Genomic DNA, 55169 nt, shown 5'->3' with positions numbered 1-55169 from the left:
GAATCGGCAGCCCGTGGAGGGGGCTGCACGAGCCGTCCATGCTATGGGGTGGCCGTGGGGCAGGCAATGGGACCCGTCTTATTTGTCGGCGCCATGGCGCGCATTGCGAACGCGCCAGGCAAAACTGCTTTCACAGCACGCATGGCGCGCGCGTCCATGGGCGTGCGGGCTCCCGTGGGGGCAATCAAAAAAAAGAGCGCTGAATCCCGGCCTGCAGAGCGGTTGCACGCAAGCAATCCAGAATCCGTAGCGGGGATATCGAGGGAGCCGCCCCTTGTGCCATGCCGGTGCGACAGGGGTGAATGTTCCCGGGATGTAACCGCATTCGTGTGAAAATTGAAACCCGATTACAAACCCTCAGCGAGAGAGACATTCATGCAAGTGAGCCGTGCTACCAAGATCGTCGCCACCCTGGGCCCCGCCTCCAGCGATCCGCAACTGCTCGAACAGATGGTGCGCGAGGGCGTGAACGTGGTGCGCCTGAATTTCAGCCACGGCAAGGCGCAGGACCACATCGACCGCGCCACCATGGTGCGCGAGGCCGCCCAGCGCGCGGGCCGCGAGGTGGCCATCATGGCCGACCTGCAGGGCCCCAAGATCCGCGTCGGCAAGTTCGCCGAGGGCAAGGTCATGCTGGAGCCCGGCGCGCGCTTCGTGCTCGATGCCTCGCGCACCGAGCCCGGCGACATCCACGGCGTGGGCCTGGACTACAAGGAGCTGCCGCGCGATGTGAAGGCCGGCGACGTGCTGCTGCTCAACGACGGCCTGATCGTGCTGACCGTGGCCCAGGTGCGCGGCGACGAGGTGCACACCACGGTCAAGCTCGGCGGCGAGCTGTCCAACAACAAGGGCATCAACAAGCAGGGCGGCGGCCTGACGGCCCCCGCGCTGACGGCCAAGGACATGGAGGACATCAAGACCGCCATGAGCTTCCAGGCCGACTACGTGGCCGTGAGCTTTCCCAAGAACGCCACCGACATGGAAATGGCGCGCCAGCTGTGCAACGTGGCGGCGGCCCAGTATGGTCACAAGCCCGGCCTGATCGCCAAGATCGAGCGCGCCGAGGCCATCCCGCGCCTGGAGGAGATCCTGCATGTCTCCGACGGCATCATGGTGGCCCGGGGCGACCTGGCCGTGGAGGTGGGCAACGCCGCCGTGCCCGCGCTGCAAAAGAAGATGATCCGCATGGCGCGCGACATGGACAAGTTCGTGATCACCGCCACGCAGATGATGGAAAGCATGATCACCAACCCCGTGCCCACGCGCGCAGAGGTCAGCGACGTGGCCAACGCCGTGCTGGACGGCACGGATGCCGTGATGCTCAGCGCCGAGACCGCGGCCGGCAGGTACCCGCTGGAGACCGTGCAGGAAATGGCCAAGATCTGCGCCGCGGCCGAAGCCGCCGAGGATCCCGACAGCGATGCCGAGTTCACCACCCGCCAGTTCTCGCGCATCGACCAGTCCATCGCCATCGGCGCGCTGTTCACGGCCCACCACCTGGGCGCCAAGGCCATCGTCGCCATGACGGACAGCGGCTCCACCGCGCTGTGGATGAGCCGCCACCGCATCCACATCCCCATCTACGCGCTCACGCCCAAGATCTCCACGCAGCGCAAGATGGCCATGTACCGCAACGTGCGCCCGCTGCTGATGGACACCAGCGCCGACCGCGACACGGCCCTGGACCAGGCCGAAGGCCACCTGCGCGCACGCAACATCGTGCAAAGCGGCGATGTCTATGCCATCACCTGCGGCGAGCCCATGGGCCAGCCGGGCGGCACCAACATGCTGAAGATATGTCGTGTGAACTGATACGCACGCATCCGCTGCGCGTCAGTGATTGAATCCACCCGGGACAGGCCCACAGGCCTTCCCGGGTTTTTTGTTTCAGAGCATGCCTGAGCCCAGGCGTGCCAGCAGCGGCCCGCCTGCACGGCGGCGCCACAGCGCGGCATGCCAGACCAGGGTGGCGCTGCAGATGCCCACGATGGCACCGCCGACCACATCGGACGGGAAGTGCACGCCCAGGTGCACGCGGCTCCAGGCCATGCCCAGGGCCAGCGACCAGGCTGACGCCATGACCCAGCGGCGGTGGCGTGTGCAGCCCAGGGTCAGCGCCTGGGCCAGGGCGAAGGCGCCCGTGGCGTGCAGGCTGGGAAAGCTCGAACGCAGCGCATGCTCGATCCATTGTGTGCCCATGCCCAGCTGTGCTGGCCGGGGCGCTGGAAAACCCCAGCGGATCAGGCGCGCCACGGCCCAGGCGGCCAGCATGGACAGCATGGCCAGCACCAGCGTGCGGCGCAGGGCGGGCGAGCCGCGCACCAGCCCGGCCACCACGGGAATGGCGCACAGGGAGGGCAGCCAGGAGGAAATGGCGCGCGCGGCGGCAATGGAGGCGGCGGGCGTGTGCGCGTCGGCGTTCAGCAGCGTGAACAGGGCGGGGTCCAGGGGCAGCATGGAAGATCGCTCAGGGGGTGGAAGGCGGCAGTCCGGCGTTGGCGGGCCATAGCGAGTCGGGCGCGCCGTCCCTGCCGCGCAGCAGGCGGGTCGTGGCCAGGTCGCAGAGCCAGCCCGCGGTCCAGCACAGCCAGCCGGTCCACAGCGTGTGGCTCATGAAGTGGGCGCCGCGCATTTGCTGGGCCAGTCCCATCAGCAGGCCGGCAGCCAGCGCGCCGGCCAGCCAGATCCGCGCCGCGCGCGGAGCGTGGCGGCGCAGCGCGAAATAGCCGGCCAGGAAGGCAAAGCCGGCCGAGGCATGGCCCGCGGGAAAGCAGCGGCCCGGTCCACCGTCGGCCAGACCCAACGACCAGTGCGAGACATGGCGCGCCACGCCGCCAAACTCGGCCAGGTCCCAGGGGCAACTGGTGGCGCTGGTGTACTTGAGCACCGAGATCAGCGCCAGCGACAGCAGGATGCCGGCCACCAGCTGCACGCGCCGCCCGTGGGGCAGCAGGCGCAGCGCGCCCATGGGGCGCCAGACGCCCAGCGTCAGCACCAGCACCAGCAGCCAGGCCAGGCGGCGTGCACCCTCGTGGGCGATGTTCACGAAGAACCAGTCCGAACGCAGCGCAAAGCCGTCGGCGCTGCCGAACCAGCGCGCCATGGCCAGGTCCAGGGCGCCGGCATCCCAGGCCAGGACCACGGCCAGTGCCAGCAGGGTCCAGGCAAGGGTGCGGTGGACGGTGGGTGTCCGCGCGGTGGCGGGGGCTGGGTCTGGACGGTCGGATATCGGCATGGCCGGCAGCATGGAAAGCGCGGCTTAAACCCGTCTTAACGCCCACGGCGGCGTGCGGCCATCCCGCCAGGGCCCCTCGCCGGTCCGGGAAGATGGACACCATGCACAATGCGCGCATGCGAATACTTGTCGTCGAGGACAACGCGGGCATTGCCGCCGGGCTGAAGGCCAATCTGGAACAGCGCCGCTACGCGGTCGACGTGTGCGCCTCCGTGGCCCAGGCCTGGCATGCGCTGGAGATGGAGCACTTCGATGCCGTGCTGCTGGACCTTGGCCTGCCCGATGGCGACGGCAGCGAGATCCTGCGCCGGCTGCGGGGGCCGCGCCGCCCGGGCGGCGACCACCAGGCGCTGCCGGATCCGAACACGCCCGTGCTCATTCTTACGGCGCGCGACCAGGTGCGAGAGCGCATCGCCGGACTGGATCTGGGCGCCGACGACTACCTGGTCAAGCCCTTCGACATCGACGAACTGGAGGCCCGCCTGCGCGCCATGCTGCGCCGCGCGGCAGGGCAGGCGGCTCCCGTGATCCGCCATGGCGAGCTGGAGGTCGATCCCGCCGCGCGCACCGTGCGCCGCGATGGCAAGCTGGTGGAGATGTCGCCGCGCGAGTTCTCCGTGCTCTGGGTGCTGCTGCAGGCGCGCGGGCGCGTGCTCTCGCGCCAGCAGATCGAGGAACACCTGTACAGCTGGGGCACGGCGGTGGAGAGCAATGCCGTCGAGGTCCACATCCACCATCTGCGCAAGAAGCTGGGCAATGCCAGCATCGTCACCATGCGCGGCGTGGGCTACTTCCTGCCCGTGGAGAACGCATGAGCGCCGCGCCGGGCCGCCGGCCCTCGCTGATCTGGCATCTGATGGCCTGGATGCTGGGCGCGCTGGTGGTGGTCTGGGCCAGCTTCGTGGCCCTGGGATACCAGACCGGCGTGCACGAGGCCGACGAGCTGACCGACGGCCACCTGGCCGGTGTCGCGGCGCTGGTGCTCAATCTCCATGTGGAAGGCGCCGTGGACCACGGCGAGGCCACGCCCGTGCACGAGCCGCCGGGCCTCATGGCCCACGACTACCAGCAATCGCTGAGCGTGGCCCTGTGGGACGGCACGGGGCGGGTCATCTCGCGCACCGGCGATGCGCCCGAGCCCTCCTTCGACACCGAGCAGGGCTTTGCCACGCTGCGCCTGGGCCCGGAGCGCCGCGCCTGGCGCAGCTTCACCCAGTGGAGCCGCGACCACGCGCGCAAGGTCAGCGTGATGATCGAACTGCAGGAGCGCGACGAACTGGCCGACGACATCGCGGGCCAGATGATCGAGCCCGGCCTGTGGCTGCTGCCCGTGGTGGCGCTGGCGCTGGGGCTGGCCATTCGCCGGGGCATGCGGCCGCTCAACGAACTCTCGCGCGAGGTGGAGCGCCTGGACCTGGCCCAGGCCGAGCGCGTCTCGCACCGCCACGCGCTGCGGGAATTCATGCCCGTGGTCAACTCCATCAACACCTTGCTGGACCGCCAGCAGGAGGCGCTGGAGCGTGAGCGCAGCCTGGCCAACGAAGTGGCCCATGAACTGCGCACGCCGCTGGCATCCATTGCCTTGCAGGCGCGCGCCCTGGGCGATGCGCCGGCCGGTGCCATGGACGCCCCGGCCCAGCGCCAGGCACTGGCGCAGATAGGCCGGGACGCGCTGCACGCCGGCCATGTGCTCAGCCAACTGCTGGCACTGGCGCGCGCAGGCCGCGCCATGCTGGCCGAGCCGCCCGTGCCCGTGGACCTGGCCGCGCTGGCCCGCCAGGTGGTGGCTGCCCATGCGCAGGCGGCCTGGCAGCGCGACTGCAGCCTGTCCGTGCAGGCGCCTGAGGCACTGGGCGTGATGGGCAATGCCGTGCTGCTGGAGCTGGCGTTGCGCAATCTGGTGGAAAACGCCCTCAAGCACACGCCGCACGGCACGCAGATCGAAGTCCAGGCCGGGCAGGGGCCGGATGGCGAGGTCTGGCTGCAGGTCTGCGACGATGGCCGCAGGGACGGCGTCGACCGTGCGCCGCCGCCCGTGGACAGCCTGCACCTGGGCCACGAGATCGTGGCGCGCGTGCTGCGCGCCCATCAGGGAAGCTTTGGCGAGGCCGCGCCGCCCGAAGGCTTCACGACCTGCTACCGCATGGGAATGCCTGGGACAGGGTTGGCGGCAGCTGGTTAAAATCGCCAGTTACCAAGCGGTTACTGCCGCGATCCCCCGGCCGTGGCCCCGCAGCGCACCCATGACGCAGCGGCGGCTGCCATGCGGCAGGGGCATCCCCCTCTCAACAACTTGATACGGACCCTACACATGCCTCTCGTTTCGATGCGCGAACTGCTGGACCACGCTGCCGAAAACGGCTACGGTCTTCCCGCCTTCAACGTCAACAACCTGGAGCAGGTGCAAGCCGTGATGTCGGCCGCCGACGAAGTGGGCGCGCCCGTCATCCTGCAGGCCAGCGCAGGCGCCCGCAAGTACGCCGGCGAGCCCTTCATCAAGCACCTGATCCAGGCCGCCGCTGAGCAGTATCCCCACATCCCCCTGGTCATGCACCAGGACCACGGCACCTCGCCCGCCATCTGCCAGGGCGCGCTGAACCTGGGTTTCGGCTCGGTGATGATGGACGGCTCGCTGATGGAAGACGGCAAGACGCCCTCGTCCTTCGAATACAACGTGGACGTGACCCGCAAGGTCGTGGAAATGGCCCACAAGCTGGGCGCCACGGTCGAAGGTGAACTCGGCTGCCTGGGCTCCCTGGAAACCGGCATGGCCGGCGAGGAAGACGGCGTGGGCGCCGAAGGCGTGCTCGACCACTCGGCCCTGCTGACCGACCCCGAGGAAGCGGCCCAGTTCGTCAAGGCCACGCAGCTGGACGCGCTGGCCATTGCCATCGGCACCAGCCACGGCGCCTACAAGTTCACGCGCAAGCCCACGGGCGACATCCTGTCCATCCAGCGCGTCAAGGAAATCCACGCCCGCCTGCCCAACACCCACCTGGTCATGCACGGCTCCTCCTCCGTGCCCCAGGAACTGCTGGAAATCATCCGCCAGTACGGCGGCGCCATGAAGGAAACCTACGGCGTGCCCGTCGAGGAAATCCAGGAAGCCATCAAGCACGGCGTGCGCAAGATCAACATCGACACCGACATCCGCCTGGCGATGACCGGCGCCGTGCGCAAGTTCCTGGCCGAGAACCCCGAGAAGTTCGATGCCCGCGAATGGCTCAAGCCTGCCCGCGAAGCCGCCAAGCAGATCTGCAAGGCCCGCTACATCGAGTTCGGCTGCGAAGGCCAGGGCGCCAAGATCAAGGGCTACACGCTGGAGCAGATGGCCGCCAAGTACGCTGCCGGCTCGCTGCAGCAGGTCGTGAACTGATCGGTTCCTGCCCCTTCAAAAAAGCCCGCCGGTCCGCCTGGCGGGCTTTTTTGCTTTCAGCGCGGCGTGGGGGCCGCAGCCGCAGCTGCTGACCGCTGGGGTACGGCCATGGCCATCTCGTCATCGGGCACCACGGGCTGAGGCTGGCTTGCATTCCAGCCCGACACCAGCAGGCTGGTGCCCGAGAGCATCAGCAGCAGGCAGACCATCCACTCCACCAGCCGCTTGGGCAGGGCGGGCGGATGGCGCATGTGCAGCCAGGTCACCACCGTCACCACGGGAAAGGCCAGGGCTGCGGCCAACAGCACGCTGCCGGTGACCTCGCCCTCCCAGGCCACCATCGCCAGGCGCAGCAGCGCGCAGGTGAGGAACATGGAGAACAGGCACTGGCGCACCACCAGACGGTCCAGCGGCTGGCGGTACAGGTGGTAGACCATGGGCGGGCCCGGCGTGGCGAACAGACCGCCCAGCAGTCCCGAGGCCACACCGGCCACCCACAGCGACACCGGTCCGGACATTTGTGCGTTGACCTGCTTTTGCAGCAGCAACAACAGCGCGCAGGCCATGATGGCCAGGCCCAGCAGCATGCGCAGCCCGCTCAGCGCATTGCCGCTGAGCCACTGCAGCAGCAGCACGCCGCCCACCACGCCGATGATGCTGCTGGCGAGCATGGGCTTGAGCAGGGTCCACTGCGGCACCTGGCGGTGGGTGCGCAGGTAGACCACGCCATTGACCACGGACAGCAGGCAGGCCACGTTGGCGGCATCGCCTATGCCCATCAGGTGCGTGGCACCGGCCACGCCCACGAAGATCAGTCCGAAGGCAAAGCCCGTCAGGTTCTGGCAAAACGTCGCCAGGCCCACCAGGGCCAGGAACATCACATACTGGATCACGCTCATCGAAAGGCTTTCTGGCGCGCCGCTGCGCCGAACCAGCGACGCTATCACGAAGCGCCTGCCGCTGCCTGCAGGCGCAGGGGGCAGGGCGCCAAGCTGCCGATCGCCAGGCCGCACTCACCGACGCGCGGTGTATCAGCCCGGCGCGTTGAGGCGCTCCAGCCGCGCGGGCGTGCCCACATCGGTCCAGCGGCCCGTGTACGGGCTGGCGCTCACCTGGCCCGCAGCCATGGCCCGGCGCAGCAGCGACACCAGCGGGACGCGCCGGCCCTCGGGGTTGCCGGGCGGGATGTCGCACCAGGGCGCGGCAAACAGCTCGGCGCGCAGCAGCGCGATGGTGCCGTAGGTCTGGCGCGGGCGGGCATCGCCCTCGGGCCAGTCGCAGGCCAGGCCCAGCGCATCCACGCCGAAGTCGCCACGCGGATGGTGCTCGGGGTTGGGCACCAGCCACAGATGGGCCAGGCGGCCGCTGGCCGCGAAGTCGCGGGCGGCGTCGAAGGGAAAGTCGAAGTCCGGTGCGTACACATCGCCGGCCGCCAGCCAGAACACCATGTCCAGCAGCGGCAGCGCGCGCGCAATGCCGCCGGCCGTCTCCAGCGCCTGCTCAGGCTCGGGCGAGTACGCCAGCGACAGCGGCTCGCCTGCCGTCCCGGGCACGAAGCGCGTGCCAAAGCGCGCAGGGATCTGCTCGCCCAGCCAGCCTGTGTTGATGACGGCACGGCGTACGCCAGCCTTCGCCAGGGCTCGCAGATGGTGTGCCAGCAGCGGCTGTCCCTGCACGGCCAGCAGCGGCTTGGGGCAGGTGTCGGTCAGTGGCCGCATGCGCTCGCCTCGGCCCGCGGCCAGCAGCATGGCCGGTGGCTGCTCGGTGAGGGAAAGCGCCTGCGCGGCGGGAAACGGCGGGGTGGGCGGGACGGTCATGGAGTGCAACTGTAGACCATCGCCAGCGGCCATTGCCCCACGCGCCAAGGCCGAAAACCCGCCTCCTTTAAAATGACCGGCTTACTCTGATTACCCCCTCCTTTACGGAGCGCCCTGATGGCCAACACTCAACAAATGGCGAATGCGATCCGCGCACTCGCAATGGATGCCGTTCAACAAGCCAACTCCGGTCACCCCGGCGCCCCCATGGGCATGGCCGACATGGCCGTGGCACTGTGGAGCCGTCACCTCAAGCACAACCCCGTCAACCCGCAATGGGCGGACCGCGACCGCTTCATCCTGTCCAACGGCCACGGCTCCATGCTGATCTACGCGCTGCTGCACCTGACGGGCTACGCGCTGCCTATCGACGAGCTCAGGAACTTCCGCCAGCTGCACAGCAAGACGGCCGGCCACCCCGAAGTGGGCGTCACCCCCGGCGTGGAAACCACCACCGGACCCCTGGGCCAGGGCATCACCAATGCCGTGGGCTTCGCGCTGGCCGAAAAGCTGCTGGCCGCCGAGTTCAACCGCGCGGGCCACTCCATCGTCGACCACCACACCTATGTGTTCCTGGGTGACGGCTGCCTGATGGAAGGCATCAGCCACGAGGCCGCGGCCCTGGCCGGCGCCTGGAAGCTGAACAAGCTGGTCGCCCTGTACGACGACAACGGCATCTCCATTGACGGCAAGGTCGCCCCCTGGTTCATCGACAACACGCCCGCGCGCTTCGAGGCCTATGGCTGGAACGTGATCCGCGACGTCGACGGCCACGACGTGGATGCCGTGGACAAGGCCATCGCCGCTGCCAGGAAGAGCGCCGACAAGCCCACGCTGATCTGCTGCAAGACCCACATCGGCAAGGGCTCGCCCAACCGCCAGGACACGGCCAAGGCCCACGGCGAACCCCTGGGCGCCGAGGAAATCGCGCTGACCCGCGCCGCCCTGGGCTGGGAGCATGGCCCCTTCGACATCCCCGCCAGCGTGTATGGCGACTGGGATGCCAAGGCCGCCGGCGCCAAGTCCGAAGCCGCCTGGAACAGGAAGTTCGCCGCCTATGCCAAGGCCTTCCCCGAGCTGGCCGCCGAATTCAAGCGCCGCATGGCCGGCGAACTGCCCGCCAACTTCGGCGAGATCGCCGCGCAGATCGCCTCCGACGCGCATGACGCCGGCGCCACCGTGGCCAGCCGCAAGGCCAGCCAGCTGGCCCTGGAAGGCCTGACCGCTGCCCTGCCCGAACTGCTGGGCGGCTCGGCCGACCTGACCGGCTCCAACCTGACCAACACCAAGAGCACGCCTTCGCTGCGCGTGGACGACAAGGGTGCCGTGGTCCTGACCGAGGACGGCAAGATCGGCCGCCACATCAACTACGGTGTGCGCGAGTTCGGCATGGCCGCCATCATGAACGGCATCGCCCTGCACGGTGGCTACATCCCCTACGCCGGCACCTTCCTGACCTTCAGCGACTACAGCCGCAACGCCATCCGCATGGCCGCGCTGATGAAGCAGCGCGTGATCCACGTCTTCACGCACGACTCCATCGGCCTGGGCGAGGACGGTCCCACCCACCAGTCCATCGAGCACGCCGCCTCGCTGCGCCTGATCCCGGGCCTGGATGTCTGGCGCCCTGCAGACACCACGGAAACCGCCGTCGCCTGGACCGTGGCCCTGAGCCAGAAGAACAAGCCCACGGCCCTGCTGCTGTCGCGCCAGAACCTGGCCTACGCAGCCAAGACCGAAGACGCGCTGGACGACATCGCCTGCGGCGCCTACGTGCTGTCCGAGCCCAAGGCCGTCGGCCTGAACAAGAAGGCCCAGGCCGTCATCATCGCCACCGGCTCCGAAGTGCAGCTGGCCCTGGCCGCGCAGAAGCTGCTGGCCGATCGCAAGATCGCCGTGCGCGTGGTCTCCATGCCCAGCACCACGACCTTCGACCGCCAGGACGCGAAGTACAAGAGCCAGGTGCTGCCGGCCAACCTGCCGCGCATCGCCGTGGAAATGGGCGTGACCGACTTCTGGTGGAAGTACGGCTGCGCCGCCGTCGTCGGCATCGACACCTACGGCGAATCGGCGCCCGCGCCCGTGCTGTTCAAGCACTTCGGCTTCACGGCCGAGAACGTCGCCGACACCGTGCAGGCTGCGCTGCAGCGCGCCGGCAAGTAAGCTGCGAGAAGGGGCCTGTGGCCCCTTTTTGCCGCCTGCCAGGCCTGTCCTGGTCCTCACCGTTTCAGTTTTTCCGTTTTTCGCAATCCGTCAATCCAAGAGGCATATATGACGATCAAGATCGGTATCAACGGCTTCGGCCGCATCGGCCGCATGGTGTTCCGCGCTGCCGTGCAGAACTTCAGCGACATCGAAGTCGTGGGCATCAACGACCTGCTCGAGCCCGACTACCTGGCCTACATGCTCAAGTACGACAGCGTGCACGGCCGCTTCAAGGGCGAGGTCTCGGTGGAGGGCTCCAACCTGATCGTCAACGGCAAGACCATCCGCCTGACGCAGGAGCGCGACCCCGCCAACCTGAAGTGGAACGAAGTCGGCGCCGACATCGTGATCGAGGCCACCGGCCTGTTCCTGACCGACGAGACCGCACGCAAGCACCTGGCTGCCGGCGCCAAGAAGGTCATCATGTCCGCGCCTTCCAAGGACAGCACGCCGATGTTCGTCTTCGGCGTGAACTGCAAGACCTACGCCGGCCAGGACGTGATCTCCAACGCCTCGTGCACCACCAACTGCCTGGCTCCCGTGGCCAAGGTGCTCAACGACAAGTGGGGCATCAAGCGCGGCCTGATGACCACCGTGCACGCCGCCACCGCCACGCAAAAGACCGTGGACGGCCCCAGCAACAAGGACTGGCGCGGCGGCCGCGGCATCCTGGAGAACATCATTCCCTCCAGCACGGGCGCAGCCAAGGCCGTGGGCGTGGTGATTCCCGAGCTCAACAAGAAGCTGACCGGCATGTCCTTCCGCGTGCCCACCTCCGACGTGTCGGTGGTGGACCTGACCGTGGAGCTGAACAGCGAAGCCAGCTATGAAGAGATCTGCGCCGAGATGAAGGCCCAGTCCCAGGGCGCGCTCAAGGGCGTGCTGGGCTACACCGAAGACAAGGTCGTGGCGACCGACTTCCGCGGCGAGTCCTGCACCTCGGTGTTCGATGCCGAAGCCGGCATCGCCCTGGACAAGACCTTCGTGAAGGTCGTGTCCTGGTACGACAACGAGTGGGGCTACTCGAACAAGTGCCTGGAAATGGTGCGCGTGGTCGCCGCCAAGTAATTCCAGGCAATTCCTGGCGTGAACCGCTGCGGGGCCTGTCGAGGGCCCCGCACCAGGCCGGCATCGGACGCGATGCCGGCCTTTTTCATGGCGGACAGTCTGCCCCGCACTGCAAGCGTTGCTCGACAAAGCCGGCCCCGGCCGCGCGGCATCATGGCCGCATGACGCATTCATCCGCATTGCACGAAACGATTGGTTTTGACGACTTCCTCAAGGTGGAGCTGCGCGTGGGCCGCATCGTGGACGCCCAGGTGTTCAAGGAGGCGCGCCGCCCTGCCTATGTGCTGCAGGTCGATTTCGGCCCCGAACTGGGCCTGCGCAAGTCCAGCGCCCAGATCACGGCGCTGTACCGGCCCGAGGAACTGATAGGCCGCCAGGTGGTGGCCGTGCTGAACTTTCCCAGCAAGCAGATCGGCCCCATGCGCTCGGAATGCCTGGTCACGGGATTCCACAACGAGAACGGCGAGGTCGCGCTGTGCGTGCCCGACCGCGAGGTGCCGCTGGGCACCAAGCTGCTGTGACGGCCTTGTGGACTATTCGATGCGCACGTCGGCCGCCTTGACGATGCGCCCGGACGCTTCCCAGTCGTCCTTGAGCAGGCGCTGGAATTCGGCGGCCGGCAGCGTGGCGGCTTCCACGCCCACGCGGGCCAGGCGCTCCTGGACCACGGGCTCGGCCAGCACCTTGCGCACGGCGGCGTTGATGCGCTCCACTTCGGCGGGCGGCGTGCCGGCCGGTGCCAGCAGGCCCAGCCAGGAGTCGAAGGCATAGCCGGGCACGCCGGACTCCGCCACCGTCGGCAGATCGGGCAGGAAGCGCGAGCGCTGCTGCCCCGAGTAGGCCAGCAGCTTCACGCGCGGGTCCTTCTGGAAGGCCAGCATGCCGATGGTGGCGCCGGTGACCAGCTGTACGCGGCCGGCCAGCAGCTCGGTCGTGGCGTCGCCCGTGGATTTCATGGGGATGTGCTGGAGCTTGATGCCCGCCTGCGCGGCCAGCGAGGCCGATGCCAGGTGCGAGGCGCTGCCATTGCCGGCCGACGCATAGTTGAGTTGGCCGGGCTGGGCCCTGGCGCGTTGCAACAGCTCGCCCAGGGTCTGCACGCCCGAGGCGGCCGGCACGCCCACCACATAGCCTGTTCGGCCCAGGAAGGACACGCCCACGAAGTCCTTGAGCGGGTCATAGGGCAGCTTTGCGTACAGGTGGCCGGCCAGATTGTGGCTGGCGGCGGCCAGCACCAGGGTGTTGCCGTCCGGCGCGGACTTGGCCACCTGGGCCGTGCCCATGCTGCCACCCGCGCCCGCGCGGTTCTCCACCACCACGTTGGCGCCCAGGACCTGGCCCAGTTCATTGCTGAAAGTGCGTGCCACCGTGTCCTGCGTGGCGCCTGCGCCGAAGGGCACGACGATGCGGATCACGCGTTCGGCGTGCACGGCAGGTGCCAGTCCCAAGGCCAGGGTGGCTGCCAGCAGAACGCGGCGGGTGACGGGAGAAGGGTGATGGGTTTTCATGGGGAGGTTTCCTGGGGGACGGCAAGCCACCGCTCCACCAGCCGCACGAAGTAGCTGGCGCCCGTGGCGAGGATGTCGTCGTTGAAGTCGTAGGAGCGGTTGTGGATCAGGCAGGGGCCGTCGCCATGGCCGGGCAGGCGGTGATCGCCCTGGCCGTTGCCGATGAAGGCGTAGCAGCCGGGCCGCGCCTGCAGCATGTGGGCGAAGTCCTCGGCCGCCAGCACGCCGGGGAACTGCGTGTCCACGGCGTCCTCGCCCGCGATCTCGCGCATCACGGCGGCAGCGAAGGCGGCCTTGGCCGCGTGGTTGACCAGGGGCGGCGAGGCGCGTCGGAAATGGATCTCGGCCCTGCAGCCATGGGCCAGGGCCGTGTGCTCGGCCTGGCGGCGCAGGGCGGCTTCGAGAATGTCCAGCGCCGCCACGGAGAAGGTGCGCACCGTGCCGCCCACCCAGGCGCTGTCGGGAATCACGTTGGGCGCGTCCGAGCCCTGGATCTGCGTGACCGCCAGCAGCGCGCGTTCGCGCGAATCCACATGGCGAGCGACCAGGGTCTGCAACTGCTGGGCCAGGTCTATGGTGGCGGCCACGGGGTCGGTGCCCGTGTGTGGCAGCGAGGCATGCGTGCCCTGCCCATGCAGCACGATGCGGAAGGTGTTGCTGGAGGCCATGAGCGCGCCCGGGTTGAGCGCGAAGCTGCCCACGCGGTCCAGCGCGAAGTTGTGCAGGGCGAAGACCGCATCGCAGGGAAAGCGCTCGAACAGGCCTTCGTCGATCATCCTGCGTGCGCCGGCCTTGCCCATCTCTTCAGCCGGCTGAAAGATCAGGTGTACCGTGCCCGCGAAGTCGCGCGTGCGCGCCAGGTGCCAGGCCGCCGCCAGCAGCATGGTGGTATGGCCGTCATGGCCGCAGGCATGCATGCGGCCCGCGTGCTGAGAGCGGTGGGCGAAGCGGTTTTCTTCTTCCAGCGGCAGTGCGTCCAGGTCGGCGCGCAGGCCGATGGTGCGCGTGCCTGCGTGCCGGCCATGCACCACACCGACCACCCCCGTGCCCGCCAGGCCGGTGTGCACCTCCACGCCCCAGGCGGCCAGGCGTTCGGCGACGATGGCCGAGGTCCGGTGTTCCTCGAAGCCCAGTTCGGGGTGGGCATGCAGGTCGCGCCGCAGGGCCACGAAGGGCGCCATGTCGGCAAAGCTATCGATCAGGTGGGGCAAGGCAGTCTCCGGCCGCAACCGGCCCATGCCTGCCGCGGTGAACCCTGGATTCTGGAAAGCCGCCTGCCGCGCGGCAACGAAGCAAATCGCATATGCATGCGCCGTTCATGCACAAGCGCGGACCGCCCGCGCAGCGCGGCTCAGGAAGCCGCCATGTGCGTTGAGAGAAAGTCCAGGAAGGCCGCGATGCGCGCGGCCAGCGCCGTGTTGCGGTAGTAGACGGCGTGGATGGGCTGGCGCTGCTGCACGGTCTCGCGCGCCAGCACCTGCACCAGCTCGCCCTGGGCGCGATCGCGCACGGTCATGAAGTCGGCCAGGCAGACCACGCCCTGGCCGGCCAGGGCCAGCTGGCGCATGGTCTCGCCGCTGGAGGCCGTGAGCTGGGGCGCGGCATCCCAGCGGTCGCCGCCCTCGGGCGTGCGCAGCGGCCAGTGGTTCAGGCCCGGCACCTGGCTGTTGCCGATGCGCTGGTGGCGCGCCAGCGCAGCCACGCTCGCCACGGGGCCATGGGCCTGCAGGTAGGCGGGGCTGGCCAGCACGCGCAGCACGCTGTGGCACAGCAGCCGCGCATGCAGCGTGGAGTCGCGCAGCTCGCCGATGCGGATGGCGATGTCGGTGCGCTGGGCCAGCAGGTCGATGTGCAGGTCATCGGTGTTCAGCTCCAGCGTGATCAGCGGATAGCGGGCGCGGAACTCGGCCACCAGGGGCACGATGGCATGCAGCATGAAGGGCGAGGCGGCATTGACGCGCAGCAGCCCGGCCGGCGCCTGGCGCCGCGCGGCCAGTTCCTCCTCGGCCGCGTCCAGGGCCTGCAGCACCTCGCGCGTGCGGGCCAGAAAGCGCTCGCCTTCCTCGGTCAGCTCCAGGCTGCGCGTGGTGCGCCGCACCAAGGTGGTGGCCAGCTTTTTCTCCAGGCGCGACAGGCTGCGGCTGATGCCCGAGGTGGTCTGTCCCAACTGCTCGGCCGCAGCCGTGATGCTGCCGCAGTCGATCACGGCGCGAAAGGCCTGCAACTCGTCCAGGGTGGTTTTCATGGGGCGCCAGCTTGGCGCAATTGTTGCTGCAGCGTCAAATATTTTCTGCTGATACCAGGCTTTATCTGCAAGCGTTAACGCGCCAGACTGCGGTCTTCGGGGCGTTGTTCCGCGCCCTTTCTGCTTTTTTGAAAGAACTGCATGACATCGACTTCCTCTCCCGCTTCCGTGGTGCCCGCGTTCGGCCTGGGCACCTTCCGCCTCAAGGACGAGGTGGTGCGCCACTCCGTGGGCCAGGCCCTGGAGGTGGGCTACCGTGCCATCGACACCGCCCAGATCTACGGCAACGAGGCCGATGTGGGTGCCGCCATCGCCGCCAGCGCCGTGCCGCGCGATCAGTTGTTCCTCACCACCAAGATCTGGACCGAGAACCTGTCTGCCGACGCGCTGATCCCCAGCCTGGAACGCAGCCTGGAAGCCCTGCGCACCGACCATGTGGAGCTGACCCTGATCCACTGGCCCTCGCGCAGCGTGCCGCTGGAGGACAGCCTGGGCGCGCTCATGCGCGCCAGGGAGCAGGGGCTGACGCGCCACATCGGCGTGTCCAACTTCAACATCGCGCTGCTGCAGCAATCCATTGCCGCCGTGGGCGCCGCGAACATCGCCACCAACCAGATCGAACTGAGCCCCTATCTGCAAAACCGTGCCGTCACCGACTTCGCACGCCAGCAGGGCATTCACACCACCTCGTACATGACGCTGGGCTACGGCAAGCTGCTGGCCGATCCCGTGCTGGCCGACATCGCCACCGCCCATGGCGCCACGCCCGCCCAGGTGGCGCTGGCCTGGGCCATGGCCATGGGCTATGCCGTCATCCCCTCGTCCACCCAGCGCGCCCACCTGCAGGCCAACCTGGACAGCCGCCAGCTGGTGCTGGGCGCCGAAGACATGCAGCGCATCGCCGCGCTGGAACGCGGCGACCGCCAGGTGAGCCCCGATGGGCTGGCACCAGACTGGGACTGAACTCGGCCGGCGAGTTTTGACCTGGAGCAGTGCAATGTGAACCCTAGGGGTAATACTAGGGTTATCACAGTATCGAACGATCGTGCTTTTTATGAGAATGCACGTTCTATCGAGATAACCAGGAGACGAGCAGCATGAGTGACCGCCCATGGCTGGGTGCCTATCCGGCAGGTGTGCCCGCCGACATCGATCCCTCCCAATACCCTTCGCTGGTGGCCCTGATGGAGGAGGCCTTCAGCCGTTATGCGGACCGCGTTGCCTATTCCTTCATGGGCAAGGAGCTGACCTATGCCCAGGTGGATGCGCAAAGCCGGGCGTTTGCCGCCTATCTGCAGAGCCTGGGCCTGGCGCGCGGCGACCGCGTGGCGCTGATGATGCCCAACATCCCCCAGTATCCGGTGGCCGTGGCGGGCGTGCTGCGCGCGGGCTTCGTGGTGGTCAACGTCAATCCGCTGTATACGGCGCGCGAGCTGGAGCACCAACTCAAGGACTCGGGCGCCAAGGCCATCGTCATCATCGAGAACTTCGCCCATACCTTCCAGGCCTGCAAGGCGGCCACGCCGGTGCAGCACGTGGTGCTGTGCACCATGGGCGACCAGTTGGGCATGCTCAAGGGCGCCATCGTCAACTACGTGGTGCGCAAGGTCAAGAAGCTGGTGCCCCCGTTCTCGCTGCCGGGGGCCGTGCGCTTCAACGATGCGCTGGCCAAGGGCATGCGCTCGCCGTTCCAGGCGCCGCAGCTGCAGGCCACCGACATGGCCCTGCTGCAGTACACGGGCGGCACCACGGGCGTGAGCAAGGGCGCGGTGCTGCTGCACAGCAACATCATCGCCAACGTGCTGCAGTCCGAGGCCTGGAACCAGCCCGCCATGGGCAAGGTGCCGGCCGGCGAGCAGCCCACCAGCATCTGCGCGCTGCCGCTGTACCACATCTTTGCCTTCACGGTGAACATGATGCTGTCCATGCGCACGGGCGGAAAGACCATCCTCATTCCCAACCCGCGCGACCTCAAGGCCACGCTCAAGGAGCTGTCCACCCAGCGCTTTCACAGCTTTCCTGCCGTGAGCACGCTGTTCAACGGCCTGGCCAACCACCCGGATTTCAATACCGTGGACTGGTCGCACCTGAAAGTCTCGGTGGGCGGGGGCATGGCCGTGCAAAGCGCCGTGGCACAGCTGTGGCTGCAAAAGACGGGCTGCCCGATCTGCGAGGGCTACGGCCTGTCCGAGACCAGTCCCTCGGCCAGCTGCAACCCCGTCACCTCCACGGAGTTCTCGGGCACCATCGGTGTTCCGCTGCCCAGCACGTACATGAAGCTCGTCGATGACGAGGGCCGCGACGTCACCGGCCCCGGCGAGCGCGGCGAAGTGGCGATCAAGGGCCCGCAGGTCATGGCCGCCTACTGGCAGCGTCCCGACGAGACCGCCAAGGTGTTCACCGCCGACGGCTACTTCCGCACCGGCGACATCGGCACCATGGACGAGCGCGGCTTCTTCAGGATCGTGGACCGCAAGAAGGACATGGTCCTGGTCAGCGGCTTCAACGTCTATCCCAACGAGGTCGAGGATGTGGTCTCCAACTGCCCCGGCGTGCTCGAATGCGCCGTGGTCGGCGTGCCCGACGAGAAGACCGGCGAGGCCGTCAAGCTGGTCATCGTGCGCAAGGACGACAGCCTGACCGAGCAGGCCGTGCGCGACTTCTGCCACGAAAACCTCACGGGCTACAAGCGGCCCCGCGTGATCGAGTTCCGCACCGAGCTACCCAAGACGCCGGTCGGCAAGATCCTGCGCCGCGAGCTGCGGGACAGCAAGTAGCCGGCTGCAGGGCCCATGCTCCTGTGCAGGAACGGGCGCCGAGGTGCCCCGGCCCTGGCCGTCCTCGGCTCCACCCCCGCCACCCTGGCGCAGAGAACCTCGACGTCGAATGGCTCAAGCCCCTCGTCGCGCCGTGCCGTGTGAAGGCGGACCTGGAAATTCCCTGTGGATGAAGGCCTTTGCGCGGATGCATTGACATGCCGGGAACGCCGGTCTACATTGAATGGAATGATCGTTCCAATTCAATGAGTCGCCATGCGAACCAAGGACTTCGACCCCGACGAGATCGCCGATGCCGCCATGCGGGTCTTCTGGCAGCGCGGCTATGCCGCGACCTCGGTGCAGGACCTGGTGGATGGCACGGGCCTGTCGCGCAGCAGCCTGTACGGCACTTTCGAGAACAAGCAGGGGCTGTTCCAGCATGCGCTGCGCCGCTATGAAGCCGTGACCACCTCCAACGTGGAACTGCTGTCCGGCCCGGGACGCGCCCGGGACCTGGTACGGCAGCTGCTGCTGCGCATCGTGCAGGACGAATTGAGCGATGCCGGGCGCCGTGGCTGCCTGGTCGCCAATGCCGCGCTGGAGCTGGCCGGCCATGACGAGGCCGTGGCCGAGAGGGTGGCCGGCAACTTCCAGCGCCTGCAAAAGGCGCTGGAAAAGCTCATCCTGCGCGGCCAGCAGGAAGGCGACATCACCGACAGCAAAAAGCCGCGCGCCCTGGCGCGCTTCATCGTCAACACCATTCAGGGCCTGCGCGTGCTGGGCAAGGGCAGCAGCGCGGCGCAGCGCCGCCAGTGCCTGATGGATGTGGTCGACGTGGTCGACATGGCGCTGCAGGCGCAGTAGCCGGCCACCCGTCACCCGCCGCGCGCATGTCGTGCCGTTGCGGGGTTTTATTTTCCTTGAATTGGAATGATCGTTCCAGTAATCCGGATTTCTGTTTTCCGTGTCTGTTTCACTCTCATCACCCTGGAGTTTCCATGCATTCAAACCTTCAAATCACCATTGCCGTGCTCGGCACCGGCCTGATCGGCGCGCCCGTCGCCCGTAACCTGCAACGCAAGGGCTTCACCGTCCGCGCCTGGAACCGGACGACCGCCAAGGCCCAGGCCCTTGCGGCCGATGGCGTTCAGGCCTGTGGCGATGCAGCCGACGCCGTGCGTGGCGCCCGCATCGTCGTCACCGTGCTCAAGGACGGGCCGGCCGTGCTGCAGGCCATGCAGGCCGCCGCGCCTGCGCTGCAGCCCGGCACGCTGTGGCTGCAGCTGAGCACGGTGGGTGTGGACGCCATCGCGCCGCTGGCGCAGTTCGCAGAACAGCAGGGCCTGGTGTTCTACGACTGCCCCGTGCAGGGCACGCGCCAGCCGGCCGAGCAGGGCCAGCTGGTCATCCTGGCCGCAGGCCCGCTGGCGCAGCGCGGCGAGGTGCAGCCGGTGTTCGATGCCATTGGCCAGCGCAGCCTGTGGATTGCGCAGCAGGCAGGCGCCGCCAGCCGGCTCAAGCTGGCGCTCAACCACTGGGCCTTCGCACTCACGCATGGCCTGGCCGAAAGCCTGGCGCTGGCCAAGGGGCTGGACATAGAACCGGCCCTGGTGGTCGATGCCGTCACGGGCGGGCCCATGGACAGCGGCTTCTTCCAGGCCAAGGCCGCGGCCATGCTGTCAGGCCGCTACGACGCCAGCTTCACCGTGGCCAATGCCGTCAAGGACGCGCAACTGGTGGCCGATGCCGCCGCCGGCGCAGGCCTGCTGCTGGATGGCGCACAGGCCGGGCTGCGCCGCTTCGAGCGCGCGCTGGCCGCCGGGCATGGCGACAAGGACATGGCGGCATCGCACCTGGCATCCCATCCAGCCTCCCATGCCTGAGATGCGCAGCAAGGACAAGGCAATGAATTCGTCCATGGACACCTCCTTCGACACAGGCCTGCCGCTGGGCAGGCTGCTGGCCCTGGCGATGGCAGGCTTTCTGGCCATCATGACCGAGACCCTGCCGGCCGGCCTGCTGCCGCAGATCGGCACGGGGCTGGCAGTGTCCGAGGCCATGGCCGGCCAGATGGTCACGCTGTACGCGCTGGGTTCGGTGCTGGCCGCCATTCCCGTCGTGGCCGCCACGCGCGGGCTCAGACGCCGTCCGCTGTTCATGGCGGCGGTGGGTGGGCTGCTGCTGTTCAACAGCCTCACCGCGCTGTCCGGCCACTACGGCCTGACCCTGGTCGCCCGCTTTGCCGCAGGCATGGCTGCCGGCGTGATCTGGGGGCTGGTGGCCGGCTATGCGCGGCGCATGGTGCCGCCGCATCTGCAGGGGCGTGCACTGGCCGTGGCGGGCGTGGGCCAGCCGTTGGCCCTGGCGGCCGGCGTGCCGCTGGGCGCCTGGCTGGGCAGCCTGTTCGACTGGCGCGGCGTGTTCTGGGCGCTGTCGGCGCTGTGCCTGCTGCTGCTGGCCTGGGTGCGGCTGGGCGTGCCGGATTACGCCGGGCAGACGACGCACCAACGCCAGCCCGTGGCGCGCATCCTGCGCATGCCCGGCGTGCGCCCCGTGCTGCTGGCGCTGTTCGGCTGGATGCTGGCCCACAACATGCTCTACACCTTCATCGCTCCCTTCCTGGCTTCGGCGGGGCTGGGGCAAAGGGTGGATGGGGTGCTGCTGCTGTTCGGCCTTGCGGCCATTGCCGGCATCTGGCTCACGGGCCTGCTGGTGGACCGCTGGCTGCGCGCACTCACCGTGGTGAGCCTGGCCTTGTTCGCCGTGTCTGCGTTGGTGCTGGGCCTGGCCGGGCAGTCGGCCGTTGCTGTTCTGATCGGGGTTGCGGCCTGGGGCCTGAGCTTTGGCGGTGCACCCACGCTGCTGCAGACCGCGCTGGCCGACGCGGCAGGCGAGGGCGCCGACGTGGCCCAGTCCATGCTGGTGACGGTCTTCAACCTGGCCGTGGCAAGTGGCGGAGTGGCCGGCGGACTGCTGCTGGGCTGGTGGGGTGCCCGTGCCTTGCCCTGGGCGCTGGCGGTGTTGGCGCTGGCCTGCCTGTCCGTGGTCTGGCCGGCCAGCCATGCGGGCTTCAGGCCTGGGCGGCGCAGCGTGGCTGCCTGAGGCACTGCCATCGCTGTTCCCTCAGCAGACGGGCCAGCAAGGGGGCCACATGCCGCTGCGCATGTGGCCCTTGTTGCGTGCGATCAATCTTTCTATAATTGTTTTACCCCATGAACTGTGATTCATGGATAAAACAAATGGCGCCTTCCCCCGCCATGATCCACCGACGTTGATGGAGAGACACATGTCCGAATCCGCTCAGAACACGCCCCGCACCTGGGACCAGCCCGAAGGCTCCAGCTTCGAACAATGGATGGAGTCGCGCGTGGCGCGGTTTTCCACGCGCAAGTACGACTTCGACGCGCTGAAGTTCCAGGCCGACTTCGATCCCAAGTACCGCCGTGGCCAGATGCGCTACATCGGCACGGGCGGCACGGGCGTGGCCGCGGACAGCAACACCATCCCGGCCGAGCACTTCACCTTCTCCACCATGGTCATCCCGGCCGGCAATGAAGGCCCATCGCATCTGCACACCGATGTGGAGGAAGTCTTCTTCCTGATCCGCGGCAAGCTCAAGCTCGTGCTGGAAAAGGACGGCCAGCGCTTCGAGACCATCCTCACCGACCGCGACGTGGTCTCCGTGCCGCCCGGCGTGTACCGCGAGGAAATCAACATCGGCGACGAAGACGCGCTGATGTGCGTGATGCTGGGCGCCAAGAAGCCCATCACGCCCACCTATCCCCCAGAACACCCCCTGGCCAAGATCAAGCGTTGAGCCGTTGCCCGCCATGACCGCGCAGACGTCATCGCGCATGGAGCAGCGCCTTCAGGCGCAGTTCCCCGAACACCTCATCGCCCTGCCCGGTGGCGCCCAGGTCGCCTGGCGCGAGGCGGGCGACACGGCCTCGGACTTTGCCGTGGTGATGCTGCACGGCATCAGCTCAGGCGCTGCGTCCTGGCTGGACGTGGCCCTGGCGCTGGCGCCGCGCACGCGCGTGCTGGCCTGGGATGCGCCCGGCTACGGCCGTTCCACGCCGCTGGCACCCGCCGCGCCCACGGGCGCCGACTACGCCCGCGTGCTGGAGCAGTCGCTGCAGGCGCTGGGCGTGCGCCGCTGCCTGCTGGTCGGCCACTCGCTGGGTGCGCTCATGGGCACGCCCTGGGCGGTGCAGGCCGGCGCCGGGCGCGTGCAGCAACTGGTGCTGATCAGCCCCGCTGGCGGCTATGGCGCACCCGGCATGGGCGAGCAGCAGGCCAAGGTACGCCAGGGCCGTCTTGCGGCCCTGCAGGAGAAAGGTGTCGAAGGGCTGGCAGCCGCCATCGACCAGCGCCTGGTCTCGCCCTCCGCGCCTGAGCCCGTGCGCCAATGGGTACGCTGGAACACGGCGCGCCTGCATGCCGCAGGCTACGCCCAGGCCGTGGAGCTGCTGTGCCGCAGCGACCTGGGGCAGGCAGCGGGGCAACTGGCCATGCCGGTCGAGGTCTGGGTGGGCGCGCACGACGTGGTCACGCCGCCGGCCGCCTGTGCGGCCTGGGCCGCAAGACTGGGGGCGCGGTACGTTACGCTTGCGGCAGCCGGCCATGCCTCTGTCGTCGAACAACCTGCGGATGTCGCACAGAGGTTGGCCACCCTGCTGACCTGATGGCCTACCGGCCCGAACTGCGATGAGCGATACCTCCGAAACCCTCTCTACCGACAACGACCGCTACACCGTTCCCGCGCTGGAGCGCGGCCTGCGCCTGCTGGCCTGCTTCAGCCCCTCGCAGCCCGTTTGGAGCGCGCCCGACCTGGCGCGCACCCTGGCGCTGCCCCGGTCCACGGTGTTCCGGATGCTGACGACGCTGGAGGGCATGGGGTATCTGCAACGCTCGGGCACCGAATACCGGCTGGGCCTGGCCGTGCTGCGCCTGGGCTATGACTACCTGTCCACCCAGCCGCTGGCCCAGCTGGCCGAGCCCGTGCTGCAGTCGCTGTGCGAGCGCCTGGGCTTCACCACCAACCTGGCACTGCTGGACGGCACCTCCGTGGTCTACGTGGCGCGCATTGCGCCGGCCGGCGCCTTCCAGGGCGCCGTGCGCGTGGGCTCGCGCCTGCCGGCCCATGCCACCGTGCTGGGCCGCGCCCTGCTGCAGGACATGGATGCGGACCAGCTGCGCGCCCTGTTCGGCGGCAGCGAACTGCCCCAGTTCTCGGAAAGCACGCCGCGCAGCGTGGAACAGTTGCTGCAGTTGCTGCAGCAGGACCATGAACGCGGCTACGCCATGGGCGAGGGCTTCTACGAGCCCGGCGTCTCCAGCATCGCCGCGCCCGTGCGCGATGCGCAGGGGCGCATCGTGGCGGGCCTGGGCATGGCCGTGGCCTTCACCGAAATCGCTCCCGGCCGCATGGCCGACTGGGTGGAGCAGGTACGTGCCGCCGCTGATGAACTGGCCGGCCACCTGCGTGCCCAGCATCCCGGTTTTCTGCGCTGAACGGATGGTGGGCACACCGGCCGCCAGCGCATTCCTTCCCAGAAAGATATGACGATGAAGATTGCTGTGATTGGCTGCGGTGCGATTGGCGCCAGCGTGCTCGAACTGCTCAAGGGACATGCCGCCGTGCAGGTGGGCTGGGTGCTTGTGCCGGACGTGACCGACGCTGTGCGCGCCACCCTGGCCCTGCATGCACCCCAGGCGCGTGCCGTGGCTGCGCTGGAGGCCGAAGACCTGCCCGACCTCATCGTGGAGTGCGCGGGCCATGCCGCCATCGAGGAGCATGTGCTGCCCGCCCTGCGGCGCGGCATTCCTGCCGTCGTGGCCTCCATCGGCGCGCTCAGCGCCCCGGGCATGGCCGAGGCCGTGCAGGCGGCGGCCGAGGCCGGAGACACCCAGGTGCAATTGCTGTCGGGTGCCATCGGCGGTGTGGACGCGCTGGCCGCCGCGCGCATCGGCGGCCTGGATGAAGTGGTCTACACCGGCCGCAAGCCGCCCCTGGCCTGGACCGGCACGCCCGCAGAACAGCGCTGCGACCTCGCCAGCCTCAAGGAAGCCTTCTGCATCTTCGAAGGCAGCGCACGCGAGGCCGCCCAGCTCTATCCGAAGAACGCCAACGTGGCCGCCACCCTGTCGCTGGCCGGCATGGGCCTGGACCGGACCACGGTGCGCCTGTACGCCGATCCGGGCGTGGACGAGAACGTGCACCATGTGGCCGCGCGCGGCGCCTTCGGGTCCATGGAATTGACCATGCGCGGCAAGCCGCTGGCGGCCAATCCCAAGACCTCGGCCCTCACCGTCTACAGCGTGGTGCGCGCCGTGCTCAACGAGGCCACGGCCATCGCCATCTGAGCCGGGCCGGGCGCAGGGTCGCGGCACAATAGGCGGCCCCCGGGCCGCCTTTGCTTTTTGCCTGTGCCGTTGAAAGAGAAGCCTCCATGACCATCGCCATCCTCAGTGCCCTGCCGCAGGAACAGGAAGGCCTGGTCCATGCCATGTCCGACGCCCAGGGCACGGCCCACGCCGGCCGCATGTTCTGGCGCGGACGCCTGCATGGGCACGACATGGTCTGTGCGCTGTCGGGCATAGGCAAGGTGGCGGCCGCCACCACGGCCACGGCGCTGATCGAGCGCTTCGGCGTGCGCCGCATCGCCTTCACCGGCGTGGCCGGCGGCCTGGGCGATGGCGTGCAGGTGGGCGATGTGGTGATCGCCAGCGAATACCTGCAGCACGACCTGGATGCCTCGCCCATCTTCCCGCGCTGGGAGATGCCCGGCTACGGCCGCACGCGCCTGCCCTGCGACCCCGAAATGACGGCCGCGCTCCTGGCCGCAGCCCAGGCCTGCGTAGCCGATGCGGGCGAAGACCTGCGCGCCGCCCACGCCACCACGGCGCCGCGCGCGCACCAGGGGCTGATTGCCAGCGGTGACCAGTTCGTGGGCACGGCGGGCGCTTCTTGCGCCCTGGCGCAGGGCCTGCGTGCTGCAGGGCACGAGGTGCTGGCGGTGGAGATGGAAGGCGCCGCCGTGGCGCAGGCCTGCCTGGACTATGGCGTGCCGTTTGCGGCCATGCGGACGGTTTCCGATCGGGCGGATGACAGTGCGCATGTGGACTTTGCGGAGTTCGTGAGGGTGGTGGCGAGTCGGTATGCGTTGCGGGTGGTGGATGGGTTTTTGCGGCGGCTTGCTGTCTGATTTTTGATCTTGCAATTGCACCCGCACTCGCCGTTGCCTTGACGGGTTTTTGACCCTGCCGGGTGGTTGTTTTTCGAGGCCGGGTCTCGCCCCGGCGGGCGACTTACTTTCTTATCGCGCGATAAGAAAGTAAGCAAAGAAGCGCGCCCCCACTGCCCACGACCCTTCGCTTCGCTACGGGCGACCTGCGTTGGGCGGGATGCGGGGTGCGCCGCAGAACTCGCTGCGCGCTGGCGCGCTCCGCTCAGACAACTGCGGCAAGTCAGATCACGAAGCAGCCCTGTCCTTCGGCAGGGCTGCCACCCCGCATCCCGCCCAACGCAGGCGTGGGCAGAGGGGGAAGGCTGTAGAACAGCCAGCAGCCAGCAGCCAGCAGCCAGCAGCCAGCAGCCAGCAGCCAGCAGCCAACAGCCAACAGCCAACAGCCAACAGCCAACAGCCAACAGCCAACGCATCGCTGCGCTCGCTTTCAAACCAGGGCCGAGCGTAGCGACGGCCCGCAACAACGCCCCGCAACCGCCACGACGCAGGTTGCCCCGGAGCGAAGCGCAGGGGTCGCGGGCATTCGGGTGCTTTTCTTTGCCTACTTTCTTGTAGCAAGACAAGAAAGTAGGTCGGCCGCCGGGCCGAAACCCGGCCTCTGCCCGCCGGCCGGGCATGCGTCTAAAGCAGACCAAGGAAGCATCAAAAAAGCCTCGAAAACACACACCCCGACACACCTCTGTCATCCATTTCCCACACGCCTCCGTGTTTTCCCTGATAGCTCACCACCCCATCAGTCCTAAACTCACGCTTGTTTCAAGAAAAAAGTGTCATTTCAAATTTGAAACAGACACAAACCCCCTTCGATTGAGGAACGCCATGAACACCACGCCCTCCACAGGCCTGCTCGCCGGCCGCCGCATCCTGGTCACAGGCTCGGCCCGCGGCCTGGGTTTTGCGTTCGCCAAGGCCTTTTGCGAACAGGGCGCGCGTGTCGCCATGGCCGATCTGCGCGAGGAGCTGCTGGCCCAGTCCGTGGCCACGCTGCGCGCGCAGGGCCATGAGGCGCACGGCTTCGGCCTGGATGCCGGCAACCCGGAATCGATCAAGCGCTGCGCGCAGCAGGCGGTGCAGGCGCTGGGCGGGCTGGACGGCCTGGTCAACAACGCGGCCGTGACCGATTCGGGCGGCAAGGGCATGGACGACATCTCCCTGGACAAGTGGGACCAGGTGATGAACGTCAACGTGCGCGGCGTGTGGCTGATGACGCGTGCCTGCCGCGCCGCGCTGCGCGACAGCGGCCGGGGCGCCATCGTCAACCTGGCGTCCGACACGGCCCTGTGGGGCGCCCCCAACCTGATGGCCTATGTGGCCAGCAAGGGCGCCGTGATGGCCATGACGCGCTCCATGGCGCGCGAGCTGGGCGCCGACGGCATCACCATCAATGCCGTGGCCCCGGGCCTGGTGCTGGTGGAGGCCACGGAATACGTGCCCGAGCACCGCCACCGCCTGTATATCGACCAGCGTGCGCTGCAGCGCGAGCAGCGGCCCGAGGATGTGTCGGGCGCCGTGGCCTATGCGCTGTCCGATGGCGCGCGCTTTGTCACTGGCCAGGTCCTTCCCGTCAACGGCGGCTTCGTGATGAATTGAAGGGGTTTCGCCATGACCGACACCACCTCTTCCGAGAACGCCGAGAGCGCGGACAACGGTACCGACAAATACATGGTGCCCGCGCTGGAGCGTGGCCTGCGCCTGCTGCAGGAGTTCGGGCGCGGCAATGCCACGCTGGGTGCGCCCGAGCTGGCGCGCCGCCTGCAGCTGCCGCGTGCCACGGTGTTCCGCATGCTCAACACGCTGGAGGCCATGGGCTTCTTGCAGCGCACCGAAGGCAGCAACGACTACCGCCTGGGCCTGTCCGTGCTGCGCCTGGGATTCGAGTTCCTCTCGTCCATGGACCTGACCGAGCTGGGCCAGCCCGTGATCGCGCGGCTGTGCGAGGCCACGCGCTTTCCCTGCAACATCGTCGTGCGCGACGGCCGCTCCATCGTCTACGTGGCCAAGGTCACGCCGCCCACGCCGCTGACCAGCTCGGTGCGCGTGGGCACGCGGCTGCCGGCGCATGCCACGGCCCTGGGCCGCGTGCTGCTGGCCGACCTGTCGCTGCCCGAGCTGCGGGCCCTCTATCCCGAGGAACACCTGGAGGCGCACACGCCCAAGACACCGAAGACCGTGCTCGACCTTTTCAACCTGGTCGAGGCCGATCGCGCGCGCGGCCATGTGTTCAGCGAGGGCTTCTACGAGGCCTCGATCTGCACCATCGCCGCCCCCGTGCGCGATCACAGCGGCCGCGTCGTGGCGGCGCTGGGCACGACCATCGCGGCCCAGCATGTCGAAGGCGGCCGCGCCGAAGACCTGATCGCCGGCGTCTGCGCCGCCGCGGCCGAGCTGTCCGAGCTGCTGAACTACCGCCCGCAGGCGCAGACGGCCCAGCTGCTTTCCCTCAATTCCCGGCGCGCAGGAGGCGGCCATGTTTGATTCCCAACTCAAGGACACCACGGCCGTCGTCACCGGCGGCTCTTCGGGCATCGGCCTGGCGACGGTCGATCTGCTGCTGTCGCAGGGCGCGCGCGTCGCCCTGTGCGGGCGCAGCGCCGAACGCCTGGAGCAGGCCGTGCAGCAACTGCGCGGACGCCATCCCGAGGCCCGCCTGTTCGCCCAGGCCTGCGATGTACTGGACGCCGCCCAGGTGCAGCAATTTGCCCGTGACAGCGAGGCGGAACTGGGTCCGGCCTCCATCCTCGTGAACAACGCGGGCCAGGGCCGGGTCTCGACCTTCGCCAGCACCGACGACGCGGCCTGGACCGAGGAGCTGCACCTGAAGTTCTTCTCGGTGCTGCATCCCACGCGCGCCTTCCTGCCCCAGCTCGAACGCACGGCGCAGCCGGCCATCGTCTGCGTGAACTCGCTGCTGGCCTCCCAGCCCGAGCCGCACATGGTGGCCACCTCGGCCGCGCGCGCCGGCCTCAAGAACCTGGTGCGCTCCATGGCCACCGAGTTCGCGCCCAAGGGCGTGCGCGTCAACGGCATCCTGGTCGGCCTGATCGAGTCCGGCCAGTGGCGTCGCCGCTTCGAGGCGCGCGAGGACAAATCGCAGGACTGGGACGCCTGGAGCGCCGAGCTGGCTCGCAAGAAATCCATTCCCCTGGGCCGCCTGGGCTCGCCCGACGAGGCCGCCCGCGCCATCTTCTATCTCGCCACGCCCCTGTCCTCGTACACCACCGGCAGTCACATCGATGTTTCCGGCGGCCTTGCTCGGCAGGCGTAGCGCCTTCGATCACCAGACGCTTCAAAGCAGAACATGACATCCACCGCAAACAAAACCACCGTCGGCGCCGTTGTGGCCCAGTTCCTCGAACACTGCGGAGTCAAGGCCGCGTTCGGCGTGATCTCCATCCACAACATGCCCATCCTGGACGCGATGCATGCGCGCGGCAGGGTCCGCTTCGTGATGGCGCGCGGCGAGGCCGGCGCCGGCAACATGGCCGATGCCTGCGCGCGTTCCACCTCCAGCCTGGGCGTGTGCATCACCAGCACCGGCCCGGCCGCAGGCAACATCGCCGGCAGCCTGGTGGAGGCCTATACGGCCGGAACGCCGCTGCTGCACATCACGGGCCAGATCGAGACGCAGTACCTGGACCAGAAGCTGTCGTACATCCACGAGGCGCCGGACCAGCTGACCATGCTGGGCGCCGTGTCCAAGGCGGCGTTCCGCGTGCGCAGCGCCGAGACCTGCCTGTCCACCCTCAAGGCGGCCGTGCAGGCCGCGATGACCGCGCCCACGGGGCCGGTGAGCGTGGAGATCCCCATCGACATCCAGCAGACCGTGATCGACATGCCGGCCGACCTGTCGCCGCTGCCGGTGGCCGTGCTGGCGCCCAGCGAGGCATCGCTGGATGCGCTGGCCGACACGCTGGCCAAGGCACGCCGCCCGTTGCTGTGGCTGGGTGGCGGCGCACGCCACGCAGTCGCGGCCGTGCAGCGCCTGAAGGCGCTGGGCTTTGGCATCGTCAGCACGGGCCAGGGCCGCGGCATCGTGGCCGAGGACGATCCGGCCTCGCTGGGCGCCTACAACATCCAGAAGCCCGTGGAGGCCTTCTACCAGCGCTGCGACGCCATGCTGGCCGTGGGCACGCGCCTGCGCAGCAACGAGACGCTGAAGTACGAACTCAAGCTGCCGCGCCCGCTGCTGCGCATCGATGTGGACGCCGCCCAGCAGGGCCGCTGCTATGCCGACGACGGCTTCGTCTGCGGCGACTCGGCCCTGGCGCTGACGGGCCTGGCCGACCGGCTGGAGGCACGCGGCTACAAGGCCGACCCCGAGCTGCTGGCCGACCTGCGCCAGGTGCACGACGAGGCCGTGGCCACCATGCGCGACGGCCTGGGCCCGTACAGCGTGCTGGTGCAGGAGCTGCAAAGGGCCGTGGGCCGCCACTTCAACTGGGTGCGTGACGTGACCGTCTCCAACAGCACCTGGGGCAACCGCGAGCTGCGCTTTTTCGAGCCCAACGCGGGCGTGCACGCCACGGGCGGCGGCATCGGTATGGGCATGCCCATGGCCATCGGCGCGGCCGTGGGCGCGGCGGTGACCGGCTCGGGCCGCAAGACGCTGGGCCTGGCGGGCGATGGCGGCTTCATCCTGAACCTGGGTGAACTCGCCACGCTGGTGCAGGAGGAGTGCGACACCCTGATCGTGCTGATGAACGACCAGCGCTACGGCGTGATCCAGAACATCCAGGACGCCTCCTACGGCGGCCGCCGCTGCTATGTGGAACTGCACACGCCCGACTACGCGCAGCTGTGCGCCTCCATCCAGCTGCCCCATGCCCGCGTGCAAGACCTCAAGGAGTTGCCGGCAGTGCTCCAGTCGGCCTGGACAAAGAAGGGTCCCTTCCTGCTGGAGATCGACATGCGCGCCATCGGCAATTTCAAAGCCACGTTCTCGGGCCCGCCGGTGAACAAGCTGGACCAGATCCCGGCCACCAGCATGGCCACCAAGGCCGCCTGAGGCGGCTGGATTCGAACGAACGAGAGAGGCTCACCATGTCGAACCTGGAACTGCTCCCCATCAATATCGCCGGCGAATGGCGCCTGGGCGGCGGTGGCGAATCCACCACGCTCTATCCCGCCACCGGCGAAGTGGTGGGCCGCCTGCGCGCGCCCAGCCTGGAGGATGTGGAAGAGGCCATCCAGAAGGCCGACCACGCCTTTCGCACCAGCGGCTGGGCGCAAAGAAAGCCCCACGAGCGCGCGGCCGTGCTGCACCGCGTGGCCCAGCTGATCCGCGAGCGCGCCGAGCCGCTGGCCCAGTTGCAGCGTCTGGACAACGGCAAGCCCATCAACGAGACGCGCGCCCTGGTGGCCAGCGCCGCCGGCACCTTCCAGTACATCGCGGCGGCCTGCGAGACCATGGAGGAAACCATCACGCCCTCGCGCGGCGACTTCATGACCATGAGCGTCTACGAGCCCATGGGCGTGGTCGCGGCCATCACGCCGTGGAACTCGCCGATCGCCAGCGAGGCGCAAAAGCTGGCGCCCGCGCTGGCCGCCGGCAATGCCGTGGTCGTCAAGCCCGCCGAGGCCACGCCGCTGCTGGCGCTGGAGCTGGCGAAGATCTGCGAAGAGGCCGGCGTGCCCAAGGGCCTGGTCAGCGTGCTGCCGGGCCGGGGCTCGGTGATCGGCGATGCCATCACCAAGCACCCGCTGGTCAAGCGCGTGTCGTTCACGGGCGGCACGTCCACGGGCAAGCACATCGCCCACATCGCGGCCGACAAGATGATGCCGGTCTCGCTGGAGCTGGGCGGCAAGTCGGCCACCATGGTGCTGGCCGATGCCGATATCGACCACGCCGTCAACGGCGTGCTCTACGGCATCTTCAGCTCCTCGGGCGAGTCGTGCATCGCGGGCTCGCGCCTGTTCGTGGCGCGCAATCTCTACGCCCCGTTCATGGAGCGCCTGACGGCCAAGGCCGCCGCGCTGCAGGTGGGCGACCCGGCCGACGAGCGCACGCAGATGGGCCCGCTGATCACGGCGAAGCACCGCGAATCCATCGAGAGCTACGTGGCCCTGGGCCTGTCCGAAGGCGGCCGGCTGCTCACAGGCGGCCAGCGGCCCGAGGGCGCGCAGTTCGAGCGCGGCTACTACTACCGCCCGACCATCATCGACGGCGTGAAGAACGACTGGCAGATCTGCCAGCAGGAGATCTTCGGCCCCGTGCTCGTGGCCATGCCCTTCGACAGCGAGGACGACCTGCTCGCCCAGGCCAACGACAGCGTCTATGCGCTGGCCGCCGGCATCTGGACGCGCGACTACAAGAGCGCCTGGCGCATTGGCCGCGCGGTGCAGGCCGGCACGGTCTGGATCAACACCTACAAGCAGTTCTCCATCTCCACACCCTTCGGCGGCTGGCGCGACAGCGGCCTGGGCCGCGAGAAGGGACGGCTGGGCATACAGCAGTACATGGAGCAGAAAAGCATGTACTGGGGCTTGAACGAACACCCGCTGGCCTGGGCAAATTAAGGAGCGATCATGAGCGTACTGGGCATAGACGAAATCACCTACGGCGCGGACGACCTGGCGACCTGCCGCCGCTTCTTCCTGGACTGGGGCCTGGCACTGGTGCAGGAAGAGGCCGACCGGCTGGTGTTCGAGACCCTCAACGGCTGCCGTGTGATCGTGGCTGCCGTGGACCATCCCGAACTGCCGCCCGCCATCGAGGCCGGCCCCACGCTGCGCGAAGTGGTCTGGGGCGTGGAGAGCGAGGCAGACCTTGCGCTGTACGCCAGCCGCATTGCCGCGCTGCCAGGCTTCTCGCAGGGCCAGGGCCGCATCGGCTGCACCGATCCCAACGGCCTGTCCGTGCGCCTGCAGGTCACGCAAAAGCGTGATGTGGATGTGCAAGGCGCCGCCTACAACACCTGGAACCGCAAGGACCGCGTCAACCAGGCCAGCCCGGCCTACGAACGCGCCCAGCCCATCGAGGTCGGCCATGTGGTGTTCTTCGTCAAGGATGTGCAGGCCTGCGAGCGTTTCTACGTGGACAACTTCGGCTTCGCAGCCTCGGACCGCTACCCCGAGCGCGGCGCCTTCCTGCGCTGCGCGCCCGACGGCGGCCACCACGACATCTTCCTGCTGCAGCGCCCGGCCAGGGACGCGGGCCTGAACCACGTGGCCTTCACGGTGCGCGACATCCACGAGGTCTTCGGCGGCGGCATGCACATCTCGCGCTGCGGCTGGGACACCCAGCTGGGCCCGGGCCGCCATCCCGTGTCCTCGGCCTACTTCTGGTACTTCAAGAACCCTGCGGGCGCCCTGGTCGAGTACTACGCCGACGAGGACCAGCTCACCGCCGAATGGCAGCCGCGCGAGTTCGAGCCCGGCCCCACGGTGTTTGCCGAATGGGCCATCGATGGCGGCATCGACGGCAACACCCGGCGCCAAAAAGGCGTGGGTACCAGCGACGGGAAATTCATCACAGACAAGCGGCATTGAGACCGCGCCTGACGGCCTACCCCCACAACCCAACCACCCCACGGCCCCCACCATGAACAAGACACGTCGCCAGGTTTCTCTTGCCGCTGCATTCCTGGCTGCAGCCACGCTGTCCGGCACCGCGATGGCCCAGGCCTATCCGGCCAAGCCCATCACCATCATCGTGGCCTACCCGGCCGGTGGCGATACCGACGCCATGGCGCGCCTGTATGCCGAGAAGCTGTCCACGCGCCTGGGCCAGCCCGTGCTGGTGGACAACCGCCCCGGTGCCAGCGGCACCATCGGCAGCGTGCATGTGGCCAAGGCCGCGCCGGACGGCTACACCCTGCTGCTGGCGCCCAATACCTTCGCCATTGCGCAGTTCGTGCTCAAGACGGCCTCGGGCTCCAGCTACGACGTGCTGCACGGCTTCACGCCCATCGTGCAGACCAGCGTGCAGCCCATGTTCGTGGCGGTCAACCAGGCCTCGGGCATCAAGGACATGAAGACCCTGATCGCCCAGGGCAAGCGCGACGGCCTGACCTACGCCAGCCCCGGCAGCGGCTCGCCCATGCACATCCTGGGCGAGATGTTCAACCGCGCCGCCGGCACGCGCATCGCCCACATTCCCTACAAGGGCGTGGCACCTGCCGTCAACGACCTGATCGGCGGCCATGTGCCCACGACCTTCATGACCTGGGGACCGATCGCGCCCTACGTCGGCGGCAAGGTCACCGCCCTGGCCGTGGCCGACAGCCAGCGCAGCGCGCTGGCCCCCAACGTGCCCACGCTGTCCGAGCTGGGCGTGAAGGACGTGGAAGTGTCCGCATGGCAGGGCCTGTTCGGCCCCAAGGGCATGCCGCCCGAGACGGTGAAGCTGCTGAACACGCACCTCAACGAGATCCTGAAGATGCCCGACGTGGTCTCCAAGATGGCCACCTTCGGCGCGCTGCCTGCGGGCGGCGAGCCCGCGCGTCTGGAAAAGACGAACGCCGCCGATTTCAATCGCTTCGGCAAGCTCATCAAAGACCTGGACATTCGCGCCGACTGAGCGCAGTCCACCCCACACAAGACAGTTTCGAAGGAGAGAACCATGGCCGCTGATCGCTATCTCGAGCCGCACCAGGCGCGCGAGCGCGCCCCCACCCTGTTCGAGGACCTGCTGGGAGACTCCATAGAGCGCGCCTTCGGCGAGGGCGTGCAGACCCTGCCCGAGCTGGTCGCCTATCTCAACCGCAGCGGCCCCGGCTGCGACAACGGCGAGGCCTGGACCGAAGCCGGCTTCCAGGCGCTGATGGCGCGCCTGGGCTATTGATATCCGCAGGACAGGAGAGCCCCATGAACGTACAAACCATCACCATCGACCCGGTGGACGGCCTGCTGAACAAGGGCCTGAAGAACCTCTGGTACGCGGTCTGCCCCTCGGACTTCGTCAAGACCCAGCCCGTGTCGCTGCGCCGCTTCGGCCGCAAGATCGCGCTGTGGCGCGATGCCGCCGGCCAGGTCCACGCGCTGGAAGACCACTGCCCGCACCGGGGCGCGCCGCTGTCCCAGGGCGTGATCCTGGGCGACCGCATCGCCTGCCCCTACCACGGCGTGGAAGTGCGCTGCGACGGCACGGTGACCAAGGTGCCCGGCAGCCCCGGCTGCAAGCTCGAAGGCTCGCGCGCGGCGCTGGCCTTCCATGTGCGCGAGGCGCATGGCGCCATCTTTCTCTACAACAGCGACAAGGCCGTTGACGAGGCGCCCGAGTTCACGCTGCCCGAGGAGCTGACCTCGCCCGAGTACTCGAATTTCCTGTGCTATGCCGAGTGGCGCAGCGACTACCGCTATGCGCTGGACAACGTCATGGACCCCATGCACGGCACCTTCCTGCACAAGCAGTCGCACTCCATGGCCGAGGGCGACAGCAAGGCCACGTTCCAGGTGCGCGAGACCGATGACGGCTTTGTCTTCGAGAAGGTGGGCCAGCGCGGCGTGAACTTCGACTGGACCGAATGGGGCAGCACGGGCGTGCACTGGATGCGCCTGGAGATCCCGTACCCCAAGACCGGCGGCCCCGGCGGCAACTTCGCCATCGTCGCCTGCGTCACGCCCATCAGCGCCGACCTGTGCGCCGTGTTCTTCTGGCGCTGCCGCAAGGTGCAAGGCTGGATGCGCGACACCTGGCGCTTCCTGTACCGCAACCGCCTGGAAGCGCGCCACTGGGCCGTGCTGGAGCAGGACCGGATCATGATGGAGCAGATGGAGGCCGACGCCAACGCGCGCGAGAACCTCTACCAGCACGACATCGGCCTGGTGCGCCTGCGCCGCCACCTGCGCCGCCTGGCGCAGGAGCAGATCGACGAAGGCGCCGCATCATGAGCACGAATCTCCAGGCCTTCGTGCACACGCTGCGCTTCGAGGCCCAGGACACCATCAGCGTGGACCTGCGGCCCGTGGCGGGCGGGGAGTTCCCCGCCTTCACGCCGGGCTCGCACATCGACCTGCACCTGCCCAACGGCCTGGTGCGCAGCTACTCGCTGAGCAACCCCAGCGAAGAGCGCCACCGCTACGTGGTCGGCGTGCTGCGCGACCGCGCCAGCCGGGGCGGCTCGCGCTGCGTGCACGAGTCGCTGCGTGTGGGCATGCCCATCACCATCTCCGAGCCGCGCAACCATTTCGCGCTGGACGAAAGCGCCGCGCACACCGTGCTGGTGGCCGGCGGCATCGGCATCACGCCGCTGCTGTGCATGGCGCGCCGGCTCAAGGGCCAGGGCCGCTCGTTCGAGATGCTGTACTTCGCCCGCGAGCGCAAGGGCGCGGCCTTCCTGGAAGAGCTGCAGGCGCTGGGCATGCCGCTGCACCTGCACTTCGACAGCGAGGCCGGCGGCCCGCCCGACCTGCGCGCGCTGCTGGCCCAACGGCAGCCCGACGCGGGCACGCACCACTACGCCTGCGGCCCCACGCCCATGCTGGACGCCTTCGAGAAGTTCTGCGCCGAGCTGGGCCATGCCAACGCCCACGTCGAGCGCTTCACGCCTGTCGAGGTCAAGGCCGCCGACGACGCACGCAGCAACTACACGGTGGAGCTGCGCCGCAGCGGCCGCTTCATCGAGATCACGCCCGACAAATCGCTGCTCGACACCCTGCTGGATGCCGGCATCCAGATGGACCACAGCTGCTGCGAAGGCGTCTGCGGATCGTGCGAGACGCGCGTGCTCGAAGGCATTCCGGACCACCGCGACTCGGTGCTCAGCCCCAAGGAAAAGGCCAGCAACAAAGTCATGATGGTCTGCGTCTCCGGCTGCAAGAGCGACCGTTTAGTTCTGGATATCTGAACAGGCCCATCCGACCTGCAAGGCACAACCCAACCACCCCCTAGAGGAGACATTCCATGAAAACCATCCATACGCCCATGCTGGGCGTGGCGCTAGCCTGCCTGGCGTCCTTGCCCGGTGCCGCTTCGGCGCAGTCCAAGGTCGAGATCTTCGGCGTCGTCGATGTCGGCGTCACGCACCTGAACGGCTCCGGCCCGTCCAAGACCGGCCTGTCCACGGGCGGCGCCAACATCAGCCGCATCGGCTTTCGCGGCACGGAAGAGCTGGGCGGCGGCCTGCGTGCGGGCTTCTGGCTGGAAGCGGGCATGGACGTGGACAGCGGCTCCGGCAAGGCCAGCGGTGGCGGCCTGAGCTTCAACCGCCGCTCCACCGTGAGCCTGTCGGGCGACTTCGGCGAAGTGCGCCTGGGCCGCGATGACTCGGCCACCTTCCTGAGCACGCTGATCTTCGATCCCTTCCTGACCAACGGCGTGGGCGGCACCATGGGCTTCACCATGCTGGGCATTCCCGGCACGGGCACGGCCACCGGCGGCGCGCCCATCCAGATCAGCAACGCGGTCAGCTACTTCCTGCCCCAGAACCTGGGCGGCTTCTACGGCCAGGTCCAGGTCGCCATGGGCGAGCAGGCGCGCAGCGCGCCCAACAAGAACCAGGGCGACTACCGCGGCCTGCGCTTCGGCTACCGCCAGGGGCCGTTCAACGGCGCGCTGGCCACGGGCAAGTTCTATGGCGACAGCGATGCGACCAACCTCAAGGCCAGCAACGTCGGCCTGAGCTGGGACTTCGGCGTGGCCAAGCCCATGCTGCTGTGGGCCACCGAAAAGCGCGGCGCGCTCAAGGTCACGGCGCTGCAGCTGGGCGTGACCGCGCCCGTGGGCATGGGCGAATTCAAGGCCTCCTACGGCCACTACAACACCGACGGCAGCAATGCCGACTGGAACAAGATCAGCGTGGGCTACGGGCACAACCTGTCCAAGCGCACCCAGGTCTACGGGACGGTGGCCTTCCTCAAGAACAAGGACGGCGCGGCCAAGTCCATCGGCGTGCAGGGCCTGTCGGCCCCGGGCACCACGCTGGGCGGCCGCTCCTCAGGCTTCGAGGTGGGCGTGCGCCACTTCTTCTGATACAGCCCATCGGGCGATAGAGACTTGCCATGAAAGACATGCGTGCGGCCCGCTGGTGGGGGGTGATCAGCCTCTTCATCATCGTCGCCATCTCCTATGTGGACCGGATCAACATCTCGATCCTCATCACCGATCGGGGCTTCCTGGGACACATCGGCCTGACGGCCGACGACCGCACGCGCCAGGGCCTGCTGGCCACGGCTTTCATGGTGGGCTACGGCGTCTCCTCGTTCGTGCTGACGCCGTTCTGCGCGGCGCTGTTCGGCGTGCGGCGCAGCCTGGTGGCGGGCCTGCTGCTGTGGGGCGTGGTGACCTTCCTGTCGCCCGCCATGGACAGCTACGGCCTGCTGCTGGCCTCGCGCATCCTGCTGGGCGTGTCCGAGGGGCCGCTGTTCTCGCTGGCTTCCAGCTACATCAAGGCGCATTTCGAGAGCCACGAGAACGGCAAGCCCAACTCCCTGGTCAACATGGGCACGGGCCTGGGCCTGGCCGTGGGCTATCCGCTGGTCGGCTACCTGGTGGCCGGCCATGACTGGCAGACCTCGTTCCATGTGCTGGGCCTGATCAACATCGCCCTGGGCATTCCGCTGGTGCTGGCCTTCATCCGCATGCCCCGGGTGGAGACCGGCATGCCGCGCCCGCGCTCGCCGGGGCAGGCCGTGGGCCAGGTCGGGCAGATCGTGCGCGGCGCGCTGCACACCCGCCATCTGGGGCTGGTGACGCTGCTGACGGCGGCCTTCCTGGCCTACCTGTGGGGCAGCAGCAACTGGCTGCCCGCCTATCTGCAGGAGTCGCGCGGATTCTCGATGCGCGAGATGGGCTGGCTGGCCTCGCTGCCGCAGTACGCCACGGTGCTGGCCGTGCTGATCGGCGGCATCCTCATCGACCGCGTGCCCCGGCGCCAGGTGCCGCTGATCTTCGTGGGCGGCAGCCTGGGCGTGGCCCTGGCCGTGTGGCTGGCCATCCACGTGCAGGACCGCTATGCGGCGGCCTGCTGCCTGATCGCGGCCAACTTCTGCTGGGGCCTGATGAGCCCCGCGATTCCCAGCACCGTGCAGCATTGCGCGCGGCCCGAGCATGTGGCCAGCGCCTATGGCGTCGTCAATGGAGCCGGCAGCCTGGTGGCCGGCTTCATGCCGGCGGTCATGGGCGCGGTCATAGGCTGGACCTCGCGCTCTGCCGGTGGCGGCTTTCTGGCCGGTTTCGGCATGCTGGTGGGCACGCAGTTCGTGGTGATGTTCTGCGGCCTGGTGCTGTGGCTGCGCGAGCGTGGCCAGGGCACCGAGTACGGCAAGGGCACGTCCGCGCGCGCGGCTTGATCCGCCCTACAGCGCGCCCGCTGCGGCGCATTGCTCCAGAAACGTCACCAGGGCCTGCACGCGCGCCGTGCGGCCCTTGCGCGTGGGCACGAGCAGGGTGACGGGCGCGCTGCCGAAATGCCAGTCTTGCAGCACGCGCACCAGCCGGCCCTCGGCAACGGCCGGCGCCATGTCCCATTGCGAACGCAGCACAAGGCCCAGTCCCTGCTCGGCCCAGTGGCGGGCCACGCCGCCGTCGTTGGTCACATAGGACGGGTTCACGCGCAGGGTCTGGCCGTCCGCGGCGCGCCGGCTGGCGGCCGGGTGCAGGTGCCACAGGGTCACGTCCTCCTCGTTCTCGCGGATGCAGATGCAGGCGTGCTGCAGCAGTTCGCGCGGCGTGGCGGGCGTGCCGTGGCGGCGCAGGTAGTCGGGGCTGGCGCACAGCCAGCGGTCATTGGCGGCCAGTTCGCGCGCCACCCAGGAGGAGTCGCGCACCACGCCGATGTGGAGCACGGCGTCGGCATCGTTGCGGTCGGGGAAGGGCGTTTCGCGCAGGTCCAGCTGCAGCTTCAGTTGCGGGTGCTGGCGCGTGAAGGGCACCAGGGCCGGGGCCAGCCGGCTGCGCCCGTAGCCGAAGGGCGCGGCAATGCGCAGCGTGCCGCCCAACTGGCGCTGGTCGCCGTGCAGCGAGTCGCGCAGTTCCTCGATCTGGCCCAGCAGGCGCACGGCCTCGCGGCCGAAGCGCTCGCCCTCGGGGGTCAGGGCCAGGCGTCGGGCGCTGCGGTTGGCCAGGGACAGGCCCAGTTCGGCCTCCAGCCGGCGCAGGCGCATGGACAGTGCGGGCGGCGTCACGTCGAGCGCACGGGCTGCGGCGCTCAGCGAGCTTTCGCGCAGCAGGGCGGCGGCAAGCTGCAGGTCTTCGATGGCAATCATTCAATTTGCCTTAACGATTGATGACGGCGGATTTAACCACGGGCACAGGTTCCGTCCGTACAGTTCCAGCTCATGAACACCCCAGCCCCACTGGCGGAACCGACCGCCGCCGCCTGGCCTCGCGCCGTGCTTTTTGACCTGCTGACCGCCTTGCTCGACTCCTGGACGGTATGGAACAGCGCTGCCGGCAGCGAGGCCGCAGGGCGCGACTGGCGCGCCGAATACCTGCGCCTGACCTATGGCTGCGGCGCCTACCAGCCCTATGAAGACCTGGTGCGCGAGGCGGCCCGCAACCGGGGCCTGCCCGCCTCGGCCGCCGACCGGCTGGAGGCGCAGTGGGACCAGCTGCAGCCCTGGGATGGCGCGCGCGAGCTGCTGGCCGCCCTGCGCCCGCACTGCCGCCTGGCTGTGGTGACCAATTGCTCCGAACGCCTGGGCCAACGTGCCGCCGCGCTGCTGGGCGTGGACTGGGATGTGGTGGTGACTTCCGAGGCCGCGGGCTTCTACAAGCCCGACCCCCGGCCCTACCAGCTGGCGCTGGACCGGCTGGGGCTGCCTGCGGACCAGGCCGCCTTCGTGGCCGGATCGGGCTATGACCTGTTCGGCACCTCGGCCGTGGGCCTGCGCACGTTCTGGCACAACCGCGTGGGCTTGTCGTGCCCCACGGGCGCGCCGCAGGCCGAGGCCGAAGCACCCACGCTGGCGCCGGCGCTGTCCTGGCTGCGCGGCTTTGCCGCAGGCCGTTGATCCTCCGTTCCAAGACCCACCATGCAAGACACACTTCTGACCCTGGACACGCCTGCCGCCGTCATCGACCTGGCGCGCATGCAGGCCAACATCGACCGCATGCAGCAGCGCATGGATGCCCTGGGCGTGCGCCTGCGCCCCCATGTCAAGACCAGCAAGAGCCTGCCCGTGGCCGCCGCCCAGCGCGCGGCGGGTGCCTCGGGCATCACGGTCTCCACCCTGAAGGAGGCCGAGCAGTTCTTCGCGGCGGGCACGACGGACATCCTCTATGCCGTGAGCATGGCGCCGCACCGCCTGCCGCAGGCCCTGCACCTGCGCCGGCGCGGCTGCGATCTCAAGCTCATCGTGGACAGCGTGGCGGCGGCCGAGGCCATCGTCGCCTTCGGCCGCGACCAGGGCGAGGCCTTCGAGGTCTGGATCGAGATCGACACCGATGGCCACCGCTCCGGGGTGCAGCCCGGCGACCTGCCGCTGCTGCTGGCCATAGGCCACGCGCTGCATGGCGGTGGCATGCGCCTGGGCGGTGTGCTGACCCATGCGGGCTCCAGCTATGAGCTGGACACGCCCGAGGCCCTTCAGGCGCTGGCCGAGCGAGAGCGTGCCGGCTGCGTGCAGGCCGCCCGGGCGCTGCGCGCGGCGGGCCTGCCCTGTCCCGTGGTCAGCGTGGGCTCCACCCCCACGGCGCTTTCGTCGCACGGGCTGGAGGGCGTGACCGAGGTGCGCGCGGGCGTCTATGTGTTCTTCGACCTGGTGATGCGCAACATCGGCGTGTGCCGCAGCGAGGACATCGCGCTGTCGGTGCTGGCCACCGTCATCGGCCACCAGGGCGACAAGGGCTGGGCCATCGTGGACGCGGGCTGGATGGCCATGAGCCGTGACCGGGGCACGGCCAGGCAGCGACAGGACTTCGGCTACGGCCAGGTCTGCGACCTGCAGGGAAGGGTGCTGGAGGGCTTCGTGCTCACGGGTGCCAACCAGGAGCACGGCATCCTCGCACGCGCCGACGGCACGGCCGAGGCTGGCATCGCCGAACGTTTCCCGCTGGGGACGCGGCTGCGCATCCTGCCCAACCATGCCTGCGCCACGGGGGCGCAGTTCCCGGCCTACCAGGCGCTGGCGCAGGACGGCTCGGTGCATCCCTGGGAGCGGCTGCATGGCTGGTGAGCACGACGGCGGCAGGGCGGGGCCGCCATTGCCCCCGCCGGGTGGCCACTACAGCCACGCCACCACGGGCCAGGGCCTGGTCTTCGTGTCCGGGCAACTGCCGATACGGCCGGATGGCACGCGCCTGGTCGATGCCGGTTTCGAGGAGCAGGCGCGGCAGGCGCTGGCCAACCTGGCGGCGGCATTGCACCAGGCCGGCAGCGGTGTGGAGCGGCTGCTGCAGGTGCGCATCTATCTGGACGATATCGCCCACTGGCCGGCCTTCGACCGCATCTATGCCCAGTGGGCGGGCGCGCACCGGCCCGCGCGTGCCGTGGTGCCCACGGGGGCGCTGCATTTCGGGCTGAAGGTGGAAGTCGAGGCCGTGGCGCTGGCCTGAGAAGCGGCCGGCCCGAGCGGGCCGGCCCGCGTCATTTGAGCCAGCCGCGCTTGCGGAAGTAGAGCATGGGCCCCACGGCGCTGAGCACCATGAGCCCGATGACGTAGACGTAGCCGAACTCCCATTCCAGCTCGGGCATGAAGCGGAAATTCATGCCGTAGACGCTGGCGATCAGCGTGGGCGGCAGCAGGGCCACGCTGGCCACGGAGAAGATCTTGATGATCTTGTTCTGGTTGATGTTGATGAAGCCGACGGTGGCGTCCATCAGGAAGTTGATCTTGTCGAAGAGGAAGGCCGTATGGCTGTCCAGCGACTCGATGTCGCGCAGGATCTGGCGCGCTTCCTCGAACTGCTCGGCATTGAGCATCTTGGAGCGCATCATGAAGCTGACGGCGCGGCGCGTGTCCATGACGTTGCGGCGGATGCGGCCGTTCAGGTCCTCCTGGCGCGCGATGGCGCCCAGCACCTCGCGGGCCACGTCGTCGGTCACGTCGCCCGACAGCACCATCTTGCTGGCCTTCTCCAGGTCGTCGTAGATGCCTTCCAGCGTGTCGGCCGAGTACTCGGCATCGGCATCGAACAGCTTGAGCAGCACGTCCTTGGCCTCGTCGATCAGGCCCGGCGCGCGGCGCGCGCGCATGCGCAGCAGACGGAAGACCGGCACGTCCTCGTCGTGGATGGAAAACAGCACGCCGCAGCTGCGCAGGTTCTTGTTGTGCTCGTTGACGATGAAGGCCACGCGCACCGAGCGGGGGTCCTCGTCATCGTCGATCAGGAAGTCGCTGCGGATGTGCAGCTCGCCGTTGTCTTCCTCGTAGAAGCGGGCCGACTCCTCGATGTCGTCGTCCATCGCATCCTCGGGGATGGACAGCTCGTAGTGCTGCTTGATCCAGCGCTTTTCCTCGACCGTGGGCGACTCCAGGTCCACCCAGATGGGCTTGAATCGCGAAAGCTCCTCGAGCGACTCGATCTCTTCTTGAACCAGGCGGCCATTGGCCAGCGTAAAGATGTTGAGCATAGGCTCACTCCAGGTGCTTCTTATGGGCGTGCGGGGGATGCGGGGGTGCTTTCAACCCCACAGGCCGACCGGGAGTTGAAAGCTACCAACTGGGGTAGGTTTCCACGGAGCTTTCTCCAAGATTCAAAGCATCGGATTATGCAGCGTTGCGCTGCAACATGCGGGCCGGCCGCCCTATTCGGAAGCCGGTCCAGGGGGTATCCGGCGGCCTGTCACGAAAGCCTGCGCATGGCACAGGTCGGCCCAGGCGCCAGCCTTGGCCTGGGGCGCGCGCAGCAGGTAGTTGGGGTCGTAGCTGACCACGGCAGGCACGCCCGCGATGCGGTGCGGCTCCGCGCGCAGCCGGCCCAGCGCGTCCTGGCGCTGGAGCACGGCGCGCGCCGTGGCCAGGCCCAGTACCAGCACGCAGGCCGGCCGCAGCTCACGCAGCAGCGCCTCCAGGGACGGTTGCAGCGCCGGGACTTCGGGCGCGGGCTGGCCCTCGGCCGGCGGCAGCACGCGGTGCAGGGCGGCGCTGTACAGGCGGGGGTGGTCCTGCAGGTCCAGCGCGCGCAGCATGTTGTCCAGCAGCCGGGCGGCATCGCCTTCCAGCGCCGTGCGCGCGCATTCCGGTCCCGGGCGCTGCGCGGGCGGCAGGGGCAGGGAGTTGGCCGGGGGCTCCAGCAGGATCAGCCAGCCGCCTTCACCGCCAGCGCCCGCCGGGGGCGTGGCCGGGTACACGGGCCTTGCGGGTCCCAGCCGCCAGCCCAGGCCCGGTGCGCCGGCCACGGGCTGCTGCACATAGCGGCGTGGCGCGCGTGCGCTTTCGGCAGGCAGGGGAAGGGGAGCCGGCGCAGGCGTTGGCGCCGGGGCCGGTGCAGCCACGGGAACCGGCACGGCAGGCTCTGCCGGAGCGGGGACCTCCTGCACCGGGGCGGGCGGCGGTATCCGGCGCGCCACGGGGGCTGGCGCAGCGGCCTCGGCCTCGGGGGCTGGCGCATCCACGGTCAGGGCCTGTGACAGCACGGCGGGCGCGGCCTCGGGTTCGGGCAGCCAGACGGTGATGCCCATGGCATGCAGCATGGCCCGCTGGCGGGCGTCGAGGTTCAGGGCCATAGCTTCAGGCTCATCAGCACGGCGTGCTCTCGCGGGCCGTCGTGCATCGGGTAATAGTTCTTGCGCAGGCCCACTTCCTGGAAGCCATGCGTGGCGTAGATGGAGCGCGCGCGGGCATTGCTCTCGCGCACTTCCAGCCAGATCCAGTGGGCCTGGCGCTGGCGGGCCCACAGGGCCAGCGCATCCAGCAGGATGCGGGCCCAGCCCTGGCGCTGGCGCGCCGGGGCCACGGTGATGTTGAGCAGGTGCACCTCGTCGAGCACGGTCATGGCCACGAAGTAGCCCACCAGCTCGCCCCGGGCATCGACCAGCAGCTGCGTCTCGTAGCCGGCCGCCATGGCGTCGATGAAGTTGCCGCGCGTCCAGGGGTGGGAATAGGCCTGCTGTTCCACGGGCAGCAGCGCATCCAGCCACAGCATGTTCAGCGGCTCGAAGCGCACGCTGTCCTGCGCCGGCGGTGCATCGGTCAGGGGGGGCTGCGGTCGCGAAGGCTGTGGCGTATGCGTGCTCATGGCTGGGTCGGGGAGGCACCGGGGGCCGGCGCGCTGGCGGCGGCCTCGCGGGCCGCCTCGCGCTCGGCGGTGGTCTGCGCCACTTTATCGCGGATATAGCGCGGCAGGGCCTGGTCGGCCGGCAGTGCGCGGTCGGCCGCCAGCTGGGCGGGTGCCAGGCGCAGCATGGCGGTGGCCGTGGGCAGGGCCGTCACATGGCGGGCCTGGGGCGCCAGGCGCTCGCCATAGGCAGCCAGCGCGTTACCGGCGACCACGGTACCGGGCGGCAGCTGCAGCGCCTCGGGCGCGCACAGGCCGAAGTCGCCGCTGTGCTCGCCGATGTCGTTCCAGCGGCCGTCGCCGTAGTGGTAGGCGGCGTGGTAGACCTCGTTCATGCGCGCATCGAGCACGGCCACCAGGTCGGTGCAGCCGCATTGCATGCGCGCCTGCTCGGCCACGGCCAGCAGGCTGTCCATGGGCAGCACGGGCACGCGGGCGCCGAAGGCCAGGCCCTGGGCCACGGAGCAGGCCGTGCGCAGGCCCGTGAACGAACCCGGGCCGCGGCCGAAGACGATGGCTGCCAGCTCGGCGAACTCCAGGCCCGCCTCGGCCATCAGGGCCTGGATGGCCGGAATCAACTGGGTCGAGGTCTGCGGGCCGCCGGGGCCGCTGTGCTCCCAGACGGCATCGCCGCGCTGCACGGCGATGGAAAGGGTGTCGGTACTGGTGTCGAGGGCGAGGAGATTCATGGCGTGGGCGGGCGGCGGTGCCGCGGCAAGTCCTGGATTATCGGTGCCCGGCCCGGACCGCGCGCGGCAGGGCCGCAATGACCGGCGTAGACTTGCCGGCCATGTTGCATCTTTCGCCGTCTTCTTTCCCTATTTCCTTCGTTTCTTACTGCAGATGGCCCTTTTCCCGCCAGGGGCTGGCAGCCACGGTGCTGGCGGCGGCGGCCTTGCCGGGCACGGTGCTTGCCCAGGCCGACGCACCGGCCTCACCGGCGGCCCTGTCCACCAAGGCGGCGCGTGAAAGCCGCCTGCCGCCCGCCGTGGAGGCCGCGCTGGCACGCGCCAAGCTGCCGCGCGAGGCGGTCTCCGTCCTGGTCGTCGAGGTCGATGGCCACGCCGCCCCACGCCTGGACTGGCAAAGCCATGTGGCCATGAATCCGGCCTCGGTGATGAAGCTGGTCACCACCTATGCGGCGCTGGACCAGCTGGGTCCGGCCCATGTCTGGCGCACGCCCGTCTTTCTGGGAGGGCCCGTGCAGGACGGCGTGCTGCGCGGGCCGCTGTACATCCAGGGCCAGGGTGATCCCAAGCTGGTGATGGAGCGGCTGTGGCTGATGCTGCGCCGGCTCCAGGGCCTGGGCATCAGGGTCATCGTCGGCGACATCGTGCTGGACCGCAGCGCGTTCGCCGTGGCCTCACACGACCCCTCCAACTTCGACAACGAGCCCTGGCGTCCCTACAACGTCGCGCCCGACGCCCTGCTGGTCAACTACAAGGCCGTGACCGTGGGCTTCGCGCCGGACGTTGCCGCTGGCGTGGCGCGGCTGCAATACGATCCGCCGCTGGCCGGCCTGCAGCAGCAGGAAACGGTGCCGCTGGCGCCGACCGGCAGCGAGTGCGGCGACTGGCGCAGCCGGCTGCAGCTGGACATGGCCGATCCGCAGCGCATCGCCTTCGCGGGCCAGTTCCCTGCCGTCTGCGGCGACAGGAGCTGGTCGCTGGCGCCGGCCCAGCCCGAGGCCTTCGCGGCCCGGGCCATCGAGGGCATGTGGCGCGAGCTGGGCGGCAAGCTCACGGGCACGGTGCGCGATGGCCGCGTGCCGGCCGGGCTGCAGCCGGCGTTCCAGAGCGAATCGCCCTCGCTGGCCGAGGTGGTGCGCGACATCAACAAGTACAGCAACAACGTCATGGCCCAGCAGGTGTTCCTGACCCTGGGCATGCAGCGCACGGGCGTGGCCAGCTTCGAGGCCTCGCGCCAGGTCCTGGGTCAGTGGTGGCAGGCGCGCTGGGGCGCGGCCGAGCAGCCCGTGGTGGACAACGGCGCGGGCCTGAGCCGCGAGGCGCGCGTCACCGCGTCGGGCCTGGGCCGCATGTTGCAGCAGGCCTGGGCCTCGCCCGTGATGCCCGAGTTCGTGGCCTCCATGCCCATCGTCGGCATCGACGGGACGCTGCGCCGCAGCAACAGCCGTGCCCAGGGGCAGGCCCACCTGAAGACCGGGACGCTGCGCGATGCCTCGGCCCTGGCAGGCTACGTGGATGGCGCCAGCGGACGCCGCTACGTGCTGGTGGCCATGGCCAACCATGCCAACGCCGCGGCCGCGCGCACGGCCTGGGATGCGCTGGTGGACTGGACGGCGCGCGACCGCTGAGTCCGCCGCTGTGCCATCTCCTCGGGGCCTGCCTTTGTGCAGGCCCTTGTTTTTCCAGGGGGCTCGCGCGCGATGCGCGGCGCGCGCATAACCCGGCCCGCCCCGCAGCTCGGTGCGCATGCCATCGGTACTTGCCCGGTGTCGCACATGCGCGACTGTCGCTACGATGGCAAACATCAAAAAAAAGCACGGTCGTGCTATTCTCAACATTTCACGGAGATCCCATCTTGGCGACACCTTTCCGAATTCTCGCGGCCGCATTGGCCACGGCAGGCCTGCTCTCCGCTTGTGGCGGCGGCAGCGGTGCGGACACCACGCCCAAGGCCAGGATCACTTCCGTCAAGGTCATGGGCGACAGCCTGTCCGACAGCGGCACCTTCGGCTACAAGTTCACGGTGCAGAACGCGACGCTGACGGGCGCGGGCTCCAACCAGGTCTGGGCCGAACGCGTGGCCGGCCTGTACAACGTCTCGCTGTGCCCGCGCTTCAACGGCACGGCCTTCACGCCCAACACCGCCTGCACCAACTACGCCGTGGGCGGTGGCCGCATCAACTACACCAAGGCGCCCACGGCGCCCATCTCCATCACCCAGCAGATCCTGGCCGCGGGCGCGGCCGGCTTCACGGCCGACGACCTGGCGGTGATCGACGGCGGCGCCAATGACGCGGCCGACGTGGTCGGTGCCTTCCTGGCCGCTTCCCGGGACCAGGGCGCCAGCTTCCAGGCCCTGTTGGCCACCAGGATCGACGCGGTCACGCTGGGGGCGCTGCTGCAGCAGGGCCAGGCCGGCATGGCCCAGGCCGGCGGCCTGTACATGCAGAACCTGGCCAAGGGCTATATCGCCACCATCCAGGCCAATGTGCTGGCCAAGGGCGCCACGCGCGTGGCCATCCTCAACGTACCCGCGATCACGCTGACGCCGCGCTTCCAGATGGTGCTGCAGTCCGTGGCGCAGCAACAGGGCTCGGCCGCGGCGGCCCGGCTCGAAACCGTCTTCGACGGCTGGGTGAAGGCCTTCAACCAGCAACTGGTGACCAGCTTCTCGGGCGACAGCCGCGTGGCCATCATCGACTTCTACGACGAGTTCCGCCGCCAGATGGGCGACCCCGCCCAGTACGCGTTCACCAATGTGAAGAAGCCCGCCTGCCCGGCGACCGGAGTGGGATCGGACGGCCTGCCCACCTACGATTTCCCGAGCTGCACCGAGGCCGCGCTGTCCAAGTCCATTCCCGTGGGTGAGACCCGCGCCGACTGGTGGAAGAGCTATGCCTTCGCCGACAGCTTCCATCCAACGCCCTACGGCCACCAGCAGATGAGCCAGCTGGCTTCGCGCACGCTGGCCCGCGTAGGCTGGCTGTGAGCGGACGCACGGAACGAGCACGAGGAGAGCATCCATGAAGACATTCCTGCGCATCACCGCCGCCGTGGCCGCGGCCACGGCCTGCATGGCTGCCAGCGCCCAGTCCGCCGGTACCTGGAGCGTGCGCCTGGGCGCCACCCGCATCGACCCCCAGACCAGCAGCGGCTGGCTGTCCACGCCCAGCTTCCATGACACCCGCGTGGACGTGCAGGCCAACAGCCAGCTCACGGGCGGCGTGACCTACATGGTCACCAACAACTGGGCCATCGACGTACCCGTAGGCCTGCCGTTCAAGCACGACTTCGTGGGTGATGGCGCCATCTCGGGCACGGGCAAGCTGGGCCGCACCAAGGTGTTGCCGGCCACCGTGTTCGCGCAGTACCGCTTCGGCGAGGCCAACTCCGCCTTCCGCCCCTACGTGGGCCTGGGCGTGACCTATGCCAAGTTCTTCGGCGAGCGCACCACGGCCGCGCTCAACGGTCTGACCGGCGGCACGCTGGCCCATCCGACCACGGCCTCGGTGGACAGCAAGTGGGGCCTGACGCCGCAGATCGGTTTCGTCTACAACTTCAACGAGCGCTGGTTCCTGGACGTGGCCTACTACAAGAGCTTCCTGAAGACCACGGCACACCTGTCCTCGGGCCAGAGCGTGTCGCTCAAGCTGAACCCGAACGTCTACGCCATCGGCATCGGATACCGCTTCTGACAGGTCGCAGTCCCCAAAGAAAAACCAGCCTGCGGGCTGGTTTTTTCATGGAGCGGGCCTGCGTCTACTTGGCCGTGGGCATCACGAACTCGGCGCCCTTGGGCGTGCTCTCGGGCCAGCGCTGCATGATGCTTTTCTGGCGGGTGTAGAAGCGCACGCCTTCCTCGCCGTAGGCATGCATGTCGCCGAACAGGCTGCGCTTCCAGCCGCCGAAGCCGTGCCAGGCCATGGGCACGGGAATCGGCACATTGATGCCGACCATGCCGACCTCGATGCGGCGGCCGAACTCTCGCGCCACATTGCCGTCGCGCGTGAAGCAGGCCACGCCGTTGCCGAACTCATGGTCGTTGACCAGCTGCACGGCCTCGGCGAAGTCCTTGGCACGCACCACGGCCAGCACGGGGCCGAAGATCTCTTCCTTGTAGATGCGCATCTCGGGCGTGACATGGTCGAACAGCGTGCCGCCCAGCCAGAAGCCGCCCGAGGTGTCGGTGCCCGTGGCGGCGCCGGCCGCCTTGCCGTCGAAGCCCCGGCCATCGACCAGCAACTGCGCGCCTTCCTTCACGCCCAGATCGATGTAGCCGCTGATGCGATCGTGCGCGGCGCGCGTCACGATGGGGCCCATTTCCGCGGCCAGGTCCTCGCCGTCCAGCACCTTCAGCGCCTTGGTGCGCTCGACCAGGCGGGGGATGAGCTGGTCGGCCACGTCGCCCACCAGCACGGCCACGCTGATGGCCATGCAGCGCTCGCCGGCCGAACCGTAGCCGGCGCCGATCAGCGCATCCACGGCCTGGTCGATGTCGGCGTCGGGCATGACCACCATGTGGTTCTTGGCGCCGCCCAGGGCCTGCACGCGCTTGCCGTGGCGGGCGCCGGTCTCGTAGATGTAGTTGGCGATCGGCGTGGAGCCCACGAAGCTCACAGCCTTGACGTCGGGGTGCTCGATCAGCGCGTCCACGGCTTCCTTGTCGCCCTGGACCACGTTGAACACGCCGTCGGGCAGGCCGGCCTGCCTGAGCAGGTCGGCGATCAGCAGCGAGGGCGTGGGATCGATGGGGCTGGGCTTGAGCACGAAGGTGTTGCCCGCCGCGATGGCCACGGGGAACATCCACATCGGCACCATCACGGGGAAGTTGAAGGGCGTGATGCCCGTGACCACGCCCAGCGGCTGGCGCAGCGTCCAGTTGTCGATGCCGGTGGAAACCTGGTCGGTGAAGTCGCCCTTGAGCAGCTGCGGGATGCCGCAGGCGAACTCCACGATGTCGATGCCGCGGCTGACCTCGCCCTGCGCATCGGTGAACACCTTGCCGTGCTCGGCCGTGATGGCATGGGCCAGAGCATCCTTGTGCTGGTTGAGCAGTTCCAGGAAGCGCAGCAGCACGCGGGCGCGGCGGATGGGCGGCGTGTCGGCCCATTGGGGGAAGGCCGCCTTGGCGGCCGCCACGGCGGCGTCCACGTCGGCGCGCGAGGCCAGGGCCACGCGGCCCGTGACCTGGCCGGTGGCCGGGTTGGTCACGTCCTGCTCGCGGCCGCTGGCACCTGCCGTGCGCTGGCCGTTGACGTAATGGACGATGGAAGCGAAGGAGGTGTTTGCGGTGTTCATGCGATGCAGTCTAGAAGCGCGCCTGGCAACTGCCTAGGCGCCGGGCTTGAATTGATTGTTCGTTGTGATGAACAATCCGCGCATGGCGAATGAAAATATCGAGACCAAGGCCGATGCCCTGTGGAGCCACCTGCACTGGCTGGTGGTGCTGGAGCAGCAGGGCAGCTTCACCTCGGCTGCCGCGCGCCTGGGCGTGAGCAAGGCGGCCATGAGCCAGCACATCGCCGAGCTGGAGCGCGCCGCCGGCATGGCCCTGGTCACGCGCACCACGCGCAGCGTGCGCCTGACGGAAGCCGGCCAGCGCCTGGTGGACGACACGCGCGGCGCCTTCGAGCACATCGCCCACAGCTTCGCGGGCGTGCGCGACCTGGCGGCCGAGCCACGCGGCCTGTTGCGCGTCACGGCGCCCGTGGCCTTCTCGCGCCAGCAGCTCATGCCCCGGCTGCCGGCCTTTTTGCGGGCCCATCCGCAGATCCGCCTGGAGCTGGACCTGTCGGACCACCTGCGCTCGCTGGCGCTGGAGGGCTTCGACATCGCCGTGCGCCATGCCTCGGCCCCGCCCGAAACCCATGTGGCCTGGGCGCTGGCGCCCACGCGCTCGCTGCTGGTGGCCAGCACGGACTACCTGGCCGCGCACGGCACCCCGGCCACCCCGCAGGACCTGGCCGCGCACCAGTGCCTGCACTACCCGCGCACCCAGGGCGCCATGGCCTGGAGCTTCGTGCCGGCCGATGCCGGTGCGGACGCCGGTACCGACGCAGTACGCACTGTCGTGCCCGTGGCGGGCGGCTTTGCCGCCAACAACAGCGAAATGCTGCGCGACGCCGCCATGGCCGGCCTGGGCATCGCCCTGGTGCCCGACTTCAGCGCCCAATCGGGCCTGGCCTCCGGCCACCTGTGCGAGGTCCTGCCCGGCTGGCGGCCCGTCGATGCCTTCGGCGAACACCTGTTCGCGATACGCCCCTACGCCAGCCACGTGCCGCGCGCGGTGGCGGTGTTCGTGGAGTTCCTGCGGGCGTCGTTTGCGGCGGGGTTCATTCGCTGAGGGTGGCCCCTCAGGCCTTGATTCCCAGCTTGTCCACCAATTGCTTGAACACCGCGTTGTCGCGGTCGATCACGGCCTTGAATTCGGGCTGGTCCAGGTAGCCCTCGCCCATGTTCTGTTTGGCCATGGTCTCGCGCAGGGCGGGGTCCTTGAGGGTCAGGGCCATGGCCTTGCGCAGGGTCTGGACCACGGCGTCGGGTGTGTTGCGGGGCACGGCCAGGCCGCGCCAGCCACCGATGAGCAGGGCTATGCCGCGCTCCTTGAGCGTGGGCACGGCTTCCCAGCCGGCCTGTATGCGCTGCTCGGCCATGATGGCCAGCGGTCGGATCTTGCCGGCCGCCACATAGGTGGCCACCTCCACGGGCGTGACGGCCACGGCCTCGATGTGGCCGCCCAGCAGGTCGAGCACGGCAGGGTTGGCGCCGCGGTAGGGCGCGTGGTTGAACTTCACGCCCGCCTTGTCCTGCAGCGCGGCGGCGGCCAGGTGGCCCAGCGATCCCGGGCCGGCGTTGCCGATGCGCACTGCCGCCTCGTCCTTGCGCGCTGCGGCGATCAGTTCCTCGATGCTGCGATAGGGCGAGTCGGAGCGCACGGCGATGGTGGCAGGGTCGGCGTTCAGGCGGGCCACGGGCACCAGGGCGTCGGAGCTGATCTTGGTCAGCCCCATGTGCGGGATCATGGTCAGCTCGACGGTGATGATGCCGATCTTGTAGCCGTCGGGTTTGGCATTGGCCAGCTCGGTCCAGCCCACGGCGCCGCTGGCGCCTGCGCGGTTGAGCACGATCAGGTCCTGGGGCAGGTGCTTGCGTGCCACCTCGGCCAGCGCGCGCGCCAGCACGTCGGTGCCACCGCCGGCCGCAAAGGGCACGATGAGTTCGATGGGGCGCTGGGGCCAGGCGCCCGCAGGTGCCTGTGCCATGGCGGGCAGGGCGGGCGCGGCGGCCAGGGTGCCGAGCGATTGGATGAACTGGCGGCGGGATGCGAGGGTCATGGCGTGTCTCCGGGATCTTTTTTGTGTGATGGGGTCTGCGCTTCAATCCATTTTGATGTTGGCGGCCTTGATCACGCCGCTCCACAGCGCCTGCTCCGAGCGCACGAAGCCGGCGAACTGCTGCGGCGTCATCTCCATGGGCTGTATGCCGATCTCTTCGAGCTTGGCGCGCGTCTCGGGATGGCGCAGGGCGGTGGCCAGGCTTTTGTTCAGGCGCTCGGTGAGAGCCGGGCTCAGGTGGGCGGGGCCGACGAAGCCCTGCCAGGCATAGGCTTCGAAGCCGGGCACGCCGGCTTCGGCCATGGTGGGCACCTCGGGCAGGACGGACAGGCGCTGGGGCGTGGCCACGGCCAGCACGCGCAGCTTGCCCGCGCGGATGGCCGAGAGGCTGGGCGGCAGGTCCACGAACATGGACTGGATCTGGCCCGCCATGAGGTCTTGCAGCGCCGGGGCCGAGCCCTTGTAGGCCACGTGCAGGATGTGGGTGCCCGTGCGCTGCTTGAACAGCTCCAGCGCCACGTGCAGCGGCGAGCCCGGCCCCGACGAGGCCGAGGAGATGCCGCCCGGCTCCTTGCGCGCCAGGGCCAGGAATTCCTGCACGTTCTTCGCCGGAAAGGCCGGGTGCACGGCCAGCACCAGGGGCATGCGGCCCAGGCCGCCGATGTAGCTGAAGTCCTTGGCCGCGTCATAGCTCAGGCGTGCATACATGGCTGGATTGAAGGCCAGCGTTCCCGAGTCGGCCGTGCCCAGCGTGTAGCCGTCGGCCGCGGAGCGCGCGATCAGCGTGGCGCCGATGATGCTGGCCGCGCCGGGGCGGTTGTCCACGACCACGGGCTGGCCCAGGTCCTTGCCCATCTGTACGGCCAACTGGCGCGCGATCACGTCGGTGGTGCCGCCCGGCGCGTAGGGCACCACCCATTTGACGGGCTGGGTGGGCCAGGCGGCGGCCGGTGTGGACTGGGCATGGGCGGTGCCCAGGCCGAGGGCGAGCAGGGCGCAGGGCACCCAGGCCTTGCGGGCCAGTGTGTGGAAGGGCATTTCTTGTCTCCGGGTTGGTTTTGTGTTTTTCGGTGCGCCGGGGTTCAGCGCGGCCGCAGCATCCATTCGTGCGCGGGGTCGTTGCGGAAGGCCCAGCGCCGCTCGGGGCCGGCCATGGTGTTGAGGTAGTACAGGTCGTAGCCGTGCGGCGCCACGCAGGGGTGGTAGCCGCGCGGCACGAGCACGGTGTCGCGGTGCTCCACCGCCATGGCTTCGTCGATGCTGCGGTCATCGGTGTAGACGCGCTGGAAGGCAAAGCCCTGGCTGGGGTTGAGCAGGTGGAAGTAGGTTTCCTCCAGCACGGTCTCGGCCGTGGGGTCGGCCGGGTCGGCGCTGTCGTGCTTGTGCGGCGGATAGCTGGACGAGTTGCCGGCGGGCGTGATGACCTCGACCACCAGCAGCGACTCGGCCGCCTCGGTCTCGGGCAGGATGTCGCAGACATGGCGCGTGTTGCTGCCCTGGCCGCGCACGCTGCGGCGCATGCCCTCGGGCGCGATCACGCGCGTGGCGTGGCGGCCCGTGGCGGGCGCGGCGCTCAGGGCGACCTCGGCCGCGCCGCGCGCGGTGATGCGGACCTCCTGCCCCGGCGGCACGTAGACGGCCGTGGGCGCGCTTTCCTCGAACACGCTGGCGCGGCTGCCCAGGGCGCTGAAGGCCTGGCGGCCGACCTGCACGTCCACCTGGCCCGTGAGCACGGTGATGCAGTACTCCAGCGATCCCGTGGCCCAGTGTTCGCGGTCGCCCGCCTCCAGCCGCAGGGCCTTGAAGTGGATGTGCTTCCAGCCCGCGCTGGCGGGCGTGATGTCGGTGATGGTGCGGCCGGTTGCGGCCTTGACGAGCAGGTTCATGCGGTGGCTCCCTGGATGGTGCGGCTGGCATCCCAGCCCGCGATCAGCGCGCGGAAGTTGGCGGCGATGGCGTCGCGCAGGCCGGCATCGTCCAGTTCATTCCTGAGCCATTGCAGCGCGGGGCCGGCCCAGACGCTGCGCCCGATCATGAAGCCCTTGACCACGGGCGCCGTCGCTTCGGCAAAGCCCTGCAACAGTTGCTCCACGGGCTGGGACAGGCCCAGGATCACGGCCCCCCGGCACCAGGGGTCGCGCTCGCGCACCAGGGCGTCCAGCGCCTGCCAGTTCTCGCGCGCCATGCAGCCGACCTTCCACCATTCGGGCTTGAGGCCCAGGTCGTAGAAGTGGCGGATGGCGAGCAGCACGGCCTCGCCCCGGTCGTCGGGGGACAGCGTGTCTTTTGGCGGGATCACTTCCAGCAGCAGCTCATGGCCGCTGGCGCGCGTGGCGGTCCAGACCTGCTGCAGCCAGGCATCCTGCTCGGCGCGCAGGGCCGGCGCGTCGTCGGGGTGGTAGAAGACCAGGCATTTGACGGTATGGCTTTGCGGCCAGTGCAGCAGCTCGGAGGCCAGCGAGTCCGTGCCGTCGAAGCGCAACGGGCGCGAGCCCGGCAGCTCGATGGGCCGGCCTATCCACCAGCCGCGCCCGGTGGCGTCGTGCAGGGCGGCCTCGCCCAGGGCGTGGCGGCCGTCGATCAG

Annotated in this window: 53 protein-coding genes (1 of these 53 cut by a window edge); 36 read left to right on the top strand and 17 right to left on the bottom strand. The window is 69.0% G+C overall.

What is annotated here, in order from left to right:
* The first annotated feature begins 375 nt into the window (after positions 1-375).
* Entirely contained in the window at positions 376-1812 is a 1437-nt protein-coding gene (gene pyk / locus L1Z78_RS26180) for a pyruvate kinase (RefSeq protein WP_234639240.1), read from the top strand.
* A 75-nt stretch (positions 1813-1887) separates the two neighbouring features.
* On the opposite strand, the gene L1Z78_RS26175 is transcribed toward pyk, so the two are convergent.
* Both L1Z78_RS26175 and L1Z78_RS26170 read right to left on the bottom strand, forming a co-directional pair.
* Positions 1888-2457 (bottom strand): phosphatase PAP2 family protein, encoded by a 570-nt coding sequence (locus L1Z78_RS26175; RefSeq protein ID WP_234639239.1) that lies wholly within the window; start codon positions 2455-2457, stop codon positions 1888-1890.
* A 10-nt stretch (positions 2458-2467) separates the two neighbouring features.
* Entirely contained in the window at positions 2468-3247 is a 780-nt protein-coding gene (locus L1Z78_RS26170) for a phosphatase PAP2 family protein (RefSeq protein ID WP_234639238.1), read from the bottom strand.
* Between the two features lie 104 nt (positions 3248-3351).
* Here L1Z78_RS26170 and L1Z78_RS26165 point away from each other — a divergent pair, with 104 nt between their 5' ends.
* The 3 genes from L1Z78_RS26165 to fba all read left to right on the top strand — a co-directional run bounded on the left by L1Z78_RS26165 (position 3352) and on the right by fba (position 6611).
* A complete protein-coding gene (locus tag L1Z78_RS26165; protein WP_234639237.1) occupies positions 3352-4050 on the top strand; it encodes a response regulator transcription factor in 699 nt (232 codons plus the stop codon).
* Positions 4047-5417 carry a sensor histidine kinase gene (locus L1Z78_RS26160; RefSeq protein ID WP_234639236.1) on the top strand — a complete coding sequence of 457 codons (1371 nt, stop codon included), beginning with the start codon at positions 4047-4049 and terminating at the stop codon, positions 5415-5417. Before L1Z78_RS26165 ends, L1Z78_RS26160 begins: the two co-directional genes overlap by 4 nt.
* Before the next feature lie 129 nt (positions 5418-5546).
* Complete coding sequence (gene fba / locus L1Z78_RS26155) at positions 5547-6611, top strand: class II fructose-bisphosphate aldolase (protein WP_013804528.1); 1065 nt, start codon at positions 5547-5549, stop codon at positions 6609-6611.
* 56 nt (positions 6612-6667) lie between these two features.
* Here the strand turns inward: fba and L1Z78_RS26150 are convergent, their stop codons facing one another.
* Both L1Z78_RS26150 and L1Z78_RS26145 read right to left on the bottom strand, forming a co-directional pair.
* Entirely contained in the window at positions 6668-7510 is an 843-nt protein-coding gene (locus tag L1Z78_RS26150) for a sulfite exporter TauE/SafE family protein (RefSeq protein WP_234639235.1), read from the bottom strand.
* A 132-nt stretch (positions 7511-7642) separates the two neighbouring features.
* A complete protein-coding gene (locus L1Z78_RS26145; RefSeq protein ID WP_275444424.1) occupies positions 7643-8428 on the bottom strand; it encodes a nucleotidyltransferase family protein in 786 nt (261 codons plus the stop codon).
* Between the two features lie 117 nt (positions 8429-8545).
* Here L1Z78_RS26145 and tkt point away from each other — a divergent pair, with 117 nt between their 5' ends.
* The 3 genes from tkt (at position 8546) to L1Z78_RS26130 (ending at position 12222) form a co-directional block, all read left to right on the top strand.
* Positions 8546-10591, top strand: coding sequence for a transketolase (gene tkt / locus L1Z78_RS26140; protein WP_234639234.1), 2046 nt, complete (start codon positions 8546-8548; stop codon positions 10589-10591).
* Positions 10592-10699: 108 nt separating this feature from the next.
* Positions 10700-11701 (top strand): type I glyceraldehyde-3-phosphate dehydrogenase, encoded by a 1002-nt coding sequence (gene gap, locus L1Z78_RS26135; protein WP_012202871.1) that lies wholly within the window; start codon positions 10700-10702, stop codon positions 11699-11701.
* Positions 11702-11862: 161 nt separating this feature from the next.
* Positions 11863-12222, top strand: a complete 360-nt coding sequence (locus tag L1Z78_RS26130) for a tRNA-binding protein (protein WP_234639233.1) — start codon at positions 11863-11865, stop codon at positions 12220-12222.
* Between the two features lie 12 nt (positions 12223-12234).
* Here L1Z78_RS26130 and L1Z78_RS26125 read toward each other — a convergent pair whose 3' ends face one another.
* The 3 genes from L1Z78_RS26125 to L1Z78_RS26115 all read right to left on the bottom strand — a co-directional run bounded on the left by L1Z78_RS26125 (position 12235) and on the right by L1Z78_RS26115 (position 15454).
* Positions 12235-13209 (bottom strand): tripartite tricarboxylate transporter substrate binding protein, encoded by a 975-nt coding sequence (locus L1Z78_RS26125; protein WP_234639232.1) that lies wholly within the window; start codon positions 13207-13209, stop codon positions 12235-12237.
* A complete protein-coding gene (locus L1Z78_RS26120; protein ID WP_234639231.1) occupies positions 13206-14447 on the bottom strand; it encodes a M20 aminoacylase family protein in 1242 nt (413 codons plus the stop codon). Before L1Z78_RS26120 ends, L1Z78_RS26125 begins: the two co-directional genes overlap by 4 nt.
* 113 nt (positions 14448-14560) lie before the next feature.
* Complete coding sequence (locus L1Z78_RS26115; RefSeq protein WP_234639230.1) at positions 14561-15454, bottom strand: LysR family transcriptional regulator; 894 nt, start codon at positions 15452-15454, stop codon at positions 14561-14563.
* Between the two features lie 141 nt (positions 15455-15595).
* Between L1Z78_RS26115 and dkgB the strand changes: the two genes are divergently transcribed.
* From dkgB to L1Z78_RS26005, 22 genes are all read left to right on the top strand, one after another.
* Positions 15596-16417: a 2,5-didehydrogluconate reductase DkgB gene (gene dkgB, locus L1Z78_RS26110; protein WP_234639229.1), complete on the top strand. Its 822-nt coding sequence runs from the start codon at positions 15596-15598 to the stop codon at positions 16415-16417.
* Between the two features lie 134 nt (positions 16418-16551).
* Positions 16552-18231: a long-chain-fatty-acid--CoA ligase gene (locus tag L1Z78_RS26105; protein ID WP_234639228.1), complete on the top strand. Its 1680-nt coding sequence runs from the start codon at positions 16552-16554 to the stop codon at positions 18229-18231.
* A gap of 255 nt (positions 18232-18486) precedes the next feature.
* Positions 18487-19077: a TetR/AcrR family transcriptional regulator gene (locus L1Z78_RS26100; protein ID WP_234639227.1), complete on the top strand. Its 591-nt coding sequence runs from the start codon at positions 18487-18489 to the stop codon at positions 19075-19077.
* A 134-nt stretch (positions 19078-19211) separates the two neighbouring features.
* On the top strand, positions 19212-20096 hold the full coding sequence (locus L1Z78_RS26095) for an NAD(P)-dependent oxidoreductase (RefSeq protein ID WP_234639226.1): 885 nt from the start codon (positions 19212-19214) through the stop codon (positions 20094-20096).
* Between the two features lie 22 nt (positions 20097-20118).
* Complete coding sequence (locus L1Z78_RS26090) at positions 20119-21315, top strand: MFS transporter (RefSeq protein WP_234639225.1); 1197 nt, start codon at positions 20119-20121, stop codon at positions 21313-21315.
* 184 nt (positions 21316-21499) lie between these two features.
* On the top strand, positions 21500-22030 hold the full coding sequence (locus tag L1Z78_RS26085; RefSeq protein ID WP_016449821.1) for a cupin domain-containing protein: 531 nt from the start codon (positions 21500-21502) through the stop codon (positions 22028-22030).
* Between the two features lie 13 nt (positions 22031-22043).
* Positions 22044-22898, top strand: a complete 855-nt coding sequence (locus tag L1Z78_RS26080) for an alpha/beta fold hydrolase (protein ID WP_234639224.1) — start codon at positions 22044-22046, stop codon at positions 22896-22898.
* A gap of 22 nt (positions 22899-22920) precedes the next feature.
* Entirely contained in the window at positions 22921-23727 is an 807-nt protein-coding gene (locus L1Z78_RS26075) for an IclR family transcriptional regulator (RefSeq protein WP_234639223.1), read from the top strand.
* 54 nt (positions 23728-23781) lie between these two features.
* Entirely contained in the window at positions 23782-24579 is a 798-nt protein-coding gene (locus tag L1Z78_RS26070; RefSeq protein ID WP_234639222.1) for an aspartate dehydrogenase, read from the top strand.
* An 86-nt stretch (positions 24580-24665) separates the two neighbouring features.
* Positions 24666-25421, top strand: coding sequence for a 5'-methylthioadenosine/adenosylhomocysteine nucleosidase (locus L1Z78_RS26065; RefSeq protein ID WP_234639221.1), 756 nt, complete (start codon positions 24666-24668; stop codon positions 25419-25421).
* Positions 25422-26282: 861 nt separating this feature from the next.
* Positions 26283-27053, top strand: coding sequence for an SDR family oxidoreductase (locus tag L1Z78_RS26060; protein ID WP_234639220.1), 771 nt, complete (start codon positions 26283-26285; stop codon positions 27051-27053).
* Positions 27054-27065: 12 nt separating this feature from the next.
* Positions 27066-27938, top strand: a complete 873-nt coding sequence (locus L1Z78_RS26055; protein WP_234639219.1) for an IclR family transcriptional regulator — start codon at positions 27066-27068, stop codon at positions 27936-27938.
* The gene (locus tag L1Z78_RS26050) at positions 27931-28728 is read left to right on the top strand and encodes an SDR family oxidoreductase (protein ID WP_234639218.1); all 798 of its coding nucleotides are present in this window, start codon (positions 27931-27933) and stop codon (positions 28726-28728) included. The genes L1Z78_RS26055 and L1Z78_RS26050 overlap by 8 nt, the downstream gene beginning before the upstream one ends.
* A gap of 33 nt (positions 28729-28761) precedes the next feature.
* On the top strand, positions 28762-30468 hold the full coding sequence (locus L1Z78_RS26045; RefSeq protein ID WP_234639217.1) for a thiamine pyrophosphate-binding protein: 1707 nt from the start codon (positions 28762-28764) through the stop codon (positions 30466-30468).
* A gap of 35 nt (positions 30469-30503) precedes the next feature.
* Positions 30504-31979, top strand: a complete 1476-nt coding sequence (locus tag L1Z78_RS26040; protein ID WP_234639216.1) for an aldehyde dehydrogenase — start codon at positions 30504-30506, stop codon at positions 31977-31979.
* A gap of 9 nt (positions 31980-31988) precedes the next feature.
* Positions 31989-32951, top strand: a complete 963-nt coding sequence (locus L1Z78_RS26035) for a VOC family protein (RefSeq protein ID WP_234639215.1) — start codon at positions 31989-31991, stop codon at positions 32949-32951.
* A gap of 52 nt (positions 32952-33003) precedes the next feature.
* A complete protein-coding gene (locus L1Z78_RS26030) occupies positions 33004-33981 on the top strand; it encodes a Bug family tripartite tricarboxylate transporter substrate binding protein (RefSeq protein WP_234639214.1) in 978 nt (325 codons plus the stop codon).
* A gap of 42 nt (positions 33982-34023) precedes the next feature.
* A complete protein-coding gene (locus L1Z78_RS26025; protein ID WP_234639213.1) occupies positions 34024-34245 on the top strand; it encodes a recombinase-like helix-turn-helix domain-containing protein in 222 nt (73 codons plus the stop codon).
* A gap of 23 nt (positions 34246-34268) precedes the next feature.
* Positions 34269-35294 carry an aromatic ring-hydroxylating oxygenase subunit alpha gene (locus L1Z78_RS26020; RefSeq protein ID WP_234639212.1) on the top strand — a complete coding sequence of 342 codons (1026 nt, stop codon included), beginning with the start codon at positions 34269-34271 and terminating at the stop codon, positions 35292-35294.
* Positions 35291-36250, top strand: a complete 960-nt coding sequence (locus L1Z78_RS26015) for a PDR/VanB family oxidoreductase (protein ID WP_234639211.1) — start codon at positions 35291-35293, stop codon at positions 36248-36250. The genes L1Z78_RS26020 and L1Z78_RS26015 overlap by 4 nt, the downstream gene beginning before the upstream one ends.
* A gap of 56 nt (positions 36251-36306) precedes the next feature.
* Positions 36307-37374 carry a porin gene (locus tag L1Z78_RS26010; RefSeq protein ID WP_234639210.1) on the top strand — a complete coding sequence of 356 codons (1068 nt, stop codon included), beginning with the start codon at positions 36307-36309 and terminating at the stop codon, positions 37372-37374.
* Between the two features lie 29 nt (positions 37375-37403).
* Positions 37404-38693 carry an MFS transporter gene (locus L1Z78_RS26005; protein ID WP_234639209.1) on the top strand — a complete coding sequence of 430 codons (1290 nt, stop codon included), beginning with the start codon at positions 37404-37406 and terminating at the stop codon, positions 38691-38693.
* Between the two features lie 6 nt (positions 38694-38699).
* Here the strand turns inward: L1Z78_RS26005 and L1Z78_RS26000 are convergent, their stop codons facing one another.
* Positions 38700-39608, bottom strand: a complete 909-nt coding sequence (locus L1Z78_RS26000; protein WP_234639208.1) for a LysR family transcriptional regulator — start codon at positions 39606-39608, stop codon at positions 38700-38702.
* A 72-nt stretch (positions 39609-39680) separates the two neighbouring features.
* Between L1Z78_RS26000 and L1Z78_RS25995 the strand changes: the two genes are divergently transcribed.
* Genes L1Z78_RS25995 through L1Z78_RS25985 form a run of 3 tightly spaced genes read left to right on the top strand, consistent with a single transcriptional unit; the run spans position 39681 to position 41898 of the window.
* Complete coding sequence (locus tag L1Z78_RS25995; RefSeq protein ID WP_234639207.1) at positions 39681-40355, top strand: HAD family hydrolase; 675 nt, start codon at positions 39681-39683, stop codon at positions 40353-40355.
* Between the two features lie 21 nt (positions 40356-40376).
* Positions 40377-41519, top strand: a complete 1143-nt coding sequence (locus L1Z78_RS25990) for a DSD1 family PLP-dependent enzyme (RefSeq protein ID WP_234639206.1) — start codon at positions 40377-40379, stop codon at positions 41517-41519.
* Positions 41509-41898 (top strand): RidA family protein, encoded by a 390-nt coding sequence (locus tag L1Z78_RS25985; protein ID WP_234639205.1) that lies wholly within the window; start codon positions 41509-41511, stop codon positions 41896-41898. Before L1Z78_RS25990 ends, L1Z78_RS25985 begins: the two co-directional genes overlap by 11 nt.
* A gap of 31 nt (positions 41899-41929) precedes the next feature.
* On the opposite strand, the gene corA is transcribed toward L1Z78_RS25985, so the two are convergent.
* The 4 genes from corA to tsaB form a co-directional block, all read right to left on the bottom strand.
* Positions 41930-42916, bottom strand: a complete 987-nt coding sequence (gene corA / locus L1Z78_RS25980) for a magnesium/cobalt transporter CorA (protein WP_234639204.1) — start codon at positions 42914-42916, stop codon at positions 41930-41932.
* Between the two features lie 174 nt (positions 42917-43090).
* Complete coding sequence (locus L1Z78_RS25975) at positions 43091-44011, bottom strand: uracil-DNA glycosylase family protein (RefSeq protein ID WP_234639203.1); 921 nt, start codon at positions 44009-44011, stop codon at positions 43091-43093.
* The gene (gene rimI / locus L1Z78_RS25970) at positions 44002-44523 is read right to left on the bottom strand and encodes a ribosomal protein S18-alanine N-acetyltransferase (RefSeq protein WP_234639202.1); all 522 of its coding nucleotides are present in this window, start codon (positions 44521-44523) and stop codon (positions 44002-44004) included. The genes L1Z78_RS25975 and rimI overlap by 10 nt, the downstream gene beginning before the upstream one ends.
* The gene (tsaB, locus tag L1Z78_RS25965) at positions 44520-45251 is read right to left on the bottom strand and encodes a tRNA (adenosine(37)-N6)-threonylcarbamoyltransferase complex dimerization subunit type 1 TsaB (protein ID WP_234639201.1); all 732 of its coding nucleotides are present in this window, start codon (positions 45249-45251) and stop codon (positions 44520-44522) included. The genes rimI and tsaB overlap by 4 nt, the downstream gene beginning before the upstream one ends.
* A 77-nt stretch (positions 45252-45328) precedes the next feature.
* Between tsaB and dacB the strand changes: the two genes are divergently transcribed.
* From dacB to L1Z78_RS25950, 3 genes are all read left to right on the top strand, one after another.
* A complete protein-coding gene (dacB, locus tag L1Z78_RS25960) occupies positions 45329-46879 on the top strand; it encodes a D-alanyl-D-alanine carboxypeptidase/D-alanyl-D-alanine-endopeptidase (RefSeq protein WP_234639200.1) in 1551 nt (516 codons plus the stop codon).
* A gap of 227 nt (positions 46880-47106) precedes the next feature.
* Positions 47107-48240 (top strand): SGNH/GDSL hydrolase family protein, encoded by a 1134-nt coding sequence (locus tag L1Z78_RS25955; RefSeq protein ID WP_234639199.1) that lies wholly within the window; start codon positions 47107-47109, stop codon positions 48238-48240.
* A gap of 34 nt (positions 48241-48274) precedes the next feature.
* Complete coding sequence (locus L1Z78_RS25950; RefSeq protein WP_234639198.1) at positions 48275-48946, top strand: OmpW/AlkL family protein; 672 nt, start codon at positions 48275-48277, stop codon at positions 48944-48946.
* A gap of 64 nt (positions 48947-49010) precedes the next feature.
* Here the strand turns inward: L1Z78_RS25950 and L1Z78_RS25945 are convergent, their stop codons facing one another.
* Positions 49011-50549 carry a CoA-acylating methylmalonate-semialdehyde dehydrogenase gene (locus L1Z78_RS25945; protein ID WP_234639197.1) on the bottom strand — a complete coding sequence of 513 codons (1539 nt, stop codon included), beginning with the start codon at positions 50547-50549 and terminating at the stop codon, positions 49011-49013.
* Between the two features lie 82 nt (positions 50550-50631).
* Here L1Z78_RS25945 and L1Z78_RS25940 point away from each other — a divergent pair, with 82 nt between their 5' ends.
* On the top strand, positions 50632-51594 hold the full coding sequence (locus L1Z78_RS25940; RefSeq protein WP_234639196.1) for a LysR family transcriptional regulator: 963 nt from the start codon (positions 50632-50634) through the stop codon (positions 51592-51594).
* Positions 51595-51604: 10 nt separating this feature from the next.
* Here L1Z78_RS25940 and L1Z78_RS25935 read toward each other — a convergent pair whose 3' ends face one another.
* The 4 genes in view from L1Z78_RS25935 to L1Z78_RS25920 are tightly spaced (at most 44 nt apart) and all read right to left on the bottom strand, a layout consistent with a single transcriptional unit that may run on beyond the window.
* A complete protein-coding gene (locus L1Z78_RS25935) occupies positions 51605-52585 on the bottom strand; it encodes a tripartite tricarboxylate transporter substrate binding protein (protein ID WP_234639195.1) in 981 nt (326 codons plus the stop codon).
* A gap of 42 nt (positions 52586-52627) precedes the next feature.
* Entirely contained in the window at positions 52628-53623 is a 996-nt protein-coding gene (locus tag L1Z78_RS25930; RefSeq protein ID WP_234639194.1) for a Bug family tripartite tricarboxylate transporter substrate binding protein, read from the bottom strand.
* A 44-nt stretch (positions 53624-53667) separates the two neighbouring features.
* Positions 53668-54471, bottom strand: a complete 804-nt coding sequence (gene iolB / locus L1Z78_RS25925; RefSeq protein WP_234639193.1) for a 5-deoxy-glucuronate isomerase — start codon at positions 54469-54471, stop codon at positions 53668-53670.
* Positions 54468-55169: the end of a bifunctional 5-dehydro-2-deoxygluconokinase/5-dehydro-2-deoxyphosphogluconate aldolase gene (locus tag L1Z78_RS25920; protein WP_234639192.1), read on the bottom strand. The gene runs 1254 nt beyond the window's last position; the window shows 702 of its 1956 coding nt (coding positions 1255-1956); the start codon falls outside the window, past its right edge — the gene reads right to left on this strand; the stop codon is at positions 54468-54470. Before L1Z78_RS25920 ends, iolB begins: the two co-directional genes overlap by 4 nt.

The sequence above is a fragment of the Delftia tsuruhatensis genome (assembly GCF_903815225.1).
GTDB classification, from domain to species: Bacteria; Pseudomonadota; Gammaproteobacteria; order Burkholderiales; family Burkholderiaceae_C; genus Comamonas; species Comamonas tsuruhatensis_A.
This window is presented reverse-complemented; position numbering and strand designations above follow the sequence as displayed.

Coding starts and splice junctions, on each gene's coding strand:
- pyk (WP_234639240.1), top strand. CDS start 376: ATGCAAGTGAGCCGTGCTACCAAGATCGTCGCCACCCTGGGCCCCGCC.
- L1Z78_RS26175 (WP_234639239.1), bottom strand. CDS start 2,457: ATGCTGCCCCTGGACCCCGCCCTGTTCACGCTGCTGAACGCCGACGCG.
- L1Z78_RS26170 (WP_234639238.1), bottom strand. CDS start 3,247: ATGCTGCCGGCCATGCCGATATCCGACCGTCCAGACCCAGCCCCCGCC.
- L1Z78_RS26165 (WP_234639237.1), top strand. CDS start 3,352: ATGCGAATACTTGTCGTCGAGGACAACGCGGGCATTGCCGCCGGGCTG.
- L1Z78_RS26160 (WP_234639236.1), top strand. CDS start 4,047: ATGAGCGCCGCGCCGGGCCGCCGGCCCTCGCTGATCTGGCATCTGATG.
- fba (WP_013804528.1), top strand. CDS start 5,547: ATGCCTCTCGTTTCGATGCGCGAACTGCTGGACCACGCTGCCGAAAAC.
- L1Z78_RS26150 (WP_234639235.1), bottom strand. CDS start 7,510: ATGAGCGTGATCCAGTATGTGATGTTCCTGGCCCTGGTGGGCCTGGCG.
- L1Z78_RS26145 (WP_275444424.1), bottom strand. CDS start 8,428: ATGACCGTCCCGCCCACCCCGCCGTTTCCCGCCGCGCAGGCGCTTTCC.
- tkt (WP_234639234.1), top strand. CDS start 8,546: ATGGCCAACACTCAACAAATGGCGAATGCGATCCGCGCACTCGCAATG.
- gap (WP_012202871.1), top strand. CDS start 10,700: ATGACGATCAAGATCGGTATCAACGGCTTCGGCCGCATCGGCCGCATG.
- L1Z78_RS26130 (WP_234639233.1), top strand. CDS start 11,863: ATGACGCATTCATCCGCATTGCACGAAACGATTGGTTTTGACGACTTC.
- L1Z78_RS26125 (WP_234639232.1), bottom strand. CDS start 13,209: ATGAAAACCCATCACCCTTCTCCCGTCACCCGCCGCGTTCTGCTGGCA.
- L1Z78_RS26120 (WP_234639231.1), bottom strand. CDS start 14,447: ATGGGCCGGTTGCGGCCGGAGACTGCCTTGCCCCACCTGATCGATAGC.
- L1Z78_RS26115 (WP_234639230.1), bottom strand. CDS start 15,454: ATGAAAACCACCCTGGACGAGTTGCAGGCCTTTCGCGCCGTGATCGAC.
- dkgB (WP_234639229.1), top strand. CDS start 15,596: ATGACATCGACTTCCTCTCCCGCTTCCGTGGTGCCCGCGTTCGGCCTG.
- L1Z78_RS26105 (WP_234639228.1), top strand. CDS start 16,552: ATGAGTGACCGCCCATGGCTGGGTGCCTATCCGGCAGGTGTGCCCGCC.
- L1Z78_RS26100 (WP_234639227.1), top strand. CDS start 18,487: ATGCGAACCAAGGACTTCGACCCCGACGAGATCGCCGATGCCGCCATG.
- L1Z78_RS26095 (WP_234639226.1), top strand. CDS start 19,212: ATGCATTCAAACCTTCAAATCACCATTGCCGTGCTCGGCACCGGCCTG.
- L1Z78_RS26090 (WP_234639225.1), top strand. CDS start 20,119: ATGAATTCGTCCATGGACACCTCCTTCGACACAGGCCTGCCGCTGGGC.
- L1Z78_RS26085 (WP_016449821.1), top strand. CDS start 21,500: ATGTCCGAATCCGCTCAGAACACGCCCCGCACCTGGGACCAGCCCGAA.
- L1Z78_RS26080 (WP_234639224.1), top strand. CDS start 22,044: ATGACCGCGCAGACGTCATCGCGCATGGAGCAGCGCCTTCAGGCGCAG.
- L1Z78_RS26075 (WP_234639223.1), top strand. CDS start 22,921: ATGAGCGATACCTCCGAAACCCTCTCTACCGACAACGACCGCTACACC.
- L1Z78_RS26070 (WP_234639222.1), top strand. CDS start 23,782: ATGAAGATTGCTGTGATTGGCTGCGGTGCGATTGGCGCCAGCGTGCTC.
- L1Z78_RS26065 (WP_234639221.1), top strand. CDS start 24,666: ATGACCATCGCCATCCTCAGTGCCCTGCCGCAGGAACAGGAAGGCCTG.
- L1Z78_RS26060 (WP_234639220.1), top strand. CDS start 26,283: ATGAACACCACGCCCTCCACAGGCCTGCTCGCCGGCCGCCGCATCCTG.
- L1Z78_RS26055 (WP_234639219.1), top strand. CDS start 27,066: ATGACCGACACCACCTCTTCCGAGAACGCCGAGAGCGCGGACAACGGT.
- L1Z78_RS26050 (WP_234639218.1), top strand. CDS start 27,931: ATGTTTGATTCCCAACTCAAGGACACCACGGCCGTCGTCACCGGCGGC.
- L1Z78_RS26045 (WP_234639217.1), top strand. CDS start 28,762: ATGACATCCACCGCAAACAAAACCACCGTCGGCGCCGTTGTGGCCCAG.
- L1Z78_RS26040 (WP_234639216.1), top strand. CDS start 30,504: ATGTCGAACCTGGAACTGCTCCCCATCAATATCGCCGGCGAATGGCGC.
- L1Z78_RS26035 (WP_234639215.1), top strand. CDS start 31,989: ATGAGCGTACTGGGCATAGACGAAATCACCTACGGCGCGGACGACCTG.
- L1Z78_RS26030 (WP_234639214.1), top strand. CDS start 33,004: ATGAACAAGACACGTCGCCAGGTTTCTCTTGCCGCTGCATTCCTGGCT.
- L1Z78_RS26025 (WP_234639213.1), top strand. CDS start 34,024: ATGGCCGCTGATCGCTATCTCGAGCCGCACCAGGCGCGCGAGCGCGCC.
- L1Z78_RS26020 (WP_234639212.1), top strand. CDS start 34,269: ATGAACGTACAAACCATCACCATCGACCCGGTGGACGGCCTGCTGAAC.
- L1Z78_RS26015 (WP_234639211.1), top strand. CDS start 35,291: ATGAGCACGAATCTCCAGGCCTTCGTGCACACGCTGCGCTTCGAGGCC.
- L1Z78_RS26010 (WP_234639210.1), top strand. CDS start 36,307: ATGAAAACCATCCATACGCCCATGCTGGGCGTGGCGCTAGCCTGCCTG.
- L1Z78_RS26005 (WP_234639209.1), top strand. CDS start 37,404: ATGAAAGACATGCGTGCGGCCCGCTGGTGGGGGGTGATCAGCCTCTTC.
- L1Z78_RS26000 (WP_234639208.1), bottom strand. CDS start 39,608: ATGATTGCCATCGAAGACCTGCAGCTTGCCGCCGCCCTGCTGCGCGAA.
- L1Z78_RS25995 (WP_234639207.1), top strand. CDS start 39,681: ATGAACACCCCAGCCCCACTGGCGGAACCGACCGCCGCCGCCTGGCCT.
- L1Z78_RS25990 (WP_234639206.1), top strand. CDS start 40,377: ATGCAAGACACACTTCTGACCCTGGACACGCCTGCCGCCGTCATCGAC.
- L1Z78_RS25985 (WP_234639205.1), top strand. CDS start 41,509: ATGGCTGGTGAGCACGACGGCGGCAGGGCGGGGCCGCCATTGCCCCCG.
- corA (WP_234639204.1), bottom strand. CDS start 42,916: ATGCTCAACATCTTTACGCTGGCCAATGGCCGCCTGGTTCAAGAAGAG.
- L1Z78_RS25975 (WP_234639203.1), bottom strand. CDS start 44,011: ATGGCCCTGAACCTCGACGCCCGCCAGCGGGCCATGCTGCATGCCATG.
- rimI (WP_234639202.1), bottom strand. CDS start 44,523: ATGAGCACGCATACGCCACAGCCTTCGCGACCGCAGCCCCCCCTGACC.
- tsaB (WP_234639201.1), bottom strand. CDS start 45,251: ATGAATCTCCTCGCCCTCGACACCAGTACCGACACCCTTTCCATCGCC.
- dacB (WP_234639200.1), top strand. CDS start 45,329: ATGACCGGCGTAGACTTGCCGGCCATGTTGCATCTTTCGCCGTCTTCT.
- L1Z78_RS25950 (WP_234639198.1), top strand. CDS start 48,275: ATGAAGACATTCCTGCGCATCACCGCCGCCGTGGCCGCGGCCACGGCC.
- L1Z78_RS25945 (WP_234639197.1), bottom strand. CDS start 50,549: ATGAACACCGCAAACACCTCCTTCGCTTCCATCGTCCATTACGTCAAC.
- L1Z78_RS25940 (WP_234639196.1), top strand. CDS start 50,632: ATGGCGAATGAAAATATCGAGACCAAGGCCGATGCCCTGTGGAGCCAC.
- L1Z78_RS25935 (WP_234639195.1), bottom strand. CDS start 52,585: ATGACCCTCGCATCCCGCCGCCAGTTCATCCAATCGCTCGGCACCCTG.
- L1Z78_RS25930 (WP_234639194.1), bottom strand. CDS start 53,623: ATGCCCTTCCACACACTGGCCCGCAAGGCCTGGGTGCCCTGCGCCCTG.
- iolB (WP_234639193.1), bottom strand. CDS start 54,471: ATGAACCTGCTCGTCAAGGCCGCAACCGGCCGCACCATCACCGACATC.